We start from the raw sequence: 57,671 nt of genomic DNA, 5'->3' as shown, positions 1-57,671 counted from the left end.
GCTGACATCTTTATTGCCGGATTGTTTGACCGCCAGCAGAAAGCCGTCACGGATATCAATGCCGAGTCCGGCACCGCCGCCGGAAAGCGTTGTGATCATGCCGATTTTCAGAGGTTCAGCCATTGCAGAACCGGAAAATGCCAGCCCCAGACCAAGACAGGCCGTTGATAAGCCAAGAGTAATTCGTTTCATCAGTGTTCCCTCGCGATTATTGTTATTATGCAGTTCAATAATAAAATGCCATTACTTACAAGCCCGCTTTTGCTTCTCCCTCCGCTTTTGCCATTTCCGAAGCAAAATTAAGCCTGTATCCTTATAAACAGAGTAATCTGCGCGTCAGCACATGGTCTGCGTCTGCCAGACCGTCAATGATATCCATATGATGTTTATGTGGTTCCGCCACTTCATCAATTGAGAGATCAAAACCGCTCCACAAATTAGCCAATGCCTGATTTTGCCGGACAAATTCCGGCAATTCCGCTGCGCCAACCCATGCTGTCACATCAATACCGTTCAGAGGCTCAAGCAAAGCCGGACTTTCCTTGCGCGCCTGTTCCAGATCAAGCCTGAAATCATCATTCATTTTCAGATTCAGCAAAGGTCGCAAATCACTCAGCGCCGAGATCGGTACGATCTTGCGCAAACGCTGTTGCAGGCTGCGGCTCAGGGGGGTCGTAACCGTTCCCATCCGCGCAACCAGATGCCCGCCCGCAGAATGCCCTGTCAGATGTAACGGGCCTGCAACCATCGATGCGGCCTGCACAATTGCCATACCAATTTCAGCGGTAATTTCACCGATCTTCGCTTGCGGGCAAAGTGTATAAGACGGGATCGCTGCGGCAAAACCATGTGCAACGGCACCGGCAGCCAGCCAAGTGAAATAGGATTTGTCAAAGCGCACCCAATAGCCGCCATGCACGAACACAACCAGCCCGCGCGGCTGCCCCTGCGGCATCACAATATCCAGAAGATTACGCTCTTCCGACCCATAGCGCACATCGGCGATCAACCGGTTCTGCGCCTGCATCTGCTCACGAAAACTTTGTGATTTTTGCTGCCATTGCGGAGGAAATTGCGCAGAATTTTGAACATGCAGCACATTCGAATAGGCCAGATCCCAGTCTTTATTGGCTGGACTATCCGGTTCAGCGGGCGCGGTTTTTAAAACCGTTACTGCCGCTCTGATCTGCATTCCCCGTTCCTCCGTCATGACTGCCTCTCAAATATCTCCATAAATAAAAATAATTTCAAGCATGAAATTTCATACTTGAAATTATTTTTGTAAGTGACACCATAAAAGAAATCAGCCGCCCTGCGAATGCAGAAAATCTTTGCAGGCGGCAACGGAGTGAGACTATGAAAAGTGCCGAAAATCAGCAGCAAACAGTAGCGGGCGGACGTGCTTCCGATAAGCAGAGCCTGCGCAACTGGCTGAAGCTTCTCAAATCGACAAAGCATGTTGAAGCAGTCATCCGCGAAAAGCTGCGTCAGGAATTTGATACAACCCTGCCCCGTTTCGACGTGATGGCAGCACTGTATCGGTTTGAAGGCGGCCTCAAAATGACTGAATTATCTGCGGCCTTACGGGTTTCCAACGGCAATGTCACCGGCATTGTTGAACGGCTGGTCAGCGACGGTTCCGTTTTGCGGGTTCCGGTTGCGGGCGACAAACGTGCCATGCTGGTGCGCCTCACCCAAAAGGGACGTGAAGAGTTTGAAGCCATGGCCGCAGCCCATGAACAGTGGATCAGCGAGATTTTCAGCGTGCTGTCACCGGCACAATCGGCAGAACTGGTCACGGTTATCGATACAATCGAACATGCGCTGGCCTTGCAGGACGAGCACGATCATCTGGCTTAACCGGCACCATACCATTCGAATAATCAGGATATCCGTTACGAAAAACACACATCATCTGCCGCCATTTTTTAAAAAATAACGACGCGGGCAAAAGCTCGCAGGGGAACAAAAAATGCTTGGACCAACGGCGCATACAGACCATTTTACCAGAAATAACCTGCCTCCGGTTGAGGACTGGCCGGAACTGTCATCCGGCGACATCACCTATCCCGAATGGCTCAATGCCGGCTATGAACTTTCCGATGCCATGGTGGAAAAAGGGTTCGGCGACCACACAGCTCTGATCGGCAACGGACGGCGGCGCACCTATAAGGAACTCACCGACTGGAGCAACCGCATTGCCCATGTGCTGGTTGAAGATTACGGCGTGCAGCCGGGCAATCGCATATTGATCCGTTCTGCCAATAATCCGGCCATGGTTGCCTGCTGGCTGGCGGCTACCAAAGCCGGTGCGGTCGTGGTCAATTCCATGCCGATGTTGCGCCCAGATGAACTGACAAAAATCGTCAATAAAGCAGAAATCTCGCTGGCGCTGTGTGATACGCGACTGCTGGAAGATTTGCAGATTTGCGCGGCAAAAAGCCCGTTTCTTAAAACAGTAATCGGTTTTGACGGCACCGCCAATCATGATGCGGAACTTGACCATGCGGCACTCAACAAGCCGGTGCGTTTTGATGCGGTGAAAACCGGACGCGATGATGTGGCACTGCTGGGCTTTACCTCCGGTACTACCGGTGAGCCGAAGGCCACCATGCATTTTCACCGTGATCTGCTGCTGATTGCCGATACCTATGCAAGGGAAGTGCTGAATGTGCAGCCGGACGATATTTTTGTCGGCTCACCGCCACTTGCTTTCACCTTTGGTCTGGGTGGGCTGGCCATTTTCCCGCTGCGTTTCGGAGCAGCCGCGGCATTGCTTGAACAGGCCACGCCGCCCAAAATGATCGAGCTGATTGAAACCTATAAGGCGACCATCAGCTTTACAGCTCCGACAGCCTATCGGGTGATGTTGCAGGCAATGAATGAAGGTGCCGACCTGTCATCCTTGCGCATTGCGGTTTCAGCAGGTGAAACCCTGCCCGCCCCGATTTATGAGGCTTGGATAGAGAAGACCGGCAAACCGATGCTGGACGGGATCGGCGCGACCGAGATGTTGCATATTTTTATCAGCAACCGTTTAGGCGATTCCGGACCTGGCCGCACAGGAAAACCCGTTACCGGTTATCAGGCCAAAATCGTTGATGAAAATATGCAGGAAATGCCGCGCGGGGAAATTGGCCGTCTGGCGGTGCGCGGCCCGACCGGCTGCCGCTACCTCGCGGATACACGCCAGAAGGCCTATGTGCGCGATGGCTGGAACCTGACCGGCGACAGTTTCTTTCAGGATGCTGACGGCTATTTCCATTTTGCCGCCCGTGCAGATGATATGATTATTTCTGCCGGTTATAATATCGCTGGCCCCGAAGTTGAGGCCGCCCTCCTCGCCCATGCAGATGTGCAGGAATGCGCGGTCATCGGCGTGAATGATGAAGAACGCGGCCAGATTGTTGAGGCGCATATTGTGCTTCGCAACGGTGCTCAGCCATCTTCTGAAACGGTCAAAGCCTTGCAGGATCACGTTAAAAAGCTGATCGCGCCTTATAAATATCCCCGCTCTGTCCGTTTTGTCGACGCGCTGCCGAAAACCGTTACCGGCAAAATCCAGCGCTTCATGCTGCGTAAGCAAGGCTGAGCGCATCATGCAAATTTATCACTTGACCAAATCCATTCCATCCATATGTTTTAAGTATAAAATAAATTGTGCGCCGGTACCCGATACCACCGCACATCATAAAAATGACTGTGGCCCTATAGCGGGAAACAGAGCATTCAAGGGGAGAATTTGACCATGCGTATCGTTTGTATCGGTGGCGGTCCGGCCGGACTGTATTTTGCCCTGCTGATGAAAAAGAACCATCCCGAGCATCACATCCGCGTGGTCGAACGCAACAAACCCTATGACACATTCGGCTGGGGTGTTGTATTTTCCGATGCGACGATGGAAGCGATGAAGGTCTGGGATGAAACCAGTGCGGCGGAAATTCAGGATGCATTCAACCATTGGGACGATATTGAAGTGCTGTTCAAAGGCACACGCCAGCGCACAAGCGGTCATGGCTTTGTCGGTATCGGCCGCAAAAAACTGCTGAATATTCTGCAAAAACGCTGCGAAGATTTAGGCGTTGAGCTGATATTTGAAACCGATGTGGATGCAGATACGCAACATCCCGATGCTGATCTGATTATCGCCTCTGACGGGCTGAATTCTAAAATCCGTCATCGCTATGCCGATATATTCGAGCCGGATATGATCGTGCGGCCAAACCGTTATATTTGGCTTGGCACCAATAAGCTCTTTGACGCCTTCACCTTTGATTTCCGCAAGACAGATCACGGCTGGTTTCAGGCGCATATTTACAAATTCGATGACAAGACCTCGACTTTCATTATCGAGACCACAGAAGAAGCCTATCAGGCGCATGGTCTTGATGAGATGTCACAGCAGGATTCCATCTCTTTCTGCGAAAATCTTTTCTCGGAAGTGCTGGAAGGCGCACCGCTGATGACCAATGCGCGGCATTTGCGCGGCTCGGCATGGCTGAATTTCAACCGGCTGATCTGCGGCAAGTGGAGCCATTATAATGGTAATTCCCATGTAGTGCTGATGGGCGATGCCGCCCATACCGCTCATTTTGCCATCGGCTCAGGCACCAAACTGGCAATTGATGATGCGATTGAACTGACCAACCAGTTTAACCTGTACGGTCATGACAAAAGTCATATTCCTGCAGCGCTCGAAACCTATGAGGAAATCCGCCGTGTGGATGTAGCGCGCATTCAGAATGCCGCACGCAATGCGATGGAATGGTTTGAGGTGGTTGGCCGGCGCTATGCGGATCATTTTGAGCCGGAGCAATTCATGTATTCCATGCTGACGCGCTCACAGCGTATCAGTCATGAAAACCTGCGTCTGCGCGATAGAAACTGGTTGCAGGGCTATGAAAACTGGTTTGCCAAAAAGTCCGGCCTGCCGATAGAGAGCAACAGCAGCACACGCCATGTGCCGCCGATGTTCACGCCCTATCAGCTGCGCGGGGTGACCTTGGCGAACCGTATCGTCATGTCGCCGATGGCTATGTATTCGGCAACCGATGGTCTGATCAATGATTTCCATATGGTGCATCTCGGTTCCCGTGCGCTCGGCGGTGCCGGTCTGATCTTTGCGGAAATGACCTGCGTTTCTCCTGATGCGCGTATCACTCCGAATTGTCTGGGACTGTGGAACGAAGAACAGCGCGACGGCTGGAAGCGTCTGGTCGATTTCGTACATCAGAACAGCGATGCCAAAGTGGCCATTCAGCTGGGTCATGCGGGGCGCAAAGGTGCCACCAAACCCGCTTGGGAAGGCATTGACCAACCGGTTGATGAAGCGAGCGGCTGGCCGCTGATTTCTGCCTCGGCAGAGCCTTATCTGGTCAATAGCCAGAAGCCGAAGCCTATGACACGCGAAGATATGGATCGGGTAATTGCTGATTTTGTGCACGCGACTGAGCTTGCCGCAAGTACCGGTGCAGACTGGCTGGAGCTCCATGCCGCGCATGGTTATCTGCTCTCCAGCTTCCTCTCGCCGCTGACCAATCAGCGCGAAGATGAATATGGCGGCAGCCACGCAAATCGTGCGCGTTTTCCGCTGGAAGTGTTCAAGGCCATTCGTGCGGTCTGGCCGCAGGATAAGCCAATTTCGGTGCGCCTCTCCTGTCATGACTGGGCGGAAGGTGGCAATACGCCTGATGATGCAGCGATTTTTGCGCAGATGTTTAAAGATGCCGGTGCCGATCTCATCGACTGTTCATCGGGACAGGTCGTTAAACATGAAAAACCAGTTTATGGCCGTCTGTTCCAGACCCCGTTTTCAGACAAAATCCGCAATGAGATAGGCATCCCGACAATTGCTGTGGGTGCGATATCGGAAGCCGATCACGCCAATTCGGTAATCTCCGCAGGACGTGCCGATCTTTGCGCCGTGGCCCGCCCGCATCTCGCAGACCCCGCTTGGGTATTGCATGAGGCGGCAAAAATCGGGCTGACCTCCGTGCCTTGGCCGAAGCAATATTACTCTGGCAAAACCCAGTATGAAACCAATCTGGCTCGTGAAGCCGCTGCGGCTGCCACACTGAAATAACCAGAATGAGACCGGATATGAGCAATAATAAATTCCACGGCAGACATGTTTTAATCACCGGCGCAGGCAGCGGTATCGGTGCGGCAATTGCCCGTGACTTTGCTTTGTCCGGTGCCAATGTCACTTTGTCCGGCAGGCGGCATGAGCCTCTGGCGGCACTGGCCGCAGAGCTCGATCAGGCTGCGGGACGCAAAACCTGTTTTGTTGCCAGCGGTTTTGATGTGACAAATGCGCAGGCGATCAGCACAGGTTTGCAGGCGGCTCAAGCGGCTTTCGGGCCGGTGAGTATTCTCGTCAATAATGCCGGTGAAGCGCCTTCCGCACCCTTTGAAAAAACCAATCTTGAGATGTGGTCGCAGGTGCTTGCAGTTGATCTGACCGGTGTTTTTCAGGTGACGCAGGCTGTGCTGCCGGATCTGAAAACCTATGGCGCAAATGCGCGTATTATCAATATCGCGTCCACGGCAGGGTTGACCGGCTATGCCTATGTCTCGGCCTATTGCGCCGCAAAACATGGTGTTATCGGCCTCACCCGTGCTTTGGCGCTGGAACTCGCAACAAAGGGCATTACCGTCAATGCCGTGTGTCCAGGTTTTACCGATACGCCGATTATCCGCGAGGCCATTGCACAGATCATGCAAAAAACCGGTCGATCTGAAGAAGAAGCGCTGGCGCATTTTGTAAAAGCCAATCCGCAAAACCGGCTGATTAAACCGGAGGAAGTGGCACACACAGTCTTATGGCTGGCATCTCCTGATGCCGCCTCAATCAACGGACAGGCAATTGCAATTGCCGGTGGCGAGGTATTGGCAGGATGAGCGAACAAACCATCAGCATGAACAGTCATCTGGAAGCTTTTAAAAACTATCAGGCACAGCATTTTCTGTGGGAGGTGAGTGAAGACGGACGCGTTGCCACCCTCACGCTCAACCGCCCTGATCGTAAAAACCCGCTGACCTTTGAAAGCTATGCGGAGCTGCGTGATCTGTTCCGCGATTTGGCCTATGCATCGGATATTCGTGCCGTGGTTGTCACCGGAGCGGGCGGTAATTTCTCTTCCGGCGGCGATGTTTTCGAGATCATCGAGCCTTTGACGAAAATGCCGATGCCGGAACTCTTGGCCTTCACCCGCATGACCGGTGATGTGGTGAAAGCCATGCGCAAATGCCCGCAGCCCGTGATTGCGGCTGTAGACGGTATTTGCGCCGGTGCCGGTGCCATTCTGGCAATGGCCTCAGACCTGCGTCTTGCAACCCATGAGGCGAAAACCGCATTCCTGTTTACCCGTGTCGGTCTTGCCGGTGCGGATATGGGTGCCTGCGGAATCCTGCCCCGCATTATCGGTCAGGGTCGTGCAGCGGAGCTGCTTTATACCGGCCGTTTCATGTCGGCCACCGAGGGCAAAGACTGGGGTTTCTACAACCATCTGCATGATGGTGAAAACCTGCTGGCAGAGGCACAAAAACTCGCCAAAACCCTCGCTGACGGCCCTTATTTTGCACATGGCATTACCAAAACCATGCTGGCTCAGGAATGGGCAATGGGCATTGACGAAATGATTGAATCGGAAGCGCAGGCACAAGCCATCTGCATGGCGACACAGGATTTCCGCCGTGCATTTGAGGCCTTTGCCGCCAAACGCCGCCCTGAATTTGAAGGGAACTGAACCATGTCAGATACAGCCTGCCGCGAAGCCCCCGTTCATGAACATCTGGAACTGCCGTTTTTTGAGCAGCAACAGCGCGACTTCGCTCAAAAGCTCAAGGAATTTGCCGCATCCGGTGTTTTGAAAAATATTAATCATCACGACACAGATGCCGCCTGCCGCAAGCTGGTGAAACTGCTTGGGCAAGCAGGACTTCTCGATAGCGTCACCGGCAACAGCGGCAAGACCGAGATTGACTCCCGTTCGGTCTGTCTGGCGCGCGAAACACTGGCATGGCATGACGGGCTGGCGGATTTTGCCTTTGCTATGCAGGGGCTTGGCACCGGCGCGATCGGCCTTGCCGGATCGGATGCATTAAAGCAGCATATTCTGCCAAAAATCTCTTCCGGCGAGTGGTTGTCGGCCTTTGCGTTGTCGGAGAAAGAAGCCGGTTCCGATGTCGCCGCCATGCAATGCGCCGCGGCACAAGACGGCGACGATTATATTCTCAACGGTGAGAAAACCTGGATTTCCAATGGCGGCATCGCCGATGTTTACACCGTCTTTGCCCGCACAGGTGAGGCTGCGGGCACACGCGGCATCTCGGCCTTTGTGGTCTATGCCACTGATCCGGGCTTTTCCATTGCCGAGCGGCTTGAAGTGATTGCGCCGCATCCGCTCGCTACAATCCGTTTTGAGAATTGCCGTATCCCAGCTTCACGGCGTTTGGGTGCAGGCGGCGAAGGTTTTAAAATTGCCATGCGCACGCTGGATATTTTCCGCGCTTCCGTGGCAGCGGCCGCCCTTGGCTTTGCCCGTCGTGCCTTGGATGAGGCTCTCAACCATGCGCGTAACCGGCAGATATTTGGCGCAACACTCAGCGATCTGCAACTGACACAGGCAGCACTTGGCGACATGGCGACAGAACTGGAGGCCGCAACTCTGCTGACCTACCGCGCCGCATGGCGTCGCGATGTGCAGAAACTGCCAACCACCCAGCAGGCAGCAATGGCGAAAATGGCTGCGACGGAATCTGCCCAGATGATTATTGACCGCGCTTTGCAGATGTTTGGCGGACGTGGTGTGCAAAGCGGAGCAATCACCGAAAAACTCTATCGGGAAATCCGTAGCCTGCGCATTTATGAAGGGGCAACAGAGGTTCAGAAACTGATTATTGCCCGCGAATTGCTGAAAACGGCTTAAAGGGTGGATCATGGTTTTTCACACTACAAGACCCTTACGGTTCGGCGATTGTGATCCTTCAGGTATCGCTTATTTTCCGTCTTATCTGAATATTCTGATCGGGGTTCTGGAGGACTTCTTCGCCTCAATCGGAGCCGACTGGAAAAGCCTCAATCATGACCGGCAGATCGCAACACCAACAGTGCGGCTTGATCTGACTTTTGTAAAACCCGGCTTCCATGCTGACCAGCTGGACTTCACACTCAAAGTCACTGCGGTCGGCGGCAGTTCATTGTCGCTCGACCATGAAGTGCGCGCCAATGGCGATCTGTTATGGACGGCGAAACACAAGCTCGTCGCCACTTCAAGCACAACTCATAAAGCCCGCGCATGGCCCGATGATATCCGCGCCGCGCTTCTCAATCATCTGGAGACAGTTCATGCATAAGATTTTACAGCCGGATAACTGGGTTGCCCCGATCGGCTATTCCAACGGCATCTCGGCACGCGGACGCACCATCTTTATCGGCGGCCAGATCGGCTGGAATGAACAATGTGAATTTGAAACCGATGATTTTGTCGAGCAGGTTCACCAGACTCTGAAAAACATTGTCGCCATTCTCGCTGTGGATGGTGCAGGGCCGGAACATATCACCAGCATGACCTGGTATTTCACCGACAAGCAGGAATACAAAGCCAATATGCGCGGCCTTGGTCAGGCCTATCGCGATGTGATCGGCAAGCATTTTCCGGCGATGGCGGCAATGCAGGTGGCAGGGCTGATTGAAGATCGTGCCAAGATCGAGATTCAGGCCACAGCTGTTGTGCCAGACTAAAGTAATTGCCTGAGTAAGCGACTGAAAATCCAGACAGGACATATGATGCACAACCCTTCTGACACGCAGCAGCCGATCAGTTTTTCATCTGCCGTTACCGGTGTGGTGCAGGATGGTGTATTGCATCTCACTCTGGCAAACCCGCCGGTGAATGCGATTTCAGCCGCCATCCGCGAAGGGTTGATGCAGGCGCTGAATTTGGCAGAGAAATCTGCCGTGATCCGTGCCCTCACTCTGCGCGGTGCAGGCAAATTCTTTGCTGCCGGTGCGGATATCAAAGAGTTTGATCTGCCGCCGAGCGAGCCGACTTTGCCGCAGGTGACAGCACGGATTGAAGCATCTGTTAAGCCGGTGATTGCCGCCATTAACGGTGCAGCCCTTGGCGGCGGTTGCGAAATTATTCTTGCCTGCCATTACCGGCTGGCTGTTGAGAAAGCCAAATTCGGCCTGCCGGAAGTGAAGCTCGGGCTTGTGCCGGGTGCGGGCGGAACCCAACGTCTGCCACGGCTGACCGGCCTTGATGTTGCAATCGACATGATCGCATCGGGCAAAACTATTTCCGCACAGGAAGCGCTGCAGAATGGCCTGATTGATGAAATCACAACAGCTGAGAACCTGACTTATGCGGCACAAAAGGCAGCACAGTATCATACGGGCAAAGAACCCCGCCGCACATTGGCTTTGTCTGTTCAGCCTGTAAACACTGAACAGACAACGGCAAAAATTCTTGCCAAAGCGCGCGGGCGTCTCGCCCCTACCGAGACCGTGCGTCTGGTATCACTGACGGCAACACTCTCTGCCGAACAAGCTTTGGCCGAAGAACGCACCACATTTCTGCGCCTTCGTGAAAGCGATGAAGCTAAAGCCTTGCGGCATGTGTTTTTCGCCGAACGTGAAGCCGGAAAGCATGATCTGCCTGCCGGAACCGTGCCACGGCCGGTTGCTACAATCGGCATTGCCGGCACGGGTATGATGGGCTCGGCAATTGCGGTTGCGGCCCTTGCCGCTGGCTATCAGCTTATCGGCTATGAGCCGACACAGGAAGCGGCAGATGCCGGTCTTGCCCGCATCACAGCACTGCTGAACAAGCAGTTTCAGTCCGGCCGCCTCAGTGAACAGGCGCTAGAACAGCAGCGAGCAAATTGCACAGTCAGCGCTGATATCAGCGCGCTTGCCGGTGCTGATCTGGTGATTGAAGCAGTGTTTGATGATTTTGAGGTTAAATCAGAACTGTTTCGCCGTCTGTCCGGCGTTTTGCGTGACGATGCTATTGTTGCCACCAATACCAGCTATCTCAATCCTGATGAATTAGCACTTAAGATCAGCAATCCGTCGCGGGTTATCGGCATGCATTTCTTCTCACCGGCGCATATTATGCGCCTGCTGGAAGTAGTCAATTGTGCAGAAACAGCGCCCGATGTGCTGACAACCACGCTTGAACTTGCCAAAAAACTGAACAAGCTGGCTATTGTCTGCGGCGTTTGTGAAGGCTTTATCGGCAACCGGATTTTCTCTGCCTATCGCCGCGAGGCCGAGTTCATGCTCGAGCAAGGCGCATGGCCGCATGAGATTGACGCTGCGCTTGAGCATTACGGCTTTCCCATGGGGCTGTTTGCTGTCTGCGATATGGCGGGACTGGAGATTGCCTGGGCAAAACGCAAGCGTCAGGCGGCAACGCGCAACCCTGATGAGCCTTATTGCAACATTCCCGACCGCCTCTGCGAGGCAGGCCGTTTTGGGCAAAAGAGCGGTAGAGGCTGGTATATTTATAGTGACGGCAAGCGACAGGCCGATCCGGATGTCACCGCGATTATCGAAGCGGCACGGTTTGAGAAAAACATTACGCCGCGCCCCTTCACACCGGATGAAATCATAAGTCAGCTTTTAAAGGCAATGGCCAATGAAGGTGAACAATTGTTGCGTGAGGGTATTGCAGCGCGCAGCGGCGATATCGATCTGGTGCTGATTAACGGCTATGGCTTTCCCGCGCATAAAGGCGGGCCAATGTTTGCTGCACAAAATCATAAGGAACACTAATATGAGCGAAGCCTATATTATCGGCGGTGTGCGCACGCCAATCGGCCGTTATGGCGGCGCACTCTCAGCAGTGCGGCCTGATGATATGGCAGCGCATACTATCCGTGAGGCGCTGGCACGTTTCCCGTCTTTGAGCGCAGAGATGATTGATGAAGTGGTGTTCGGTTGCGCCAATCAGGCTGGTGAGGACAACCGCAATGTCGCACGGATGGCAGTCTTGCTCTCCGGTCTCGGTGAAACTGTACCTGCAACAACGCTCAACCGTCTTTGCGGCTCCGGTCTGGATGCCGTGGGCTATGCGGCGCGTGCAGTTAAACTCGGTGAGGCAGATATTATCATCGCCGGTGGTGTTGAGAGCATGTCACGCGCGCCATTTGTGATGCCCAAAGCCGATGCAGCGTTTCAACGGCAGAATGTGGTCTATGACACGACTATCGGCTGGCGCTTTATCAATCCGCAGCTCGACAAAAATTACGGCAGTGAATCCATGCCGGAAACCGCTGAAAATCTCAGCGCTGATTATAATATCAGCCGCGCAGATCAGGATGCATTCGCATTGCGCAGCCAGCAACGCGCGGCAGCAGCCATGCATAGCGGGCGTCTGGCACAGGAAATTGCCCCTTACACAATTGCAGGGCGCAAAGGCACCAGCACGATTGTTGCTCAGGATGAACAGCCGCGCGAAACTTCACTGGAGAAACTGGCTAGCCTTGCTACGCCGTTTCGACGCGGCGGCACGATCACCGCAGGCAATGCCTCAAGCGTAAATGACGGTGCGGCAGCGGTTATTATCGCCTCCAAACAGGCGGTTGAGCGCTACGGCCTGACACCGCTGGCACGGATCAGCGGCATGGCAACGGCAGGTGTTGCACCGCGCATTATGGGCATCGGCCCTGTGCCTGCCACACAAAAACTGCTGCATCGCCACGGACTTACCATGGCCGATATCGGTCTGGTTGAGCTGAATGAGGCTTTTGCCGCGCAGGCTCTGGCCTGCATGCGCCAGCTCGGGCTGGATGATGATGCAGCGCATGTCAATCCGAATGGCGGTGCAATTGCGCTTGGTCATCCGCTGGGCATGTCCGGTGCAAGGCTAACCTTAACATCTGCTATTGAACTGCACGCACGAGGTACAAAGCACGCTCTGGCAACCATGTGTGTGGGTGTCGGTCAGGGCATCTCCATGCTGCTCAGCCAGCCCTGACAGTTTTATTACAACCTGACTGGTCATTTCCGGCCGCCTGATAATATTCCGAAGTCTGTGTGAGGCAAAATCTGTTAAAATTTCAAAAACAGAACTTTTTTGCCACACTCAGGACTTTGTGAAACAAATTATACATTTTTGCACTTGGCAAAACCGATTGCTCATTTATTGTGCCAACATCTGAAACACTGGCAAGAGGTATGAGATGCGTGTCTATCCATTTCCGTCGGTGCCCGGTGTTCGCGCGGGTGCTCCCAGACTTTAAGTCTTTGGCCCGTGCTACAGGCCAAGGCCTGTCCGCCCTCCCTGAAAGGGCGCTTTCCTAAAATTTTCCGCTTTGCCGCAACACTTAGCTGTTGTTTGTTTTGTCTTCTTTTTCACACATTGTCCGACGCAGAGCCGCTTCGTACTTTTGCTGGAAATGCTTTTAAAGGAACCAGAATCCGACTCTGCGCGGTCTGGTATGATTCATATGACCCGGTTTCGCATTAATTTCCGTGGGCCTGCCTTCCGCAATGTCCTCGGCTACACTTTCAGCCACTGGCGAAGTCAGCCTCTGCGGCTGACACTGATGATAATCGGTATGCTGCTTGCAACAGCCGCAGATGTTTTGACGCCGCTCTATTCCGGACGGCTGGTTGACGCGCTTTCTCTGGGTGGCGACAGCGCATGGTCTGCCGCAGTTCAAGCACTTATCGTCCTGCTCGCACTTGGCGCACTGGCACTGATTACACGTCAGCTGACCTTCTATGTCATCACCGATTTCACGCTGAAAATCATGAGTGACATGGCGGCCAGTTCGTTCCGCAAACTGCAACGCTTCTCCACCGACTGGCACGCCAATGCCTTTGCCGGATCGACTGTGCGCAAAGTCTCGCGTGCAATGTGGGCAATGGATCTGCTGAACGATACGCTGATTATCGCATTGCTGCCATCGCTGCTGATGCTGGTCGGTTCGGTTGCGCTGTTGGCCTGGTACTGGCCGCTCATGGGTGTACTGGTTGCAATCGGCTCTGTGCTGTTCATTGTCTGCACGATTGTGATTTCGCTCGGTTTTGTCGCGCCTGCTGCAACATTGGCTAATAGCTGGGATACGCGCATGGGCGGCGCGCTGGCCGATGCCATTTCGTGCAATGCTGTTGTGAAAGCCTTTGGTGCTGAAAAGCGTGAGGATGCACGACTTGCAAAAGTTGTCACCAAATGGCGCAGCCGTACACGTCGCACATGGCTGATCGGAACTCTAAACGGTTTCATTCAGGGGGCTAATCTGCTGATTATGCGCGGTGTTGTCATTGCTTTTGCGCTTTACTTGTGGAGCCAGGGCAAAGCAACGGCCGGTGATATCACCTTTGTTCTGACAGCGTTCTTCATGCTGCAGGGTTATTTGCGTGATGTCGGCATGCATATCCGCAATCTGCAACGCTCGGTAAATGATATGGAGGAACTGGTACAGATTGAGGCAGAACCTTACGGCATTGCCGACAAGCCGAATGCGCCGGCCATTCAGATCAGCAATGGTGAAATCCGCTTTGACAAGGTGACTTTCCATTACGGCAATCATGAAGCGGCACTCTACCGCGATTTCTCGGTGAAGATTGAAGCCGGTGAACGGGTTGGTCTGGTCGGACATTCCGGTTCGGGTAAGACGACTTTCGTCAAGCTGATCCAGCGTCTCTATGATGTCAGCGGCGGTGCCATTAAGATTGACGGGCAGAATATTGCTCATGTCACGCAGGCATCGCTGCGTTCACAGATCGCCATTGTGCAGCAGGAACCGATCCTGTTTCACCGGACACTGGCCGAGAATATCGCCTATGCCCGTCCTGGGGCGACACAGGCGGAAGTTGAGGAAGCAGCACGTCTTGCCAGCGCCCATGACTTCATCAGCCGTCTGCCAAAAGGCTATGCGACCCTTGTTGGTGAGCGTGGTGTGAAACTCTCCGGCGGTGAGCGTCAACGTGTGGCGATTGCCCGTGCGTTTCTGGCCAATGCACCGATCCTCATTCTGGATGAGGCAACTTCCAGCCTCGACTCAGAATCGGAAGTGCTGATCCAGCAGGCAATGGAACGGTTGATGATCGGCCGTACAACACTGGTCATTGCACACCGGCTTTCAACGGTGCGTGCACTGGACAGATTGCTGGTCTTTGACAAGGGCAAGGTCCTTGAGGAAGGCGATCATGATGCGCTTATCCGCAAACCGGGCGGCATTTACCGCCGGTTGTTTGAACGGCAGGCACTGGAACTGACCAAAGGACTGGAAGATGTCCTTCCTGAATAAGAAAGCGGGGCCTGACGGCCCCGTTTTCATATGCATCATATAGCTATGCAGCTCAAATATGCGGCAGACTATTCTTCTGCCCGCGGATCAAAAAATGTTCGCGCTGTATCGACCAGCAATGGCGCGATTTCTTTGCGGACACGATCAACCGACCAGTCAGCCATCGAAACAGAACAGTGAATTGCTGCGCGCGCTTTACCGCTGGACGACTTTATCGGTGCGGCGATACCAATTTCATTGAGCAGGATTTCCTCAACAGAGACAGCAAAACCATCCTGTCGCGCCTGTTCAACAAGGTCTGAAATTTCCCCGCGGTCAACTGTTGTGCGCGGGGTATATTCCGTCACCGGCCAGTTTTTTACAGCGTCTTGACGTGCAGCCGCATCCCATGTGGAGAGAATGGCACGGCCACCCGATGTATTCAGCGCCGGATGGGTACGCCCGACCAATGTACCTTCAAAATTGGTACGTTGCACCGGAAGGCGCACCGAGTAAATAATTGATGTGTCACATATTTCTGCCAGATTGAATGATTGCCCGATTTGCTGCTGCAAGGCGAAAAGACGCGGCATAACCTGCGACGTCAGCGGCTCTGCAATGTAATGGGCATAGGCCATATGCAGCCATTGATTTGATAGTCTGTAGCGGCGGCTATGATTATCACGGTTCAGCATGCCTTCCGCATAAAGCGTGGCGAGTATGCGTTGTACGCTGCTTTTCTCAATGCCCGTTATGCGCACAAGATCAGAAATACCTAAAACAGCATTTCCCTCCCCGAAGGCTTTCAACAGGGTCATCGCTTTTATTAGCGAGCTGATAATTAAAGGATTTCTTTCGCTTTCACTCAATGGGGCACACTCCAGTCGCAAAAAACTCTTGACGCAGAAGGGAAAACTATGGTTCGATATTAACATGCGATCACAAGTATTGCAATACAATACAAAAGGGGAATGCCAATGAATAATCAAAAAATCTTTGCCGTGGTTTTCAGCACGCCAAATAAGCCGGTAGCCGATATTTTTTAATTCAGCTTTGGCAATGAACGGCTGAAGAATATTTCCGGTTTGCACGGTATCGCGTCTGCATCATTCCGCTTTGATGACGCATAAGCCGGCAATCCGTTAACAGGTGAAATCCCGCAGTACCCAGCTGATGCGTTCTGCACTGTCACCTCCGGCCACACCCCTCATATCCTAAAACGATTTTGACGGAGCAAAACTTGCTTGGTTTCATCCTCAAGCGGCTCGGCCTTGCCTTACTGGTTGCGCTGACCGTGTCTTTTATCAGTTTCTGTCTGCTTTACCTGAGCGGCGACCCTGCGACTGCCATCGCCGGAGAAGGTGCCAGTGCGCAGGACATTCAGACAATCCGCGAATTTTACGGTTTTGACCGCCCGATGCTGCTGCAATATGCGGACTGGCTGTGGAATGCCGCACATTTCAATTTTGGCCAGAGCTATTATTTCAAACTTCCGGTTGCAGATCTCATTTCCAGCCGGCTTGGCGTGACAATGCGCCTTGGTCTGACCGCTATCGTATTTGCGCTGCTCGTCGCCGTACCCCTTGGCGTGCTTGCTGCCAAACGTCCCAACTCACTGACCGACAAGCTGGCGCTGTTTATTTCTGTCGCCGGACAGGCAATGCCGAGTTTCTGGTTTGCCCTTGTGCTGATCTCGGTTTTCTCCATTGATCTCGGCTGGCTGCCTGCATCCGGTGCCAAGACATGGCAGCATTTTATCCTGCCGACCATTGTACTCGGCTATTATGCCATGCCTGCAATTATGCGCCTCACCCGCGCCGGTATGCTGGAAGTTCTCTCATCCGATTATATCCGTACCGCCCGTGCCAAAGGCTCATCCGAATGGCGGGTGCTGTTCACCCATGCGCTGCGCAATGCGATTATCCCTGTTGTCTCGCTGTCAGCCGTGCAGATGGGCTTCATGCTCGGCGGTTCAATTGTGGTTGAATCTGTCTTCGCTCTGCCGGGTGCCGGACTGCTCGCATGGGAGTCGATCACCCGTAATGATCTGCCGACCGTTCAGGCGCTGATCCTGCTTTTCTCCATGTTTTACATCGTCTTCACACTGCTCGCCGACATTATGAATGCCTGGCTTGATCCCCGCATGAGGACCTCATGACCACTTTTTCTTCCATACCGACCGCAGAACAAATTCTGGAACCATCTCCGTCTGCGATTTTGCGCCGCCGTATTTTCGGTCATAGCGGTTTCATGATCGGCACAATCATCGTGGCTGTAATTGCACTGGTTGCAATCTTTGCTCCGATGCTTCTCAAATATGATCCCTATACCCAGGATCTGCTGAACCGTATGGTGCCGCCGGAATTCTTAGGCGGTAAATCCGATCACGTTCTGGGAACTGACCAGCTTGGTCGCGATTATCTCGCCCGTTTGCTGCACGGTGCACGCGTTTCATTATTTATCGGCCTGTCGGCCGCTCTGATCTCCGGTATTATCGGTACAGCAATGGGCGTCGCAGCCGGTTATTTCGGCGGTCGTGTTGATGCTGTGGTGACATTCCTGATCAATGTGCGTCTTGCAATGCCGGTTGTTCTGGTAGCACTGGCCGTTGTTGCCCTGTTTGGCGGATCGCTGACCGTTGTTGCCACCGTTCTCGGCCTGTTATTGTGGGATCGCTATGCGGTCGTCATGCGCGCATCAACATTACAGATCGCGCGACGGGAATATGTAGCGGCATCCTATGCCATCGGCACATCCACCCCGCGCATTCTGATCTCCGAAATCCTGCCTAATCTGATGAACAATCTGATTGTCGTTGCCACGCTGGAAATGGCGCATGCCATTTTGCTGGAAGCCGCTCTGTCCTTTCTCGGACTTGGTGTGCAGCCACCGACAGCCAGCTGGGGTCTGATGATCTCCGAGGGCAAAGACATGATGCTGTTTGAGCCATGGCTTGTGATGATCCCCGGTGTTGCGCTGTTTGTGCTCGTACTGGCGATCAATCTCATGGGCGACGGCCTACGCGACATTACCGCGCCGGGCGGACGGAACTGAGGGGAAAACCAATGACTGCTCCTATTCTTAAAGTTCAGGGCCTGACACTGGACATCCCCACCGCCGCGGGCACTCTTCATGCCGTGCGCAATATCAATCTCGAGGTTAAACCGGGTGAAACGCTATGTATCGTCGGTGAAAGTGGCTCCGGCAAATCGCTGACCTCGCTTGCGGTGATGGGGCTTTTGTCACCGGGTATTCAGCGCAATGCGACCGAGATGAGCTTTGACGGCATTGACCTGCAAAAAGCCACAGCACGGGAAATGCGTGCACTGCGTGGCAATCGCATGGCAATGATTTTTCAGGAACCGATGACCAGCCTGAATCCTGCCTATACGATCGGCAGTCAGCTGGTAGAAGCATTGCGCCTGCATAAATCTGTCAGCAAAGCTGAAGCACTGAAACGCGCCGCAGATCTTCTGCGTATGGTCGGGATTACTGCCGCAGAAAGCCGTCTCAACCAATATCCGCATCAGCTTTCCGGTGGTTTGCGTCAGCGTATCATGATTGCAATGGCACTGATGTGTGAGCCGGAATTGCTGATCGCTGATGAACCGACAACCGCTCTGGACGTGACCATTCAGGCTCAGATTTTACGTCTTCTCAAAGACCTGCAGCAAAAAATGGGCATGGCGATGATCCTGATCACCCATGATCTCGGTGTCGTTGCGCGTATCGCTGACAAAGTTGCTGTGATGTATGCCGGTGAGCTGGTTGAGGCCGGTTCTGTCAGCGAAATCTTCCGCAATCCTGCGCATCCTTATACGCGTGGGCTTCTGGACTGTATTCCAATACCGGGGCGCATTAAGCGCGGGGAACGGTTGGGGACAATTCCGGGTATTGTGCCAAATCTGGTCGGTCGTCATACCGGCTGCATCTTTCGCGACCGCTGCCCTGAGGCGATTGAAGCCTGCACCGGCACCATCCCGCAGCGCGATCTCTCCGCTCAACATACATTACAATGCGTCCATGCAAACGGCATGCGTCAGCCTGCGGAGGCTTTGCTATGAGCCAGCCAGTTCTACAACTTCACAATGTCTCTAAAATCTATCAGGTGCGGCAGGGCTTTTTCTCCGGCAAAAAGCCGCTGGCAGCTGTCAGTGATGTTTCGCTGACAGTAGAGCGCGGCTCGGTTCTTGGCCTTGTCGGAGAATCCGGTTGCGGAAAATCAACGCTGGCTAAAATCCTGCTCGGATTGGAAAAGCCGACCAGTGGACGTGTCGAAATTAACGGCGAGGATATCACCAAGCAAAATCGTTTTGAATTGTCGCGCCGTATTCAGCCAATCTTTCAGGACCCTTATTCCTCGCTCAATCCGCGCAAAACTATCCGTCAGATCATTATGGCGCCGCTCGTGGTGCATAGTGTCGGCGATCAGGCATCGCGCGAAAAGAAGGTGAAGGAAATCATGGATGTCGTCGGGCTGCCTTCGCGTATGCTCAACGCTTATCCGAACCAGATGTCCGGCGGCCAGCGCCAGCGTGTCGCTATTGCCCGTGCGTTGATTATGAAGCCGGAAATTGTTATCTGCGATGAACCGACATCGGCACTCGATGTTTCCGTGCAGAGCCAGATTCTCAATCTGCTGGGTGACCTGCAGCGTGAACTCGGTCTGACCTATCTGTTCATCAGCCACAATCTGGCGGTTGTTGAATATCTCGCGACACGGGTTGCGGTGATGTATCTCGGACGCATTGTTGAAGAGCGCGAAACTGAAGACATTTTCCGCAATGCCAGCCACCCTTATTCACGCGCTCTGCTGGATTCTGTTCTGACACCGGAACCGGAACTCGGCGTGCCGGACACGCAGCTCGGCACAGAATATCCCAATCCGATCAATCCGCCTGCAGGTTGCGCCTTCCATCCGCGCTGCCCTGACCGCTTTACCCCCTGCGATCAGTCCCGCCCTGTCTTGCAGGAAAGCGGCAGCGGTTGTGTCGCCTGCCACCTTTATACCAATGCCACTGCATTGCCTGCCTGAACTGATTAAGGAACTGAAATGCAAACCAGTCTTTCCCGTACACAAGTTACTCGCAAGAATGTCATCCGCACCAAAGGTGGTGTCGTAGCCGCACAAAACAGCCGTGCAGCACAAATTGGTGCGGCAGTGCTTGCAGCAGGCGGCAATGCAATGGATGCCGCAACCGCCGTTTCTTTCGCCATTGGTGTGCTTGAGCCGTGGATGTCAGGCCCTGCCGGTGGCGGCGCGATGATGGTTTGGGATGCAGCTTCCGGCAAAGCCCATGCCGTGACCTATGCCATGCGTGCGCCTGTGGAGCTGAACCCTGCCGATTATCCGCTCTCCGGTGCCGGTAAAAACTCCGATCTTTTCCCGTGGGAAGCTGTGGTCGATGACCGCAATATCATGGGCGCAACCGCCGTTGCAGTACCGGGTGTGGTTGACGGTATCGGTCAGGCGCATGCACGTTGGGGCACCATGCCTTGGGCGGAACTGCTGGCTCCGGCGATTAAACTCGCAAAAGAAGGCCTGCCGGTCGACTGGTACGCAGCGCTTGTTATCGCAGGCGCAACCCGCGAACTGGCCAAAGATCCGGATGCCGCAGCACTGTTTCTGGAAGACGGCCAATGGCCGATGATCAATGGCTGGACAAGCCTGTCCGACAAACGCGTTGATATGTCCGGTTATGCACCTTCCCTGACCGAGCTGGCAGAACAGGGCTACCGCACATTCTATGAAGGCGATCTGGCACAGGCACTGGTCAAAGATGTCCGCGCAAAAGGCGGCTCATTATCCATGCAGGATTTGCGTGATTATCGTGCAACCATTGCCGATCCACTGAGCTTTAAACGCGGCGATGCGACATTCTATGTCACACCGCATCTGACCGCCGGCCCGACCATGAGACAAGCCTTTGAAGCACTGCCGAAAATCGGCAAAGGCCAGCCGGACGCTGATGCCTATACCGGCTATGCCAAAGCCCTGCGCCATGCCTATCAGCAGCGATTAGAAAATATGGGTGACGACGGCGAAGTGCCGAAAGCACCGGGCTGCACAACCCATTTTTCCGTCGTTGACCGTCACGGCAATATGGTGTCGATGACACAGACTTTGCTGTCATTGTTCGGCTCGAAAGTCGTCTCGCCCTCCACCGGCTTTTTGCTCAATAACGGCATTATGTGGTTTGACCCTGTGCAGGGCAAACCGAATTCCCTGCAACCGGGACGCCAGTGCCTGATGAATGTCTGCCCTGCCCTTGGTGAGCAAGGCGAACGCCGTTTCGCCATTGGTGCATCAGGCGGCCGTAAGATTGTCTCGGCCGTTGCCCAGCTTTCCTCTTTCATCGTCGATTCCGGCATGGATATTGAAGGTGCTTTCCATCAGCCGCGTCTCGATATGTCTGCCGCCGATGTCATTATCGCAGATGACAGCCTGCCAGCGGATACAATTGCGGAGCTGAACAAAGTCGCCAGAACCGTCACCACACGCCGCACCGTCTGGCCTTTCGCCTTTGCCTGCCCTGCCGGTGTGATGCGTGAAGGTGATCTGAACTCCGGCTGCACCGAGATTATGTCGCCATGGGGTGATGCGGTGACCGAGGAGGACAGTCATGACTTTGCGTGAGACTGTCATCAGCCGGATCGAAACCTATTTCGACAACGGCACGATGAAATCCGAACTGGCCGCTTTGGTGAACTATCCGACAGAAAGTCAGGTACCGGAAAGAAAACCGGTGCTGGCAGATTATCTGGGCACAGCCATTACGCCGCGTTTGCAGGCCGCAGGATTTGAGATCAAAATCTATGACAATCCGGTGGCTGAAGGCGGCCCGCTGATGATCGCCCGCCGCATAGAAGACGCCGCCCTGCCGACAGTGCTGATCTATGGCCATGGCGATGTCATTCATGCGCAGACCGAGCAATGGCGCGAAGGCCTGTCACCCTTCGTTTTGACCGAAGAAGGTGATCGTTGGTACGGGCGCGGCACAGCCGATAATAAAGTACAGCATCTGATTAACATTGCTGCACTTGAAGCGCTGATTACTGTGCATGGCAAACTCGGCTTCAACGCCACCATTCTGCTGGAAATGGCTGAAGAAAACGGCTCTCCGGGTTTGCAAGCCTTCTGCGCATCACACAAACAGGAACTCGCTGCCGATGTGCTGATTGCCTCTGACGGCCCGCGATTGCAACCGGACAGAGCCACGGTTTTCATGGGCGCACGCGGTGCAGTCACGGTCGATCTGATTGTAGAAAAACGAGAGGGTGCACATCATTCTGGTAATTGGGGCGGCTTGCTTACCGATCCGGCAATGCGGCTCGTGCAGGCGCTGGCGACAATCACCGATGAACGCGGCCAGATCCGCATTCCGGAATGGCGGCCAACCAGCCTGACCGATAATATCCGCGCAGCACTCCGTGATCTGCCGGTGGATATGGAAACCGGCCCGAGCGTTGATAAAGACTGGGGCGAAGCCGGACTGACTCCAGCCGAGCGCGTCTATGGCTGGAACAGTTTTGCCATTCTCGCCATGACATCAGGCGTACCGGAGGCACCGGTCAACGCCATCTCCGGCAAGGCACGGGCAACCTGCCAGCTGCGTTATGTTGTCGGCACGAATGCGAACGACATTATACCGGCACTACGCCGTCATCTCGATCAGCACGGTTATACGGATGTCAAAATCACCCGTCGCGAGGATGATGATTTTACCGCGACCCGCCTTGATCCTGACCATCCGTGGGCACGCTTTGTCGCGCAATCGCTGACAGATACTTCCGGCAACCCGCCGCATATTCTGCCTAATCTCGGCGGCTCGCTGCCCAATGAGTGTTTCTCGGAGACACTGGGCCTGCCAACCGTCTGGGTACCACATTCCTACCGCGCCTGTTCGCAACATGCACCAGATGAACATGTTCTGAAAAGCACCTGCCGTGATGCCTTGCGCTGCATGGCAGGGATATTTGCCGATATTGCTGAGGGCAAAAGCCCGCAGCCTTCAACCCGATAACAACAAAGAAAACTGCCTGACCCTTTTTAACCTTGCGTCGAAGTGGAGCGACACATGAGCTTTCGTAAGAATTTTGCAATTCTGGCTACCCTTACCGCCAGCCTGTATCTGGGCGTATCCGGTGCGGCATTGGCCGATAAGTCAGATGACACCGTCAATATCGCCTTTGCCAAAGAACTGGACAATCCGAACACCTATTTCAGTTCAGCCCGCGAAAGCACCATTTTCGGTTATGCCGTCTGGGACACACTGGTTGAGCGCGATCCGAAAACCCGTGAATGGGTCGGCAATCTGGCTGAGAGCTTCAAATGGGTTGATGATCTGACCCTTGAATTCAAACTGCGTCAGGGCGTGAAATTCCATAACGGCGATGCTTTCGGCGCGGATGATGTTGTGTTCACACTCAATCATTTCTCCGATCCGAAAACTCCGGTTGCTATGCCAAACACCGTGGCATGGATCAAAAATGCCGAGAAGGTTGATGACCAGACTGTTCTCGTACATCTGAAAGCACCGTTCCCTGCTGCGCTCGATTTCCTCGAAAGCGCCATTCAGATTTATCCGGCAAAATATTATCAGGAAGTCGGCGATGCAGGCTTCTCCAAAAATCCGGTCGGCACTGGCCCTTACATGGTGGATAAGATCGAACCGGGCAGCGGCTATACGCTGAAAGCTTTTCCTGACTATCACGATGGCGGTCCGCGTCAGAAACCACAGATCAAAAATGTGGAAGTCCGCAGCATTCCGGATACCAATACGCAGATCGCGGAAATGATGTCCGGTTCCGTGGATTTCATCTGGCAGGTGCCAGAAGATCTGACCCAGAAGCTCAAAACACGTGACAGCTTCAATGTGGTTCAGGGCGAAACATTGCGCTTCGGCTACATTTCCATGGATGTTTCCGGTCGTTCCAGCGCCGACACTCCGCTGAAAGATCTGCGTGTTCGTCAGGCAATCAATCATGCGATTGACCGTAAAGCCGTGCGTGATGCTTTCTTCGCGCCTTCCTCGCAAATCATCAATTCCATCTGCAGCCCGTTGCAATTTGGTTGTGAGCAGGATGTGACATCCTACAACTTTGATCCTGCCAAGGCCAAAGAACTGCTGAAAGAAGCAGGCTATGAAAACGGCTTTACCACCACGATGTATTTCTATCGTGATAAAGCAGCCACCGAAGCCATGGCACAGATGCTGGGCAATGTCGGCGTAAAGGTTGATCTGCAGATGCTGAAATATGCAGCACTCGCAGACAAACAGCTCAAAGGTGAAATCCCGATGGGCTTTGTCACATGGGGCTCCGGCTCGGTGGCTGATGCCTCTGCCTCGACATCCAAATTCTTTGACGGTTCAGACATTGATGATGTCAAGAATGCAGAGCTGACAGCAACGCTCAAACAGGCTGACACCACCACCGATCCGGAAAAGCGCAAAGAATTTTACAGCAAAGCCCTGCGCCAGATCGCCGATCAGGCCTATTGGGTACCGCTCTGGACCTACACAACCAATTATGTGATGGCGAAAGACCTGAACTTCACTCCGACACCGGATGAGTTCGTGCGCTTTTACGACATGAGCTGGAATTAATCTTTATGAGGTCGCAGCCTGTGCTGCGACCTCACCGGCACTTTCCATCTTCCCGCATACAGAAATTACAGAGATCAATCATGTTGTTCCAAGCCCCGTCGCAACTCCGTCCGAAACTCCGGATTGATAGCGCAGAATTACGTCTTGTAGAGCTGAAACTCCTCAATCCGTTTCGCATTTCTACTGGCGTGGCTACGAAAAAGACTTTCCCGCTGCTCATCCTGCGCAGCGGCAATATTGAAGGCTATGCGGAAGGTGTATGCGACACCCTGCCTGATTATCTGCCGGAAACCACGGTGTCATCCATGATGATGATGCGGGACGTTTTCCTGCCGCAGATTATCGGCAAGGAATTCTCAACGCCTTATGAACTGAGCCAGATGATGCGGCACTGGCGTGATCATCAGATGGCCAAAGCCTGCGTGGAAATGGCCTATTGGGATTTGTGGTCGAAATCGCTCGGTCTGTCGCTGTCCCATGCGCTTGGCGGCACCCGCAAAGAGGTTGAAGTCGGTGTCTCTCTCGGCATCAAGGAAATTCCGGAATCCTTGCTGGATGTTGAACGTCATGTGCAGCAGGGCTATCGCCGTATTAAGCTGAAAGTCATGCCTGGTCATGATCTGAAACTGCTGGAAAAAGTGCGCAATCGTTTCCCTGATATTCACCTGACCGTTGATGCGAACTGCGCCTATACGCTGGCCGATCTCGCTCTGCTGCGTCAGTTCGATGATTTCGGTCTGGATTATATCGAACAGCCATTGGCATGGGATGATCTGCAGGATCATGCAAAACTGCAATCCATGATGCGCACAGCAATCTGTCTGGATGAATGTATCCGCACACCGGAGCTTTGCCGCAAAGCACTGGCCATTGATGCAGGCCGCGTGATCAATATTAAGGTCGGTCGTGTGGGCGGTCATGCCTATGCGCGCCAAATTCATGATATTTGTCAGGCGCATGATGTTCCGGTCTGGTGCGGCGGCATGCTGGAATCCGGTATCGGCCGCGCTCATAATATTCATCTCTCAACGCTGGAACAGTTCAAGCGTCCGGGTGATACATCCTCTTCCTCGCGCTATTTCGAGCGGGATATTGTCTGTGAGAAGCTGGAAACCGAAAACGGCATTATGCCGGTTCCGTCAAACGGTGCGGGTATCGGCGTTACTCTGGACTATGATTTCCTTGAGACAGTGACCCTGTCGAAAGAAGCGTTTTAAAAAACTCTTATCCGGAGAAGCCAAGCTCATTTTGCTTCTCCGGTAGGTCGCAAAACGCTGGCATCGCATAGTTGCACACACACGCAGGAAGCTGTTTTCAACTCCTTTACAAAGTTTTGAACCCGAAATATCCGGCAATAAATTGCCTTGATACAATTATACAACATATTGATTTTTATAAACTAATCTCCCTATTTTTGCGTTGGGAACAGGGGCGGTTTCGATGAATATCTTCAGGTCTAATTCTGGAGATAAAAATGAAAACAAAATTAATTTTACTCAGTTTCGCTGCAACTCTTTTCACAAGCGCAGCAGCATTTGCTGCTGATCCGATTATTGCACCGGAACCTGAAGCCGTTGAATATGTCCGCGTCTGCGATGCCTATGGCGCAGGCTATTTCTACATTCCTGGCACTGAAACCTGCCTGCGTATTCACGGTTATGTCCGCTATGACATCACCGGTGGCGATGATGTTTATGGTCGCGGTTTTGAAGCCCGTGACAGCAAACTCTATGCCAAAAGCAATAAACGTGACACCTATGAAGGCATGGCTCGTTTCAGCCTAAAATTCAGCACCGCATCTGAAACCGAACTTGGCACATTGAAAACCTATGCAGATCTGCGCTTTCAGTGGAAAGACGGCAAAGACGACAAGTCCTCAGGTACATTGCGCTTTGGTTATATGGAGCTTGGCGGTTTGCGTGTCGGTCTTGATGAATCCGCGTTCCTCACCTTCCCCGGCTATCTCGGCAATGTCATGAATGATGATGTAATCCTTGCCGGTGGTTATCGTACCGGCCTGATCAGCTATACCTATGCGGGTGACAACGGCCTGTCAGCCATCCTGTCCGTGGAACAGGGCGGTAACGGTGACATTGATGACGTTCCATCTGACTGGACCGGTAAAAAATGGGGTGCCACAATTCAAGATTACACGCCGCATGTCGTTGGTGGCCTGCGCTACGCACAAGGCTGGGGTTCGCTCACCGCAGTTGCCGCCTATGATGCCCGCAATAAAGAATGGGCAGGGAAAGTCCGTGGCGATCTCAATGTTACCGACCAGTTCTCCGTATGGGCGATGGGTGGCTATAAATCCAACAAGGATAATTATATCAATGTCCTGAATGATAATAATCAGGTCATCGGCCAGATCCGCGCTGTCAGCAGTTTCTACGGCACATGGGGCGGTGATTGGGCTGTATGGGGTGGTGCAGCCTATAAGCTGACACCACAGGCCGTTTTGAATGCCCAGCTTGCCTATGATGCATCCAAGACCTTTGCCGCAACAGCAAACGTGTCTTACGAACTGGTGCCGGGCTTTGCGGTCACACCGGAGCTCTCCTACACCAAATGGAAGGATGAAAAATCCATCCAGAACGGCAAAGATGCAGTTCAGGGCATGATCCGTTTCCAGCGCAGTTTCTGATAAGTCTTATATGCCCTGCAATATATTGCCGGTATATTTCAGCATATTGCAAGGTATTCATAAGAGTGCTTAGATGAACTGCCTTTTATAACGTAGAAGGACTGCGTTATTAGAATGACACTCTGACTTCCAGTCATTTCAAGGCAGACGGCGGGCGAAAGCCCGCCGTTTTATTGTGACAGTTTAGCCCTGTGATGGTGCGAAACGGGCAACCAATGCATGGCTGTCGCCGCTATAGGTCAGGCGTACATAGGTCACCGGCAGTCCGGCATTCCAAGTCTGGCGCTCAATTACCAGACAGGCCGCGCCTGCCGGAATACCAAGAATAGCGGCTACGTTCTCATCCGCTGCTACCGCACGGATTGCATGTTGCGCATTACTCCACGGCACATAGGCAACCAGCCACGGACTGGGCGATTGTTTGGAGAAATCCGTCTGCGCAGCATCAGGAACAGCACGCAGATTGATGATACGCTCTTCCAGTGCAAAAACCCGTTTTCCTGCATAATGGCGGCAGGTCAGCTCTATCAGCGGCGTATTGCGCTCGATATCAAGCTTTTTGCCGTCTGCTGCTGTGCTTTTACGATTAATCGATTTTTGCAACTCATAGCGATAAGGCAGACCCAACTGCTCCACCTCATCGCGTATATCGTGAATTTCCAATATTGCCGCCTGTGATTGCGGCTTGGAAACAAAACTGCCGGAACGGCGCTTCCGCTCAATCATTCCGGCCTTGGCCAGTTGCGTCAGCGCCTTATTCACAGTCATGCGGGAGCAGGAATATTGCTCGGTCAGCTCATGTTCAAAAGGAATACGATAGCCGGGCTGCCATTCACCGGAGAGAATGCGGCTCTCAATATCATCCAGAATCCGCTGATGCAGGGATGAAGCCTGTTCACTGTCTCCGGAAGAAATATCCTGCATACTCAGTTTTACCCGCTTTTCGTCAATATTGACTGGCTCAGCTTTCCAGAAGTTCATGTAAAACTTTACGGAAACCTGTCTCTGCCTGTTCATGCAGATGATGATGGCCGTTTTCAACCTGTTTTACACCGCGCACCCAGACATGCGCCGGTTTGGCGCGGTTGGCAAAGATCATGCCATCCAGCACCATGTCGCCTTTTGCATGGGGGATACGGCTGACATCTAGTGCGACGAAATCTGCTGACGCACCGGTTTTCAGCCCCTGCCCGCGCACACCCATAGCGATATTGCCACCTTCAAGCGCACCGCCAAACAGCGCACGACCGGTTGAACCTTCCGCAACTGCCATCACATTACGGGCGCGATGTTGCAAACGCTGCGAATATTCGAGCTGGCGCAATTCATCACCCAAACCGATCAGCACATTGGAGTCCGAGCCGACACCGAACTTGCCGCCTGCCTGTGTGAAAATACCGGCATTGAACGTGCCATCGCCGAGATTGGCCTCAGTCACCGGACAAAGACCGGCGATCGCACCGGCTTTTGCCATGCCTGTTGTCTCGTCATCCGTCATATGGGTGGCGTGGATCAAGCACCAACGATCACTCAACGCTGCATTATCCAGCAGCCATTCAACCGGACGCTTACCGGACCATGTAATGCAGTCTTCTACTTCTTTAACCTGCTCAGCCACATGAATATGCACCGGTGTTTCCGGCAACATTTGTGTAACGATTTTCAGCTCATCCGGCGTCACAGCCCGCAGACTATGCGGGGCAACGCCCAGCACCGCGCCGTCCATATTTTTCAGTGCAGTGCCGCAGCCGTCCAGCAGGCGCTGATATTGATCTATGCTATTGATAAAACGGCGTTGCCCTTCATTAGGCACAGCACCGCCAAATGTGGAGTGAGCGTAGAAAACCGGCAGTAAAGTCAGGCCGATGCCGCTTTTGTTAGCGGCCGATGCAATACGTTTGCCCATTTCGGCCACATCCGCATAAGGCGCACCGTCACGGTCATGATGCAAATAATGGAACTCACCTACGCGGGTGAAGCCATTTTCCAGCATATCCACATAAAGCCGCAGCGCCACGGCTTCCGCCTGTTCCGGCGACATGGTCAGGGCAAAGCGATACATCACATCGCGCCAGCTCCAGAAACTATCGGCCGAAGGCCCGCGCTTTTCTGCCAGACCCGCCATGCCATATTGGAACGCATGGCTGTGCAGATTGGGCATCCCCGCGATGATGACCTCATGGCGCTCATCGCCGGATTGTGCGTCTGCACCGCTTTCAATTGCCGTGATTGTTCCGGCTACAACCGCCAGGCGGACATTCTCAGCCCAGCCGCTTTCCAATAAAGCCTGTTGCGCATGGATGACATGTTTTTGCTGAAGCACGGTTCTCTCCTCCTGAAATATCCGGCTAAAAATTTCCTTTGCCATTTTTTAATATGTATATACATTATAGCCGGAGAGGGGAAGCGGGAAAACATTCATGACAAAAGATACGCTGAACGACAAAGGCCATATTTTCACCCATGCGCGTGTTGCAACGCTGCGTGAAAATGCAGATGGTCTCGGCCTGATTGAAGATGCAGCAATCGTGGTTGAACAGGGCAGAATCGCCTATGTCGGCCCGCAGGCTGAAATGCCTGCGCTCTATGCGGATTATCCCGCAACCAATTGTGAAAACCGGCTGATTACCCCCGGTCTGATTGACTGCCACACACATCTCATTCACGCGGGTAACCGCGCCCATGAATTTGAGCTGCGCCTCGAAGGCGCTTCCTATGAGGAAGTCGCCAAGGCTGGCGGCGGAATTGTGTCTTCCGTCAAAGCCCTGCGTGCAGCCAGTGAAAATGATCTGATACGCGAAAGCCTGCCACGTCTCGATGCCCTGATTGCTGAGGGCGTAACAACCATTGAAGTCAAATCCGGTTACGGTCTCGATACGGAAAATGAAATCAAATCGCTGAAAGCAGCCAGACGTCTGGCACAGGAACGTAATGTTGCGATCCGCACCACTTTCCTCGGTGCCCATGCGCTGCCGCCGGAAATGAACGGCGACAAGTCAGCCTATATTGATGTGATTATCAATGAGATGCTGCCTGCCATTGCGGCAGATGGCCTTGCCGATGCGGTTGATGGTTTCTGTGAAGGGATCGCCTTCCTGCCTGATGAAATCGCCCGTGTTTTTGATGCTGCGAAGGCGCATGACCTGCCGGTCAAACTCCATGCAGATCAGCTTTCCAACCTGCATGGTGCCAAATTAGCCGCCTCCTATAATGCGCTGTCCGCCGACCATGTGGAATATACCGACAGTGAAGGCGCACAGGCGATGGCCAAGGCCGGTACTGTCGCTGTGCTGTTGCCCGGTGCCTATTATTTCATCCGCGAAACACAAAAACCGCCGGTTGAAGCCTTCCGACAGGCAGGCACAAAAATGGCGCTGGCGACCGATAATAATCCGGGCACATCCCCGCTGACTTCCCTGCTTTTGACCATGAATATGGGCGCAACCCTGTTCCGCCTCACCGTCGATGAATGCATTGCCGGTGTGACCCGAGAAGCTGCCCGTGCGCTCGGCATTCTGCCGGAAACCGGCACGATTGAAGTCGGCAAACATGCTGATCTGGCAATCTGGGACGTGCAGCGCCCTGCAGAGCTTGTTTACCGCATCGGCTTTAACCCGCTCTGGAAGCGGGTTTTCCGCGGCAATTAAAAGATCCGAATATCTGCGCATGTGATGAATGCGCTTTGAAGAAAGTACCCGCCATGAGCATTATTTTGAAACCAGGTTCTGTATCACTCGCCACACTTGAAGATATTTATCGCAACGGCACAGTTGCTCATCTTGATCCGTCATTCCATGCGGGCATTGCCAAATCCGCCGCGCGCATTGCGGAAATCGCCGCAGGCGATGCGCCGGTCTACGGCATCAATACCGGCTTCGGCAAACTGGCTTCCATCCGCATTGCACCGGAAGATGTAGCAACACTCCAGCGTAATCTGATCCTGTCCCATTGCTGCGGCGTGGGTGCGCCTCTGGCTGAAAATATTGTGCGTCTCATCATGTCACTCAAGCTGATTTCGCTTGGTCGCGGTGCATCCGGCGTACGTCCTGAAATCATCGCGCTTATCGAAGCCATGCTGGAAAAAGGCGTCATTCCGGTTATTCCGGAAAAAGGTTCCGTCGGTGCGTCCGGCGATCTGGCACCGCTGGCACATATGGCTGCGGCCATGATCGGCGAAGGTGAGGTTTTCTATCAGGGTGCACGTGTTTCCGCTGCTTCCGCATTGAGCAAAGCCGGTCTGACGCCGGTTGTTCTGGCCGCCAAAGAAGGTCTCGCCCTGATCAACGGCACGCAGACTTCTACCGCTCTGGCACTGGCCGGTCTGTTCCGCGCCCATACAGCTTTGCAGGCAGCGCTGATTACCGGCGCTCTGTCGACCGATGCTGCCATGGGCTCCACCGCACCGTTCCACGCAGATATTCATAGCTTGCGCGGTCATAAAGGCCAGATCGATACCGGCGCGGCTCTGCGCAAATTACTCGAAGGCTCGATTATCCGCGACAGCCATCTGGAAGGCGATCAGCGCGTGCAGGATCCGTATTGCATCCGCTGCCAGCCACAAGTCGATGGCGCTTGTCTTGATCTGTTGCGTCAGGTCGCGGTTACGCTTGAAATTGAAGCCAATGCGGTCACCGATAATCCGCTAGTGCTTTCCGATGATACAGTGGTCTCCGGCGGCAATTTCCATGCCGAACCGGTGGCTTTTGCCGCCGACCAGATTGCGCTGGCAATTTGTGAAATCGGTGCCATTGCCCAGCGTCGTATTGCATTGCTGGTTGACCCCGCCCTCTCCTTCGGCCTGCCTGCATTTCTGGCGAAAAAGCCGGGTCTCAATTCCGGCCTGATGATTGCAGAAGTCACTTCTGCCGCGCTGATGTCTGAAAACAAACAGATGTCCCATCCGGCCTCGGTCGATTCAACACCGACTTCTGCCAATCAGGAAGATCATGTGTCGATGGCCTGCCACGGCGCCCGCCGTTTGTTGCAGATGACCGACAATCTCAATGCTATTATCGGCATTGAAGCCCTGACCGGTGCCCTCGGCGTGGAACTACGCGGCCCTCTGGAAACCAGCCCTGAACTGAAAGCGGCAATCGCTGTGCTGCGTACCAAAGTGCCGACGCTCGAGGTTGACCGTTATATGGCTGATGATCTGGCTGCCGCTGCGGAAATCGTGGCTGACGGCTCGCTGAATGCAGCTATCACGAGCGGTATTCTCCCTGAAGTATTCCCGTCATGATGACTAGTTTTAGAAATACTTCAGTTTTTTTAGCCGCATTGTCCTTACGCAAAACCGGTTCCCACTTTTGCGGGAAATGCTCGAGTCTGGAGGCCTAAATGAGCGCATTTGAAGTTCATCAGGGAACCTCGCCGGTCATTCTCGGCCTGCCCCATACCGGCACAGATGTGCCGGAGGATATCTGGGCGCGCCTCAATGAGAATGGCCGCATTCTTGCCGATACGGACTGGCATATCCACAAGCTCTATGACGGGTTGCTGGATAATGTGACGACAGTGCGCGCCACATTCCACCGCTATTGCATTGATGCCAATCGTGATCCGGCGGGTGTGAGCCTCTATCCGGGGCAGAACACAACAACGCTGATACCGGAAACGGATTTTGATGGTCTGGCGATCTGGAAAGACGGTGAGCAACCGGCTGAGGTCGATATTGCAGATCGTGTCAGCCGTTTTCACAAGCCCTATCATGAGGCACTCGCGGCAGAGATCGAGCGCGTTAAAGCCATTCACGGCGTGGCGATTCTCTATGACTGCCACTCGATCCGCTCGCATATTCCGTTTTTGTTTGAAGGCACATTACCGGATTTCAACATCGGAACGGATAATGGCAAGACCTGCGCACCGGCCATTGAAGCAGCAGCCTTCGGCGTAGCGAAACAGGCTGAAGGTTACACGTCCATCCTCAACGGCCGTTTCAAAGGCGGCTGGACAACGCGCCATTACGGTCAGCCGGAAACGGGTGTGCACGCCATTCAGATGGAACTCGCGCAATCGACACATCTGACGACAGAAGCCGTGCCTTTTGCCTATGACGAAGCCAAGGCAGCCAGATTGCGCAGCCATCTCAAAAACATTTTGCAGCAGCTTGAAGCCGCCGCTGCCAATCTCAAATCTAAATAAGGGAACATTCGATGACTAATCCGCGTCACAATGAACGTGAAATCCGTCCTGCAACGGGCACGGAAATCACCGCCAAGAGCTGGCTGACCGAAGCGCCGATGCGCATGCTGATGAACAATCTGCATCCCGATGTTGCCGAGCGCCCGCATGAACTGGTAGTCTATGGCGGTATCGGTCGCGCCGCCCGTACATGGGCAGATTTTGACAAGATTGTTGCCAGCCTGAAAGATCTGGAAGGCGATGAAACATTGCTGGTACAATCCGGCAAGCCGGTCGGTATTTTCCGCACCCATAAAGATGCGCCGCGCGTTCTGATCGCCAATTCCAATCTGGTGCCGCATTGGGCAAACTGGGATCATTTCAACGAACTGGATAAAAAGGGACTGGCTATGTATGGCCAGATGACCGCCGGTTCGTGGATTTATATCGGTGCGCAGGGCATTGTGCAGGGCACCTATGAAACCTTTGTCGAAGCCGGTCGCCAGCATTTCGGCGGCAATCTCAAAGGCAAATGGATTCTCACCGGCGGCTTAGGCGGTATGGGCGGCGCGCAGCCGCTGGCGGCTGTGATGGCCGGTGCCTGCTGTCTCGCGGTTGAGTGCGATGAAACCCGTGCGGACTTCCGCCTGCGTACCCGCTATGTCGATGAAAAGACCCACAGCCTTGATGAAGCGCTGGCACGTATTGATGCATGGACAAAAGCCGGCGAAGCCAAATCCATTGCCCTGATCGGTAATGCAGCAGAGATTTTCCCTGAACTGGTGAAGCGCGGCGTCAAGCCGGATATCGTCACCGACCAAACTTCCGCGCATGATCCGGTACACGGTTATCTGCCGATCGGCTGGAGCGTTGCCGAATGGCGTGCGAAGCAGGAAAGCGACCCGAAAGGCGTTGCAAAGGCAGCGCGCGCTTCGATGAAAATTCAGGTCGCCGCGATGGTCGATTTCTGGAATATGGATATTCCAACCCTCGATTACGGCAATAATATCCGTCAGATGGCGCTGGAAGAAGGTCTGGAAGACGCATTCGCGTTCCCGGGCTTTGTGCCTGCCTATATCCGCCCGTTATTCTGCCGCGGTATCGGCCCGTTCCGTTGGGCAGCACTCTCCGGCGATCCGGAAGATATTTACAAGACTGATGCCAAGGTCAAGGAACTGCTGCCGGATAATAAGCACCTGCATAACTGGCTGGATATGGCGCGTGAGCGCATCGAGTTTCAGGGGCTGCCTGCCCGTATTTGCTGGGTTGGCCTTGGTGATCGCCATCGTCTCGGCCTTGCCTTCAACGAAATGGTCAAAAACGGCGAGCTGAAAGCACCGGTTGTGATCGGTCGTGACCATCTGGATTCCGGTTCTGTGGCTTCGCCAAACCGCGAAACAGAAGCGATGAAAGACGGCTCTGATGCCGTGTCCGACTGGCCGCTGCTCAATGCCCTGCTCAACACTGCATCCGGTGCCACATGGGTATCGCTGCACCACGGTGGCGGCGTTGGCATGGGCTTTAGCCAGCATGCAGGCATGGTGATCTGCGCTGATGGTACTGAAGATGCCGCCCGTCGTCTTGAGCGCGTGCTGTGGAACGACCCTGCCACCGGTGTGATGCGTCATGCCGATGCCGGTTATGACATTGCAGTCGACTGCGCCAAGGAACAGGGCCTGCGCCTGCCGGGTATTCTCGGCAACTAAACACTTAATAAAAGGCAGCCTTTGAGAGGGCTGCCTTTCAAATTTCTAGTTCCGGCTTTGGGAGAGGCCGTATCACATAAGGACAAAAAAGCATTTAGGATCACGGAATCTCCTTCTGCATGAATAACAATAATCAGGGGTAATCATGACAGATACAACAATCGGCAGCAGCGGCGGCTCACGCGGCGGAGCTGCTCTCAAACTCATCTTCTTCAGTTTTATCGGCATCTTTTTCTTCTTTGTGCCGGTGACGATCGGCGGCAAATCCACCATTCTGCTCGACCATGCAGCGACCGCTATCGCCACACAATTACGGCCTGCGGCGCTGACTTTTGTCTGCCTGCTGATAGCCTATGGCGCGCTCAGCCCGTTTGTCCGCGGGACATGGAACAAGAACCTGACCGAGACGATTTTCTCAGTTTTGCGTGTGCTGGGTCTGGTGCTCACAATCATGTATCTCGCCGGTGTCGGACCGGCATTGCTGTTCACGCCGGATATGCTGCCGTTTCTTTTTGACAAGCTTGTCCTCTCCGTCGGCCTGATTGTGCCGATTGGTGCCTTGGCACTGGCATTTCTGATCGGCTACGGATTGCTGGAATTTACCGGCGTGATTGTGCAGCCGGTAATGCGCCCGATCTGGCGCACACCAGGCTGGTCAGCGATTGATGCGGTGGCCTCTTTTGTCGGCAGCTATTCGCTGGCTTTGCTGATTACCGACCGCGTTTACCGCGAGGGCAAATATACCGCGCGTGAAGCTGCAATTGTTGCCACCGGCTTCTCGACTGTTTCAGCAACTTTCATGATTATTGTCGCCAAGACACTTAATCTGATGGATGTATGGAACCTGTATTTCTGGACAACTTTCTTCGTGACTTTCATCGTTTCGGCGATTGTTGCGCGCCTGTGGCCGCTGGCCAAAATGGATCATCCGGCCACCCGCGACACACCGCTTCCGGAAGGTAAATCCCGCATCACAACCGCGATTGATGCGGGTCTGGAACAGGCAGAAAAAGCGCCTCACATTCTGCCGATGCTGCGTGCGACTTTCCTCGACGGCTTGCGTATGGCCTCGATGATCCTGCCAAGCATTATGGCCGTTGGTCTGCTCGGCCTGCTGGCCTCCAAATATACGCCGGTCTTTGATGTGCTGGGTCTCGCGCTCTATCCGTTCACATGGATTGCCCAATTGTCAGAACCAATGCTGGCTGCAAAATCCATGGCGTCAGGTCTGGCTGAAATGTTCCTGCCTGCCATCCTGCTGAAAGATGCCGATGTGACGCTGAAATTCGTAGCTGCAGTGGTTTCCGTCTCGCAGGTACTGTTTCTCTCGGCCTCTATCCCTTGTGTGCTTGCAACTTCAATCCCGCTCAAATTCCGTGATCTGATCGTGATCTGGTATATCCGCACGGCACTCAGCATTCTGCTGACAGCGCCTGTGGCGCTCTGGGCAGTTTCAAACGGCTGGTTACAATAAATGCAGCTTCTCAAAAATCATCAGCACCGCCGGATGCCGTGGAAGAACGGCGGCGGTGTAACCGTTGAAATCGCGGTTTTCCCTGCCGATGCGTCAGTCGATAATTTCGACTGGCGTATCAGCACCGCAACGGTAGCCAGTGACGGGCCGTTTTCGGTTTTTACCGGCATCGACCGCACTCTATCCGTACTGGAAGGCGACGGGATTATCCTGTCTGTTGAAGGGCTGGACGATCAGGAACTGAAAGGTGAAACACTACCCTTTTCCTTCCCTGCCGACAGCCCGACCAGTGCGAAATTGCTCGGTTCTGCCATCATCGATCTGAATGTGATGACGAGACGCGGGCGGTTTACACATCAGGTCAGTCGTCATCAGATTTCAGCTGAGACGGCAGTGTCCCTTTCCGGCGCAACCGTTCTGGTCTTTTGCAGCAGCGGTACGGTACAGGCCGGAGATACACAGCTTGAGGTCAATGATTGCCTGAGGTTTGAGCAATGCAGCAATACAGAGCTTCAGCTTTCCGGCAGCGGCACAGTCTTTGTGATTGCGCTCAATCCTGTCTGATCTTCCAGCCATGTTTTGCAAATCGCAATCATGGTGCTCACAGGCTGGTCGCAGGACAGCATCAGCGTTGCCGGTTCGCCTTGCGGGTTTTCAAAGCTTGCCAGTTGCGAGGCGTGCAAAGATGCGGGCATGAAGTGCCCGTGTCTCGCCTGCAAACGCGCAGCAATCATGGCGGGATCGCAGGTCAGGCAAATGAAATATAAAGGCTCGCCGGTCTGCTCACGCAGCAAATCCCGATAGGATTTTTTCAGCGCTGAGCAACTCGCCACCGCACCTTCAGGCAGTGTTAAAATCTGCTCAGAAATCGCCTGAAGCCAAGGCAGGCGGTCAGCATCATCCAACGGCTCACCCGCCTGCATTTTCGCAATATTGGCAGTCGGGTGCAGATCATCGCCTTCAATAAAAACCAGTGCCAGTGTCTGCGCCAGAGCACCGGCCAGAGTAGACTTGCCGGAACCGGAGACGCCCATCACAATAATACGCACCGGTTCCTGCTTGCTCATTCATTGTTCCGTTATTTATGGCAGGAAATCATTGGTAAAATACGCGGAGAAATCCGGTTTTTCCTGCACAACAGCACCTTCTTTATCATAGAGAATCTGCGCTTTAAATAAAAACTCGCCCATAGCATTCATGGTTTCAGGGCGCATTTTGCCGATTGTACCATCACTGTCACGCAGGAAATGCCCATCATTGAGAGCCTTCAGCGAGGCGCGGATCAGCTTGTCATCGGTCAGCACATCCTGATTACCGCGAATGAGAATATCCGCCGCTTCATCCGGATGATCGGCAGCGAAAGCATAGCCGCGTTGTGTGGCACTCAGGAAGGCTTTTGCCGCATCAGAATTTTCACTGAGATATTTGCCCGATGAGACCAGTAATGTCGTATGCTGATCCGGCACACCATAATCGGAGTAGCGGAATGCCCGCTGTTTCACGCCTTCAAGTTCGTTTTTCACACCTTCCCATGTCACGATTTCCAACGTGAAATCCACAGCGCCATTAGCCAATGCCTCATAGGCAGAGGTGCCGAGTGTCACAATTTCAAACTCACCTTTACCACCGTCAGCGCGGATCATACTGGCAATCATCCTGCGCTCCCAGTTGGAACCAAAACCGGCATAGGTTTTGCCATCCAGATCTTTCGGAGACTGAATATCTGCCCTGTCATCCATAAAGACCAGACGGCCGGTTTCATGCTGCACAACGGCATAGGTTCCGACAAGATCAGCACCCGCAGTGCGCTGCGCGAAAAGACCGGTAGAACCGACAATCCCGAAATCCGCCGCGCCACTGGGGACCAGCACACCCGCCGATGTATCGGAATAAGGCAGGATCGTTACATCCAGACCAGCTTCTTTATAAAAACCCTGATCGCGGGCAATGAACATGCCGATATGATTGGTATTCACTGTCCAGTCGAGGGCGACAGTGACTTTCGCCGGATCTTTAGCGAAAGATGTGACCGGCAGAAGGCTCATTGCACCGGACAGAGCCAGTGCGGATAACAGGCGGCGGCGATTGAGAATTGCCATGATTATTTCCTTACACATTCAGGAGGAGATCTAGAATTTCAGCTTCCAGCGCGGCAGCTTTTTCCAATGCGGTTTTGTGCATAGAGTCCCGTCTCGGGCGCGGAAGATCGACAGTCACCTCATGCACAACCCTGCTCGGGCGTGCCGACAACACATAAATCCGGTCTGAGAGATAAACGGCTTCCCGCACATCATGGGTAATCAGCAAAGCCGTCCAGCGATGGCTCTGCCACATGCTCTCCAGCCAGTGCTGCATCGAAGCGCGGGTTAGAGCATCCAGCGCACCGAATGGCTCGTCCAGCAGCAGCATTTTCCGTTGCTGGACAACTGTGCGCAGCAAGGCTGCCCGCTGGCGCATACCGCCTGACAACTCCGCCGGATAGGCCTGCTCAAAACCGGCAAGGCCAAATTCCTCAAACAATGGCTCAGCTAATTGGCGGGCATCCTTGCGGCTCATGCCCTGCACTTCCAGCCCCAGCGTGGCATTATCTATCATACGCCGCCACGGCATCAGCGCATCGCGCTGTGGCATGAAAGCGAAAACATCGCGTGCCTGCGCCAATGGTGCCCCGTCAAACATGATGCGCCCTTGCGAGAGCTGTTCCGCACCGGTCAGCAGATTGAAAATCGTCGATTTACCCGCACCGGACGGCCCTAAAACCGAGACAAACTCGCCTTCCGCCACATGAAGGGAAATATTGCGCAGAACTTCCAATGCGCCAAAGGACTTGGCGACAGATTGCAGTTGCAGACGTGTCATTGCCCTGCCCCCCGTTCTGTTTTCAGCCACGGGGCGACCCATTTCTGCACCAGCAACGTCAGACCAAACAGGCTCAAAGTCAGCGTAGCGCTGATAAACACCGCAGCCAGCACCAGATCAGGCCGGAAGTTATTTTTGGCATTGAGAATATAAATGCCCAGCCCTTTCAAAGCACCGGCATATTCAGCAAATATCGCACCGACAACTGCATAGGTAATTGAGATGCGTAAGCCAGCGAAGAAGTAAGGCAAAGCCGAAGGAATACGCGCTAGGCGGAAAATCGTCCATCTGCCTGCGCCCATTGAGGCCAGCAAATGCTCAATTTCTTTATCCGTCGCAGCATAACCCTGCACCAGTGCCACAAGCATCGGGAAAAATGTGACCAGAGAGACCAGCAGAATTTTCGGCAGTAAACCAAAGCCGAACCACAGCACAATCAAAGGTGCAATGGCAATCAGCGGCAGGGTCTGGCTAATGATGAAAACCGGAAACAGCGCGCGCCGCAACAGAATATACCGGTCAATCAGTACGGAGAGCAGGCAGGCAGTGATGACCGAGCAGCTGAAGCCGATCAGCGTTGCACGGATTGTCGGCAGCGTATTGTCCCACAAAGCCTGACGATGCAGAAACATCTGCTGAAGAATTCGGCTTGGTGCAGGCAAGACGGAAGGTGCGATGCCTGACAGCGCGACATAGCTTTCCCAGAACAGAAAGATCGCACTGACCGACAAAATGGCGGGCAGAAATGTAGCGATATAATCAGACGATTCGCGTGCAGATTGCGGGCAATCTGCAGCGGCAGCTTGATAAACAGACATGACAGAATTCCGGTGACAAGAATACGGGTAAAACTTGCAGCGAAATTCTTCAGATCAGCCGGAAATAGCCCGCCGGAATTGCCGTGACAGTATTAAGGGAAATTTGTGCGCCAGAAAACATGGTCCGCCTCGCTCCGCTAGTATTACCCAGATCAGCTTTAGAGTCCGCCAGTTTGACACTAGCATCTCAGCCCCGGCACTACGGAGCCCCCCTGTGGATGCGCGAGATTAAGCACATATTGCAGTCGTTTGAAAGAGTATAAATAAAAACGGCGCATATGATTGCTCACATGCGCCGTTTCATTCCAATTTTCAGAAGAAATTATTTCTTCACTTCAGCAGCCACTGTATCCAGTGCCTTGGCAAAAGCGCCAACCATTTCATCAACCTGTTTTTCATTGATGATCAGCGGCGGGCAGAATGCAACTGTGTCCAGCATATTGCGGCAGATAACGCCATTGTTCAGCAGCGCAGCATTTGCCATCAGGCCAAGATTACCGGCTTTTTCAAGCGGTTCTTTGGTCTGCTTGTCAGCAACCAGTTCAACCGCTGCAATCAGACCCTTGCCGCGCACTTCACCCACAAGCGGATGATCGGCAAGTTCGCGCAGACGCTTCTGCATATGCGCGCCGACTTCACGGGCATTAGCAACCAGATTATTTTCTTCAATAATCTTGATATTTTCATTGGCAACAGCTGCAGCAACCGGATGCGCACCACCGGTATAACCATGACCGAAAGTACCGATACGATTGCTCTCATCAGCCAGCGGTGCAAAGACTTTTTCATTCACTACAAGTGCCGAGATCGGCAGATAAGAGGATGAAAGCTGCTTGGAGAACACCATAATATCCGGCTGCATTTTGAAGGTCTCAGAACCGAACATATTACCGGTACGGCCGAAACCGCAGATCACTTCATCCGCAATCAGCAGAATGTCATATTTCTTCAGAACAGCCTGAATTTTACCCCAATAGCTGTCCGGCGGCACCACAACACCACCGGCACCCATGATCGGCTCGCCGATGAATGCAGCGATGGTATCAGGGCCTTCTGCCAGAATCATTGCTTCCAGATCAGCAGCCATACGGTCGGTGAACTGTTCTTCCGTTTCACCCGGCAGCGCCTCGCGCCAGTAATGCGGGCAGGATGTGTGCAAAATATTGGCAATCGGCAGATCGAAAGACATCTGGTTTGCAGGCAGGCCGGTGAGGCTTGCAGCAGCAATCGTCACACCATGGTAACCGCGCTTGCGGCTGATGATCTTTTTGCGCTGCGGCTGGCCGAGTGCATTGGAACGGTACCACAGCATTTTAATCGCGGTATCATTGGCCTCGGAGCCGGAATTGGTGAAAAACGCCTTGCTCATCGGCACCGGCGCCATGGTCACCAGCTTCTCCGCCAGATCAATCACAGGGCCGTGGGATTTATGGCCAAAATTGTGATAATAAGGCAGTTTCTGCATCTGTTTGGTGGCAGCATCCACGAGACGCTGTTCCGAGAAGCCTACGCCCACGCTCCACAGACCGGCCAGACCTTCAATATAGCGCTTGCCGTTATTGTCCTCGACATAGATCCCGTCACCTTTTTCAAGGATCATCGGTCCGATTTCCTGATGACGACGCGCATTCGTATAGGAATGAAGGTGATACTGAATATCACGCGCTTCAGGTGAATTCGGCTGCTTATCCATAGTTCCCTACCTGGTTTATTTCAGAACGGTTTTTGTTTTCCGAACCGGAAACCGTTCATCGCTTTGCTCGGCGCAGTTCTAAGCTAAAACCGGTTCCGCTTTTGGCTTAAAACTGCTCTGAAATTTCTCCGCTGAAGCGATGATCTGAAATAAAATCCCGCCTCCCATTTGATGCATCATGTTTTTTATATAATAGTTTGTCAAGCATATCGCAGAGCCCAATTTATTGTTGCGACAGGCTTGATAAACAGCGTAATCAATAACATTGCCGTGATTTTATTCATGGTTATGATGAGTCATTTTATTCGAAACATTTCCGGCAAAACAGGGCCGGATATGAAGTGAGATCATAAAAACAGAACAGTTCGCTCACTGCGGGGGACATATCTTGCATGAATGGCATTTCAGAACTTCAGACGCTTGAACACCATAATCTCGGCGAAATCGTCTATCGCAAACTCTCACAGGCGCTGATGCGCGGACAATTCGCGCCGGATACAAGGCTGACAATCCGTGAATTGGCGGCATCACTGGGTACCAGTGTCACGCCAGTGCGCGATGCATTGCTGCGGCTCATTCAGGATGAAGCGCTGATTCAGAAAACACCGCGGGATATTCGCGTACCGGTGCTGGATCAGAAAAAATATGAAGAAATCCGTGCCATCCGTGTGCGTCTTGAAGGACTTGCCGCCAGACAGGCAGCTCAACAGGCCAGTAAAAAAGACATAGCCCGCCTCTGGAAACTGGTCGAAGATAATGACAAGGCTATGAAAAAGCAGCTCTGGGGCGATGCCTTGGCGATGAACCATATTTTCCATTCGGCCTTGGTGGAAGTAGCCGACATGCCGGTGCTCAATTCCATCATCAACCGGCTATGGCTGCAAATGGGACCACTGATTGCCGATGCCTATAAACATGGCGGACGGGCAATGATTGATGACCATTATAAAATCGTGGAGGCGATTGAAAATCGCGATGCGGATGCTGCGGAAGCAGCAATCGCTCATGATATTCTGACAGCCAGCGATCTGATTATCAGTCGCATCCGCTTGCACAGTCCGGACAGCTGATCCACAATCTTTTTCAGGCTTAACGGTTTGCCCTGACAAAATCCCGACAATTCATTTGCCCGTTATGCACAGTCAGCGGATTTATCATTACAAATCGTTAAGCTTGGTAAAAAAACAGTTTTCTTGCTTTTTTTCATCGCCAAGCTGTGACAAGACTGCAAACACGGCATGACAGCCGGTGTTTGTCAGGAGTATGTTTTATCTCTCCGGTGTCTTGATTTTATCGCATTGTTGCGCACATCCGGTGAGAATACCGGGCGGGTGCGGCAATGCCCCGGCTTTTATTTATATTTCAGGGATATTGCCATTTCATGACTGTGCTGTTTTTGCGTCTGGCAACGTTGAGCATAACGCTTCCGGCTCTCGCGTCCTGTGTCGCTGTCGGCCCCGACTATCAGACTCCGTCCACTTTATTGCCCGCTTCCTGGAGCGGACAAAAATCTGCACCGGCCAAACCGGCGCAGCTTGCACAATGGTGGAAACGTTTCAATGATCCGGTGCTGGACAATCTGATCGGGCAGGCCGTTCAAGGTAATAATGATGTTGCGCTGGCAAAAGCCAAAATCCGCGAAGCCCGTGCCTCCTATCAGCAGGCAGGCGGCGCGTTATATCCTGTGCTTGACGGCTCAGGCAGTGCGAAACGTTCCAAGAGCGGCGACAGCGGTGAAAGCACCGGTCTCACTGCCGGTCTGAATACCAGCTGGGAGCTTGATCTTTTCGGCGCAAATCTCCGCTCCGTGGAAGCCGCGCGCTATGGTCTGGATGCCGAGCAGGAAAATATGCATGCGGTTCTGGTGACCATGATCGGTGACATTGCCAGCAATTATGCGGAATTACGCGGCTTGCAGGCACGCATAGCGCTGACAGAACGCACCGTAAAATCTCAACGTAAAACCGCTGAACTGACCCGTGCACGGTTTAATGCCGGTGATATTTCCGAAGTCGATCTGGCCAATGCAGAAGGGCAAACCAGCAGTACGGAAGCGCAGATTCCGGAACTGAAAACCGCCTATGCGAAGAGCCTGCATCGCCTGTCGGTATTGACCGGTCAAGCGCCGACGGCACTGACCGCTACGCTTGAAAAAACGAAGCCTGTTCCTGTGGTTCCGGCAATCGTGACGGCCGGTATCCCCGCCGATTTATTGCTGAACCGTCCTGATTTGCGGGTTGCAGAGCGCAATTATGCACGCTCCACCGCAGTCATCGGCCAGAGACAGGCAGCTCTCTATCCGAGTGTCAGCCTCACCGGTAATATCAGTACTGCGGGAGCGCGGATCGGCGATCTTGGAAAAGGCTCCACAATCAGCTGGGGTTTTGGCCCGAGCCTGACCGTTCCGCTGTTTAAAGGCGGACAACTCAATGCCGCAGTCGATGCTGCGAAAGCCAGCCGCGATCAGGCCTTTATCAGCTATCGCAAAGCTATTCTGACCGCTTTGGAAGAAGTTGAGAATGCCAGCGTGTCGCTTAATCAACGGCGTATTCAATATGCCAAGACACAAAAAGCTGTACAGTCTTACCGGCGGGCAACGGAGCTTTCCCGTGCGCTCTATGAGAGCGGCTCCACGAGTTTCCTTGATCTGCTGACATCCGAACGTTCACTCTATTCGAATGAAGGCAGCCTGATTCAACTCAGGGTCAGCCTGCTGCAGGATTATATCAACCTGCAAAAGGCACTGGGTGGCGGCTGGGACGGCACCATTATAACAGACAAAGCTGAAATTCAGGACGGCTATACAGGGCCGCATCTGGTAACCCAAAAAAGAATACCCTGAAATGAAGTTTCAGGCTGATGAGGTATAGATGAACGGTAGTTCCAAAAAGAAACGCGGTTTTGCTAAAAAATGGCTCTTCTGGTTGCTTGCAATCGCAGGGCTGGCTGCTGTTCTCTATTACTTCACTGCGGATTATTTCAAGACTGAAACCCCGCAGATTATGACTTATACGGTGCGCAAGGGCGATATTGAAACCACAGTCCTTGCCACAGGCATTCTCAAGCCTGCACGACTGGTGGCTGTGGGTGCACAGGCTTCCGGCCGTGTGCTGAGCCTCAATGTCAAAGCCGGACAGCTGGTGAAAAAAGACGATCTGATTGCCCAGATTGACGCCACCACCCAGCAGAATGATCTGCGGAAGGCGAAAGCGGAAGAAGTTCGCAATCAGGCAGACCGTGAAGATAAAATCGCCCAGCTGGAGCTGACCAAACAGGATCTGACCCGCCAGCAGCAGATGGTGTCGCGCAATGCCATTTCGCGCGCCGATTATGACAAGGCCGTCAAAGCCGTTAAATCCGCCGAAGCGCAGATCGCATTAAGCGATGCTCAGATCGTGGTGTCAAAAATCGCTGTTGAAACGGCTGAAGCCAATCTCGGTTATACGCAAATCCGTGCGCCGATTGACGGCACAATTCTGGCAACTGTTGTGCAGGAAGGCCAGACGGTTAATGCTGTGCAATCAGCACCGACCATTGCTATTATCGGCCAGCTCGACACCATGACAGTTGAAGCCGATATTTCTGAAGCCGATGTTGTAAATGTCAAAGAAGGACAGGATCTTTACTTTACGATACCCGGCCAGAGTAACAAGCGCTACACAGCCAAATTGCAGATTCTGGAACCCGCGCCGCAATCCATCGTCAGCGACAAGAGTTTTGGCGGCACCAGTGCGGCGAGCAGCAGCAGCAGCACAGCCTCAGCCATTTATTACAAGGGTATTTTTGACATTGCCAATCCTGACGGTGTGCTGAAAACCTATATGACTGCTGAAATTCATATCATTTTGGGGCAGGCTGATAATGTTTTGCTGATCCCTTCCACCGCGCTGTCTGAGCCTGATGAAAAAGGTAAAGTCACGGTGCGGGTGATGGAGCAGAACGGGACTATCAGCGAAAAACCGGTCGAAACCGGCCTGAATGACAAGGTTCTGGTTGAGATCATCTCCGGCCTGAAAGAAGGCGAAAAAATCGTCACCGGCGACAGTGCCGGCGGACCGGCAGTTCCGCGCAGCCGCCGCGGCCGCTCCATAAGGTTCTGATGATGGAAAAGCCGCTGATCACCCTCGAGCATCTTTATCGTCATTACCCTTCAGGCGACGGTTTCACCACTGTGCTGAAAGATGTCAATCTGACAATCGGCCATGGTGAAATGGTGGCGATTGTCGGTGCCTCCGGCTCCGGCAAATCCACTCTGATGAATATTTTAGGCTGTCTCGACAGACCTTCCGAGGGCAAATATTTCATCTCCGGACGGGAAACCTCCGATCTTGATGCCGATGAACTCGCCCAGTTGCGGCGCGAGCATTTCGGTTTCATTTTTCAGCGCTATCATCTGCTCAATGAGCTGAGTGCTGTCGGCAATGTTGAAATCCCCGCAATTTATGCCGGTCAAAACCGCGAAGACCGGCAGGAGCAGGCCATTCACATACTCGACCGGCTTGGTATGGGAGACCGGACTCATCACCGACCCGGCCAGCTTTCCGGCGGTCAGCAGCAACGTGTTTCTATTGCCCGTGCACTGATTAATAATGCCGATGTTATTCTGGCCGATGAGCCAACCGGTGCTCTGGACAGCCATAGCGGTGAGGAAGTTCTCAAAATCCTTGAAGAGCTGCACCGCGAAGGCAAAACGATCATCATCGTGACCCATGACCGCAATGTCGCCGAGCGGGCGCAACGGATCATTGAGATCAGCGACGGGGAAATCATCTCCGACACGACCCGCGACGAGAAGGCTGCAACTGCGCAGGCACCTGAGAGCGACATTGCCGCCACAACGGGGACAGGCAAAGGCGGGCACTCATCGCTGGGCACACTAGCTGATCGTTTCGGCGAAGCTTTTCTGATGGCATTGCGCTCGATGAATGCGCACCGGCTGCGCACTTTTCTGACAATGCTCGGTATTATTATCGGCATTGCTTCGGTTGTCTGTGTTGTGGCACTCGGCAAAGGCTCACAAAAGCAGGTGCTCGACCAGATCAGCAGTCTCGGTACCAATACGCTGGAGATTTTCCCCGGACGCGGCTTTGGCGACCGTATGTCTGCCCGCATCACCACTTTGACGATTGATGATGCCAATCAGCTTGCCAAACAACCCTATATTATGGCCGCAACGCCTACGGTTTCCACACCGGCCACAGCGCGTTTTGGCGGCGTGGAAGCAAATGCCCTGATTAACGGCGTCAGCGACCAGTATTTTGTCACCCGCGGCAGTAAGATTGCTGAAGGACGCTTTTTTGACGAGCAAAGCGTTCAGGATATCGCGCTGGATGCGGTGATTGACGAGAATACGCGCAAAACCCTGTTCGCGAATTTCCACGACAGTCCGGTCGGCCAGATTATCATTCTCAAAAATGTGCCGGTCAGAATTGTCGGCATCATGCAGCCGGAACAAGGCGGGTTCGGCTCCAGTGAAAACCTGTCCATCTATCTGCCCTATACCACAGTGCAGACCCGTATGACCGGTTCACGCGTTTTGCGCAGCCTCACATTGCGCATCAGTGATGATACGTCTCCTGAACTGGCAGAAAAAGCTGTCACCGCTTTTCTGATCCAGCGGCATGGTGAGCAGGATTTCACCATCCTGAACACTGATGATATCCGCAAAACCATCACCAGCACAACGCAGGCACTCACCCTGCTGGTCTCAGCAATTGCGCTGATTTCGCTGCTGGTCGGCGGTATTGGCGTGATGAATATTATGCTGGTTTCCGTATCCGAGCGGATCAATGAAATCGGTGTGCGGATGGCTGTCGGCGCAAGACGCAGCGATATATTGCAGCAATTCTTGATCGAAGCCGTGCTTGTCTGTCTGATCGGCGGCTTTCTCGGTATTATGGTGGCAATGGGCTTCGGCTGGCTGTTCAGACAATTCAATACACCATTTGAACTGATCTATTCGCCATTCTCAATCATCGCCGCATTTATCTGCTCAAGCCTGATCGGGATTTGTTTCGGCTTCCTGCCCGCGCGCAATGCCTCCAAGCTTGACCCTGTGGCAGCTCTTGCCCGCGACTGATTTTTCGTAGAGCGCCACTTTTGGTTGTAAAAGTGGCGCTGCAATTATCTTTCTTTTACCATAAATCCAATTGTCAAAAATTTTCACAGAATTTTCTGCCCGATAAATAAATAACGCCTATTCCACAGAGATAAACCTTATAGAATAAAAACATATAATTAGAGAATTTTTGCTCAAACATTGAATTTATTGCTCTATAATAATCAAATTAAATCAACAATTTGAGTTGTATTTTTACTACATTATTTTGATTAACTTGAAAATATGATTATGGCTCATGCTTTCATAAGGAGTCATTGCGTGAAAAATAAATTTTTACTTTTAACTGCTGCGTTTTTTATTTCAAATATCAATATTTCTCATGCGGCTGATGTCGTTTACAATAGCCCTGAAGCACCTGCCTATGATGAATCCTCAATCTGGGGTGGTGCCTATATCGGCGGTCAGGTCGGGTATAATTGGGCGAAGACAAAGCTATACGGCTATAATAGCGATCTGTCTGCAAACTCAAACGGCTTTATGGGCGGTCTTTATGCCGGTTATAACTGGGAGTTTTCAAATGCTTATTTATTCGGCCTTGAAGGCGACATTAATTATTCTGATTTGAGCAAAGATAGCGATATTCTCATCGGTACACGTAATTATGTCTGGAACAGTCGCGTTGAATGGGAAGGCGCGCTCCGCGCCCGTTTTGGTATCAACTACGAACGCTGGCTGCCTTATGTCGCCGGTGGTGTGGCTTTTGCAGGTATTAAACATAATCTGACAACCGGAAACACCGATCTCGGCACAACATCCAATACCAATGTCGGCTTCACACTCGGCGCGGGTGTTGATTATGCGCTGACCAATAATCTGTTGCTGCGTGCGGAATATCGCTACAGCGACTATGGCAAAAAAGGCATCGACGATAATGATCTGGTGGAAGCAAAACTCACCACCAATAATATACGGCTGGGTATAGCCTATAAATTCTAAGCCCCCCAGTTCTTAAAACAGCATCTCCGGAATACTCAGGCAATATTCCGGAGATTTATTATTCTGCAACCCTCACGGCTCCAGCGAGGCTGGCAGCATTGCGCCCTGCCAGTCACCGATAAAACGCTGTCTGCGCATCTGATCCTGCGCCGCCAGCAAGGAAGGTCCGATCCGTATCGGCCTGCCAATGCCCGATGTCAGCAAAGATCCCGGTGCATTAATGTCTGACGGCGGCACACCATCCCACGGAAATGAAATCCCTTCCTGCAAAGCAACCGCCTTCCCTTGCGGTGAAAGCAGATAATCCAGAAAACTTTCCCCGAGGCGGTAGTTTTTTGCGTAACGCGGCAGCAAGACACCCCTGCTGAGAATATGCGTATAATCCCGCATCATCGTTATGCGTAATTTGGGATTCCGCTTTTGCGCGGCATAGGCATAAGAGCCCAGAATATTATAGCCGATATAGAGTTCGCCGCTTTCCAGCCTGCTGAGCACATCATTATTGCAGCAATATAATGCGCTCTCTGTCCGGCTCATACTTTCCAACAACCGCCCGTAGGTCGCGGATGCCTGCTGCGCATCAAGAAAAGCAAGCAAATAGCCTATGCCGGATGTCCGCAAATCATAGGTTCCGACACGGCGGAAATAATAATCATTTTTCCTGCGCAGCAGATCAGCCAGTTCGCCATGTGTTGCGGCCATTTCATCCGGTACCACATAATCGCTGTTATAGACCAGAACGGCCGGTTCAAAAGTGAAGCCGTAAACTTCATTGCGCCACTGCGTCCACTCAGGAACATTGACCGTATATTGCGACTGATAGGATCGGGCGCATCCGTCATTGGCGAGTTTGACCAGATGATCGACAGAGGATGATAAAATAACATCAGCAAAAGATGTTTTAGCCATACAGGCCGCATCCGCATCCTCGTAAAGATCATTGGTTACACGATCATTATAGGCGACAGCTATATCCGGTCTTTGCTTTTGAAAGTCCCTGATTAAAGGCGCAATCGCAGCTGTATCCATCGCTCCGCTGATTTGCAGGCGCTCTGTTTCTGGTTTCAGGGCAGGAAACAGACTGAATGTCCCCTCGGAAGCGCTGACAGGAGATGCAAAACCAGTCACAAACCAAACGGCCAGCACAGATAATCTCACGGCCTGATCTTTGTTCATCATGTGTCCTGCCCCAGCGGAATATCCAGAATGACACAGAAATTGCTATGCGTGGTTTTCTCCCTGAAGCGGATCAGACCACTATGGGCAGTTGCGACTTCCGAAGCGATGGCAAAACCCAGACCGGAATTACCCTCATGCGGCTTCGATGTCATGAAGCGCTCAACAACATGAGGCCATTTTTCAGGCGGGATACCCTCCCCGTCATCGGAAACCTCCACCAGAGCACGGTTGTTTTCTGCGGAAACCCTGACCGCAAGTTCAGCCTTGCTGCCATGGCGCAAGGCATTGTCGATAATATTGGCAATTGCCTCGCGCAGACTGACAATATCCCCCGCTACCGACACTTGCTTTTGCGCAGCCTCAAATGACACCACAATATCAGGGTTAACTGTCACCGGCACAGCCATGCGGAAAGCCTGTCTGGCAACAATAACCAGATCTGTCTTTTCCAGATGTACTGTCCCTGCCCTGTGAATGACCATGGCATGATTGAGCAACTGCCCCGTCAGTCTTGATAATTCCGTGATACGAACGCGCATACGCTGCAGGGAATGTTGTGCATTTGCAGGTAGGGTTTCGGTTTCCAGCATATCCGCCTGCGCTGCCAAAGCTGTCAGCGGCGTGCGTATCTGATGTGCCGCATCAGCAATAAAGCGCTGCAGCAGCATCACCCTCTGGTCGAGCCGGTTCATAAAATGATTGATCGAACCGATAAACGGCTTCATCTCGGTCGGTATATCAAGATCAAGCGGGGTCAGATCCTGCGGATCGCGTTTATGCAGCGCGCTGCCAAGCGCCGCCACGGGTTGCAGCGAATAACGTATTGCCAGAATTCCGGCGATCAATGCCAGAAAACTCATCAGAATAACGAGTAAAATCGCACGACTGGTAATCTCCTGTGTCAGCGCATTTCTGGCTTCGGTTGTTTGCGCCACCAGCACATATGCCCATCCGGATAAAGGCGGATCCGACAAAACACGGGAAACAACCACGAGACGCACAGGCGTGTCACGATAAACATCATTGAGAAAAACCGGCCCTGTCCGCGCCGCAGTATAATCAATATAACCGGCCAGATCGCGATAACCTGTCAGGGTTTGCCCTTCCGTATCAATCAGGCGGTAAAAAATACGGTCTTCCTGTGAGAATCCCAGCAATTCAAAGGCCGAAACCGGCAGACTGGCATTCAGCTTGCCATCCTCGATGGACAGGCTGCCGGCCATTTGCAAAGCAGCACCGAGCAACAACCGGTCATAGGTCTGGCTGGCAGCGCTGCGCCCGTAATACCATGCAGCGGTGATAAGCAAGGCCGCGCCGATAGTCAGAATAATCGTGACCCGCAGAACCAACCTGCCAAAAAGCGAATGCTCACGTGCCATTATCTGCGACCATCTGGTAGCCGATGCCACGCTGTGTAATGATCCTGACGCGCGCGCCCTCGATCTTTTTTCTCAGACGGCTGATATAAAGCTCAACAGCATTGCTGTTTACCTCTTCATCAAAACCGTAGAGATGATCCATCAGCTCACCCTTACTGAACAACCGCCCCGGCCTTGAGAGCAGCAATTCCAATATTGCGATTTCACGCCTTTTCAGCTGAATTTCTTTTGTACCCACCGAGACCGAACGGCTTTGCCGATCAAGAATAAGGTCACCGCAGGTGATAAGATTGGTGGCGCCGCCATTTTTACGACGTAACAGCACCCTGATACGCGCTTCAAGCTCACGAAAATCAAAAGGTTTCACCAGATAATCATCCGCGCCGATATCCAGCGCACCAACACGGTCTTCAACCTCGGAGCGCGCCGTCAAAATCAGCACCGGTGTCATATTACCGGTCTTACGGATATGTTTCAGTATCTCGAAACCGTTCATGCCGGGCAGCATAACGTCGAGAATAACCAGATCATATTCGGTAAAGCCGAGAATTTCTGCAGCCACAGCGCCGTCTGTTTGCCAGTCAATCAGGTGACCGGTTTTTTGCAGGCGCTGGCTGATTGCCTCCCCGACGTCAGTTGTGTCTTCCACCAAAAGAATGCGCATAATACCGAGTTAACATGAGAAAAGCGCAGCGCACAAGAACGAGAAAATCTATTTTCGGTGACAGTCTCATGACAGGTTCATATGGAAGTTTCGCCCGATCACAGACTGGGAGGAATGTCTGTGATGCCGGTTACTGCGGTCTTCACACCGCGATGTAAAACTGCCGGTTGTCGTTCAGATATTGCGAGGAACCGCCAGCAGAGCGGATGAGAGGGAGCGCATATGAAACATCTATTTATCGGTGCATTGGCCGTTGCCGGAGTGGCTTTCACTGCGGGAGCAAGTGCTCAGGCCGAACCGTCAAAACCGGAATGTCTCGCGGGGGCGAAGCCAGGCGGCGGTTTTGATCTGACCTGCCGTCTGGCAGCAAATGCACTGCTGGCGACAAAAACAATCAATAAACCAATGGCTGTCACCTATATGGAAGGCGGCGTCGGCGCAGTTGCTTATAATCATGTCATCGGCAAACGCGCAGCCGATAATAATATGATCGCAGCAGCCTCCACCGGCTCGGCGCTGCTGATCGCACAGGGCAAATTTGGTAAATATGATGAAAGTGCCGTCCGCTGGCTTGGTGCTCTCGGCACAGATTACGGCGTGCTGGTTGTGGCGGCAGATTCCCCTTACAAAAACCTTCAGGAACTGATTGCAGCCTATAAGGAAAATCCTTCTGACTTTGCCATTGCCGGCGGCGGTGCGGTCGGATCGCAGGACTGGATGAAGGGTTCCCTGCTGGCCAAAAATGCCGGTCAGGATCCGAAACAAATGCGCTATGTCGCGCTTGAAGGCGGCGGCGCAGTTCTGACTGCTCTGGAAGGCGGCCATGTCAAAGTCGGCGCCGGTGATGCTGCGGAAATGTCAAAGCATCATGCCGCAGGCAAAGTGCGTATTCTTGCGGTGATGGCACCAGAGCGTCTGCCGGGTGATCTTAAAGATGTTGCAACTGCCCGCGAACAGGGCGTTGAAATCGACTGGCCGGTCTGGCGCGGTTACTATGTCGGCAAAGATGTTTCCGACGCCGATTATAAATGGTGGGTCGATGCTTTTGCCAAAATGGCAGAAACACCGGAATTTGCTCAGGAGCGTGAAGCCCGCGGCCTTTATGCCTATACCCAGATCGGGCAGGCTTTTGACGATCAGGTTAAAGCTGACGTAGCACGCTTTAAAACACTGGCCAAAGAAGCAGGTATGTAAACGCAACCTTGCGGGTGGCGCGGCCTCCATTCCGTGCCGCCTGCATAGCGGCTCCGCACCCTGACTGATCCCGCATCCTGAGCTTTTGCCGGTATTGCAGGACCAATCTGTTTCACTTCTAAACTTCTCTGGCTGTGTCCGGATATGCAGCAGCATTTTCGCAAGGCCATGAACAAATTATGCGGCAACCGCCTTACCGGCGGCGATGCAGGAGGCAATTTATGTACGAAAACTCAGTCAATTCAAAACGTACAGGACTTATTTATGCGGCCTGTTTTCTGGTGCTGGCCGTGGTTTACGGCATCGGCGGCAGTCGCATTGACTATGCTTTTGCTTCAGATCCGCTCGGACCGAGGGTCGTGCCGGTGATGCTGGCAGTCATTCTCGGGCTGCTATGTTTCTTTTATCTCAGAAATCCGGGTGAGGCTGAAGAGTTTCCGCGCGGAGCCACATTGCTGCGGGTGCTGGCCGTGCCCCTGACACTGGTTGTGGCCGTGCTCATGCTTGAAACCGCGGGGTTTCTGCTGACCGTTTTCTTCATCGTTACCGTAATTGCAGCCCTGTTTGGCGCACCGCTGAAATTCGCACTGGCAGGTGGCGCAGTACAAGCCCTGCTTTGGTGGTTTGTGTTTTCCTATTTGCTCGAAGTCTATCTGCCCAAGGGCATTGTTTTTGGCTGATTGGCCGTATCTCAGCCGGCCATTTTTCCGCCGAAAGGAATTTCTCAAATGAATCTTGATTATCTCTGGAACGGTTTTGCCGTTGCCCTGACAACTCAAAATCTTCTCATCGGCCTGATCGGCGCTTTTATCGGCACAATGGTCGGCGCCCTGCCCGCCATCGGCCCCATAAACGGCATCGCTCTGCTGCTGCCGATTGCCTATACAATGGGTCTGCCGCCGGAAAGCACGATGATCCTGCTGGCAGCCATTTATTGCGGTGCCGAATATGGTGGTCGTATTTCCTCAATCCTGCTCAATGTCCCGGGTGATGCCGGTGCGGTGATGACTGCGCTGGACGGAAATCCGATGGCGCGTCAGGGACGTGCCGGTGAAGCGCTGATGCTGTCCGGACTGGCCTCATTCGTCGGCGGCATGATCGGCGCAACAGGGTTGGCACTTTTTGCGCCACTGCTATCCGGTATTGCGATCGGCTTTGGTCCGGCCGAATATTTTGTACTGATGGTGTTTGCCTTTGCCACACTCGGTTCCATGGTCGGCTCACAACCTGCCAAAACACTGATCGGCTGTGTGATCGGCCTGATGCTGGCAACCGTCGGTCTCGATGCAACCTCCGGCGCCTATCGCTTCACCTTCAATGAACCCGAACTCGGCGATGGTATTGAATTTGTTGTGCTGGTGATTGGTCTTTTCTCGATCTCCGAAGCATTACTCATTCTGGAAAATCAGGCTAAAGGCCATACTGTTATCCGCAATATGGGACGTATGTTTGCCCGCTGGAGTGATGTTGTGCGCTCAACCGGCGCAACATTGCGCGGTTCTTTCATCGGCTTCATCGTCGGCGTTTTGCCCGGCACCGGCGCATCCGTTTCCAGTGCTGTTTCCTATACAACTGAAAAACGTATCTCCGACACGGAAGGTACTTTCGGCAAAGGCGATGTCCGCGGCCTTGCGGCACCGGAAGCGGCGAATAATGCAACAGCCTGCGGTGCCTTTGTGCCAATGCTGACGCTGGGTGTACCGGGATCAGGCACCACTGCCGTTATGCTCGGTGCGTTGATGCTCTATAATATTCAGCCGGGCCCGATGCTGATTGCCGAACGCCCTGAAATTGTAGGCGGTCTGATTGCTTCCCTGTTCATCGGCAATATTCTGCTGCTGTTACTCAACCTGCCGCTCGTCAATATATTTGCGCGTCTTCTAACACTGCCGAACTGGATTCTGGTACCGGGTATCCTCATCCTCTCAATTATCGGTGTCTATTCCAGTCATGCATCTGTCTTTGCAGTGCTGCTGATGCTTGCCATCGGCATGGTCGGCTGGCTGCTGCGTAAAGCGGGCTTCGATATGGCGCCGATTATTCTGGGCTTTGTGCTCGGCAATATGATGGAAGTGAATCTGCGCAATGCACTGGCCATCAGCGGCGGAGATATCTCCATCCTGTTCCAGAGTAAAATCTCGCTGATCCTCTGGATACTGGCCGCAGCCGTGGCAATTATTCCGGCGGTACTTGCCCGCAGGGCACGCCAGAAAAAACGCCTTGCTGCCGAAGTCGCCTGATTACGCAGCCACAGAACAACAAGAGGGGGAGCAGATTTGCTCCCCCTCTTCATTTTCATAAGGCTTTGTCATTTTTTTATGTTACGGATTGGCTTGCTCCGGCAATTGCAAATCCTTTGAAGAGTATCTCATGTCACTGACTGATATTGTGTTTATCGTTATTCCGATTGTTGTCGCGATGCTTATTGCCCTGTCGGTCAGTACAGGAAAATTGCGCAGAGAATATTATTGGGCGGTTATTCCTCTGCCGCAATTGCGTTGATTACGCTGCTGCTGACAGCTTGAAGTGTTCCTGCCGCTTCAAACACATCAGCGGGATATTTTCGGATAAGTGATGCTCTCAACATTCTCCGTCATCATTCTGTGGACATTATATTTTTCGGTTCCCAAACCGCCAGAACCGGAAATGTGCAGCGCAGAAGACGGAGATCATGCTTTGTCTGAAAAGCAGATAGAAGCATGGACGTTGCAAACAGCACAATGCTCCTGTTTTATCTCTCTGAAAGGCACAGAGCAGAGCGAGTTTTCAATGGTGGTTGTCAAAGCAACACCGGACCAGAAACAACCGCGTTTATCGGCTATGCTGTCAGTCGTTCAGGAATTTCCGGAAAATACCGGCCGCTATCCGGTTTTTATCAATGATCGCGAAATCAAAGCCGAAGTCATGCCCCTCGCCGGTACATTAACGGTTGAGCTGAACGGGGAAGCGGACTGGATCAAACTGATCTCAACAGCAAAAAAGCTGCAAATCGGCCCTTATTATTTTAAATCTGCACTGCCGGAAGCGGCCATGCATGAGCTGATCGCGTGTTACAAATCACTCAGCGGAAAAATACCGCACTGATTTCACATAAAGCCAAAACAAACGACAAAGCGGTAATTAAAGAAGTTCAAAGCTAAGTAGTGAGAAATAAGAGTGGTGCCCGGAGACGGATTTGAACCGCCGACACGCGGATTTTCAATCCTATTTGAATCATTGTTTTTAAACAATAATTTTATAAATATGTTACGTTATGTTGCACCTCTAAGCAATGCATTTTGAGCTAATGCCAGTTCGTCAGTTGCGTTATCAGATGGGAATAGGTGTCCATATACGTCAGCCGTAACATTGATTGTTGCATGCCCCATTCGTGATTGAACCACTTTTAACGGCATACCAAGGCCGCCATCCTCTTTGCGATTGATCAGCCATGAAGCAAAGAAATGACGCGTGCTATGCAGACCAGAATATTTTGCTTCCAATATCGGCCGCCCATCCTCATCGAGTTTACCGGTGTTAAGAACAACGCCAGCCTTAATTTGCGTTGGCGCCCAGCCGCGTCGACGAATGTTCGCTAAACTTTCGACCGTTCCAGCCCCCGTTGGGAAGCATAGATTTAATACTCCGTGCGGGCATTCTTTTTTCCATTCTTTCATTGCATCAATTACAATTGGTGGCACAGGAATGGTTCGTTCGCCTGCCTCAGATTTGGGAGCACCGATTTCATTAAACCGGTCTGCACGTTGGCTTACATGCACCTCACCTTTCTTCAGATTAACATCACTCCACCGTAAGCCTCGCAACTCAGACGCTCGCAACCCAGCGAAGATTGCCATCAAAAACAAAGGTCGCCACCTGCCTTCAAGTGCCATGACGATTGACCGGATCTCCTCTGTGGTTGGAATGTCCACCCCGACCTTCAGCTTGCCTTTCTTTCGTTTTTCAATACGGCGATCCGTACCGGAACTACGAGTTTTTGATTTTTCACGCACAACATTGCGAGCAACTAAACCCCGATCCTGTGCGTCTG

General features: G+C 53.0%; 50 protein-coding genes (2 of these 50 only partly in view). 36 read left to right on the top strand and 14 right to left on the bottom strand.

Features of this window, described 5'->3' with window-relative positions; all coding sequences use genetic code 11:
* Positions 1-192 carry the 5' end (the start) of an ABC transporter substrate-binding protein gene (locus tag F7P81_RS11190; RefSeq protein ID WP_022709560.1) on the bottom strand. The gene continues 957 nt to the left of window position 1, outside the view, so 192 of the gene's 1,149 nt are visible here — the first part of the coding sequence; it begins with the start codon at positions 190-192; its stop codon lies beyond the left edge, outside the window.
* Between the two features lie 121 nt (positions 193-313).
* Positions 314-1,192 carry an alpha/beta hydrolase gene (locus tag F7P81_RS11185; protein ID WP_246176104.1) on the bottom strand — a complete coding sequence of 293 codons (879 nt, stop codon included), beginning with the start codon at positions 1,190-1,192 and terminating at the stop codon, positions 314-316.
* Positions 1,193-1,356: 164 nt separating this feature from the next.
* Here F7P81_RS11185 and F7P81_RS11180 point away from each other — a divergent pair, with 164 nt between their 5' ends.
* From F7P81_RS11180 to F7P81_RS11130, 11 genes are all read left to right on the top strand, one after another.
* A complete protein-coding gene (locus F7P81_RS11180; RefSeq protein WP_075656734.1) occupies positions 1,357-1,860 on the top strand; it encodes a MarR family winged helix-turn-helix transcriptional regulator in 504 nt (167 codons plus the stop codon).
* Between the two features lie 112 nt (positions 1,861-1,972).
* Positions 1,973-3,592 carry an AMP-binding protein gene (locus tag F7P81_RS11175; protein WP_116088479.1) on the top strand — a complete coding sequence of 540 codons (1,620 nt, stop codon included), beginning with the start codon at positions 1,973-1,975 and terminating at the stop codon, positions 3,590-3,592.
* 156 nt (positions 3,593-3,748) lie between these two features.
* Positions 3,749-6,082: a bifunctional salicylyl-CoA 5-hydroxylase/oxidoreductase gene (locus F7P81_RS11170; RefSeq protein WP_151159565.1), complete on the top strand. Its 2,334-nt coding sequence runs from the start codon at positions 3,749-3,751 to the stop codon at positions 6,080-6,082.
* Positions 6,083-6,099: 17 nt separating this feature from the next.
* Positions 6,100-6,900: an SDR family NAD(P)-dependent oxidoreductase gene (locus F7P81_RS11165; protein WP_151159564.1), complete on the top strand. Its 801-nt coding sequence runs from the start codon at positions 6,100-6,102 to the stop codon at positions 6,898-6,900.
* Positions 6,897-7,748, top strand: coding sequence for an enoyl-CoA hydratase family protein (locus F7P81_RS11160; protein WP_151159563.1), 852 nt, complete (start codon positions 6,897-6,899; stop codon positions 7,746-7,748). Before F7P81_RS11165 ends, F7P81_RS11160 begins: the two co-directional genes overlap by 4 nt.
* A 3-nt stretch (positions 7,749-7,751) precedes the next feature.
* Positions 7,752-8,930: an acyl-CoA dehydrogenase family protein gene (locus F7P81_RS11155; RefSeq protein ID WP_151159562.1), complete on the top strand. Its 1,179-nt coding sequence runs from the start codon at positions 7,752-7,754 to the stop codon at positions 8,928-8,930.
* A 10-nt stretch (positions 8,931-8,940) separates the two neighbouring features.
* Positions 8,941-9,357 carry an acyl-CoA thioesterase gene (locus F7P81_RS11150; RefSeq protein WP_151159561.1) on the top strand — a complete coding sequence of 139 codons (417 nt, stop codon included), beginning with the start codon at positions 8,941-8,943 and terminating at the stop codon, positions 9,355-9,357.
* Positions 9,350-9,745: a RidA family protein gene (locus F7P81_RS11145; protein ID WP_022709570.1), complete on the top strand. Its 396-nt coding sequence runs from the start codon at positions 9,350-9,352 to the stop codon at positions 9,743-9,745. The genes F7P81_RS11150 and F7P81_RS11145 overlap by 8 nt, the downstream gene beginning before the upstream one ends.
* 42 nt (positions 9,746-9,787) lie before the next feature.
* Complete coding sequence (locus tag F7P81_RS11140; protein WP_246176103.1) at positions 9,788-11,782, top strand: 3-hydroxyacyl-CoA dehydrogenase NAD-binding domain-containing protein; 1,995 nt, start codon at positions 9,788-9,790, stop codon at positions 11,780-11,782.
* 1 nt (position 11,783) lies between these two features.
* Positions 11,784-12,986 (top strand): 3-oxoadipyl-CoA thiolase, encoded by a 1,203-nt coding sequence (gene pcaF, locus F7P81_RS11135; RefSeq protein ID WP_151159560.1) that lies wholly within the window; start codon positions 11,784-11,786, stop codon positions 12,984-12,986.
* Positions 12,987-13,458: 472 nt separating this feature from the next.
* Positions 13,459-15,267 carry an ABC transporter ATP-binding protein gene (locus tag F7P81_RS11130; RefSeq protein WP_183956641.1) on the top strand — a complete coding sequence of 603 codons (1,809 nt, stop codon included), beginning with the start codon at positions 13,459-13,461 and terminating at the stop codon, positions 15,265-15,267.
* A 68-nt stretch (positions 15,268-15,335) separates the two neighbouring features.
* Here F7P81_RS11130 and F7P81_RS11125 read toward each other — a convergent pair whose 3' ends face one another.
* The gene (locus F7P81_RS11125; protein ID WP_151159558.1) at positions 15,336-16,181 is read right to left on the bottom strand and encodes an IclR family transcriptional regulator; all 846 of its coding nucleotides are present in this window, start codon (positions 16,179-16,181) and stop codon (positions 15,336-15,338) included.
* A gap of 305 nt (positions 16,182-16,486) precedes the next feature.
* On the opposite strand from F7P81_RS11125, the gene F7P81_RS11120 reads away from it, so the two are divergent.
* From F7P81_RS11120 to F7P81_RS11080, 9 genes are all read left to right on the top strand, one after another.
* Complete coding sequence (locus tag F7P81_RS11120) at positions 16,487-17,404, top strand: ABC transporter permease (RefSeq protein WP_075656749.1); 918 nt, start codon at positions 16,487-16,489, stop codon at positions 17,402-17,404.
* Positions 17,401-18,300 (top strand): ABC transporter permease, encoded by a 900-nt coding sequence (locus tag F7P81_RS11115; RefSeq protein WP_022709576.1) that lies wholly within the window; start codon positions 17,401-17,403, stop codon positions 18,298-18,300. Before F7P81_RS11120 ends, F7P81_RS11115 begins: the two co-directional genes overlap by 4 nt.
* 11 nt (positions 18,301-18,311) lie before the next feature.
* On the top strand, positions 18,312-19,310 hold the full coding sequence (locus F7P81_RS11110) for an ABC transporter ATP-binding protein (RefSeq protein ID WP_151159557.1): 999 nt from the start codon (positions 18,312-18,314) through the stop codon (positions 19,308-19,310).
* Positions 19,307-20,281 carry an ABC transporter ATP-binding protein gene (locus F7P81_RS11105; RefSeq protein ID WP_151159556.1) on the top strand — a complete coding sequence of 325 codons (975 nt, stop codon included), beginning with the start codon at positions 19,307-19,309 and terminating at the stop codon, positions 20,279-20,281. The genes F7P81_RS11110 and F7P81_RS11105 overlap by 4 nt, the downstream gene beginning before the upstream one ends.
* Before the next feature lie 18 nt (positions 20,282-20,299).
* Positions 20,300-21,883 (top strand): gamma-glutamyltransferase family protein, encoded by a 1,584-nt coding sequence (locus F7P81_RS11100; protein ID WP_151159555.1) that lies wholly within the window; start codon positions 20,300-20,302, stop codon positions 21,881-21,883.
* Positions 21,870-23,270: a M20 family metallopeptidase gene (locus tag F7P81_RS11095; RefSeq protein WP_151159554.1), complete on the top strand. Its 1,401-nt coding sequence runs from the start codon at positions 21,870-21,872 to the stop codon at positions 23,268-23,270. The genes F7P81_RS11100 and F7P81_RS11095 overlap by 14 nt, the downstream gene beginning before the upstream one ends.
* A gap of 54 nt (positions 23,271-23,324) precedes the next feature.
* Entirely contained in the window at positions 23,325-24,854 is a 1,530-nt protein-coding gene (locus tag F7P81_RS11090) for an ABC transporter substrate-binding protein (RefSeq protein WP_151159553.1), read from the top strand.
* Positions 24,855-24,934: 80 nt separating this feature from the next.
* Positions 24,935-26,071: an o-succinylbenzoate synthase gene (menC, locus tag F7P81_RS11085; protein WP_075656761.1), complete on the top strand. Its 1,137-nt coding sequence runs from the start codon at positions 24,935-24,937 to the stop codon at positions 26,069-26,071.
* Positions 26,072-26,328: 257 nt separating this feature from the next.
* Positions 26,329-27,498: a porin gene (locus F7P81_RS11080; RefSeq protein WP_151159552.1), complete on the top strand. Its 1,170-nt coding sequence runs from the start codon at positions 26,329-26,331 to the stop codon at positions 27,496-27,498.
* A 183-nt stretch (positions 27,499-27,681) separates the two neighbouring features.
* On the opposite strand, the gene hutC is transcribed toward F7P81_RS11080, so the two are convergent.
* Both hutC and F7P81_RS11070 read right to left on the bottom strand, forming a co-directional pair.
* A complete protein-coding gene (hutC, locus tag F7P81_RS11075) occupies positions 27,682-28,422 on the bottom strand; it encodes a histidine utilization transcriptional repressor HutC (RefSeq protein WP_151159730.1) in 741 nt (246 codons plus the stop codon).
* Positions 28,423-28,459: 37 nt separating this feature from the next.
* A complete protein-coding gene (locus F7P81_RS11070; protein WP_246176102.1) occupies positions 28,460-29,821 on the bottom strand; it encodes a formimidoylglutamate deiminase in 1,362 nt (453 codons plus the stop codon).
* Between the two features lie 97 nt (positions 29,822-29,918).
* On the opposite strand from F7P81_RS11070, the gene hutI reads away from it, so the two are divergent.
* The 6 genes from hutI to F7P81_RS11040 all read left to right on the top strand — a co-directional run bounded on the left by hutI (position 29,919) and on the right by F7P81_RS11040 (position 37,362).
* Positions 29,919-31,145, top strand: coding sequence for an imidazolonepropionase (gene hutI / locus F7P81_RS11065; RefSeq protein WP_151159550.1), 1,227 nt, complete (start codon positions 29,919-29,921; stop codon positions 31,143-31,145).
* Positions 31,146-31,198: 53 nt separating this feature from the next.
* Positions 31,199-32,737 (top strand): histidine ammonia-lyase, encoded by a 1,539-nt coding sequence (gene hutH, locus F7P81_RS11060; protein ID WP_151159549.1) that lies wholly within the window; start codon positions 31,199-31,201, stop codon positions 32,735-32,737.
* 98 nt (positions 32,738-32,835) lie between these two features.
* Entirely contained in the window at positions 32,836-33,639 is an 804-nt protein-coding gene (gene hutG / locus F7P81_RS11055) for an N-formylglutamate deformylase (protein ID WP_151159548.1), read from the top strand.
* 11 nt (positions 33,640-33,650) lie between these two features.
* Positions 33,651-35,324 (top strand): urocanate hydratase, encoded by a 1,674-nt coding sequence (gene hutU / locus F7P81_RS11050; RefSeq protein ID WP_151159547.1) that lies wholly within the window; start codon positions 33,651-33,653, stop codon positions 35,322-35,324.
* Between the two features lie 145 nt (positions 35,325-35,469).
* Positions 35,470-36,798 carry a YjiH family protein gene (locus F7P81_RS11045; protein ID WP_151159546.1) on the top strand — a complete coding sequence of 443 codons (1,329 nt, stop codon included), beginning with the start codon at positions 35,470-35,472 and terminating at the stop codon, positions 36,796-36,798.
* On the top strand, positions 36,799-37,362 hold the full coding sequence (locus tag F7P81_RS11040) for a HutD/Ves family protein (RefSeq protein WP_151159545.1): 564 nt from the start codon (positions 36,799-36,801) through the stop codon (positions 37,360-37,362).
* Here the strand turns inward: F7P81_RS11040 and F7P81_RS11035 are convergent.
* The 5 genes from F7P81_RS11035 to F7P81_RS11015 all read right to left on the bottom strand — a co-directional run bounded on the left by F7P81_RS11035 (position 37,311) and on the right by F7P81_RS11015 (position 42,168).
* On the bottom strand, positions 37,311-37,865 hold the full coding sequence (locus tag F7P81_RS11035) for a gluconokinase (protein ID WP_151159544.1): 555 nt from the start codon (positions 37,863-37,865) through the stop codon (positions 37,311-37,313). The two genes, F7P81_RS11040 and F7P81_RS11035, sit on opposite strands and share 52 nt — an antisense overlap.
* Before the next feature lie 15 nt (positions 37,866-37,880).
* On the bottom strand, positions 37,881-38,897 hold the full coding sequence (locus F7P81_RS11030; protein ID WP_151159543.1) for an ABC transporter substrate-binding protein: 1,017 nt from the start codon (positions 38,895-38,897) through the stop codon (positions 37,881-37,883).
* A gap of 10 nt (positions 38,898-38,907) precedes the next feature.
* Complete coding sequence (locus tag F7P81_RS11025; protein ID WP_151159542.1) at positions 38,908-39,657, bottom strand: ABC transporter ATP-binding protein; 750 nt, start codon at positions 39,655-39,657, stop codon at positions 38,908-38,910.
* Positions 39,654-40,475, bottom strand: coding sequence for an ABC transporter permease (locus F7P81_RS11020; protein ID WP_151159541.1), 822 nt, complete (start codon positions 40,473-40,475; stop codon positions 39,654-39,656). Before F7P81_RS11020 ends, F7P81_RS11025 begins: the two co-directional genes overlap by 4 nt.
* Before the next feature lie 322 nt (positions 40,476-40,797).
* A complete protein-coding gene (locus tag F7P81_RS11015) occupies positions 40,798-42,168 on the bottom strand; it encodes an aspartate aminotransferase family protein (protein ID WP_022709596.1) in 1,371 nt (456 codons plus the stop codon).
* 401 nt (positions 42,169-42,569) lie between these two features.
* Here F7P81_RS11015 and F7P81_RS11010 point away from each other — a divergent pair, with 401 nt between their 5' ends.
* From F7P81_RS11010 to F7P81_RS10990, 5 genes are all read left to right on the top strand, one after another.
* Positions 42,570-43,238, top strand: a complete 669-nt coding sequence (locus F7P81_RS11010; RefSeq protein WP_028233297.1) for a GntR family transcriptional regulator — start codon at positions 42,570-42,572, stop codon at positions 43,236-43,238.
* Between the two features lie 311 nt (positions 43,239-43,549).
* Positions 43,550-45,010, top strand: coding sequence for an efflux transporter outer membrane subunit (locus F7P81_RS11005; RefSeq protein WP_151159540.1), 1,461 nt, complete (start codon positions 43,550-43,552; stop codon positions 45,008-45,010).
* Between the two features lie 28 nt (positions 45,011-45,038).
* Complete coding sequence (locus F7P81_RS11000) at positions 45,039-46,268, top strand: efflux RND transporter periplasmic adaptor subunit (protein WP_151159539.1); 1,230 nt, start codon at positions 45,039-45,041, stop codon at positions 46,266-46,268.
* Positions 46,269-46,270: 2 nt separating this feature from the next.
* Entirely contained in the window at positions 46,271-48,247 is a 1,977-nt protein-coding gene (locus F7P81_RS10995) for a MacB family efflux pump subunit (RefSeq protein ID WP_183956646.1), read from the top strand.
* Between the two features lie 300 nt (positions 48,248-48,547).
* Positions 48,548-49,225: an outer membrane protein gene (locus tag F7P81_RS10990; protein ID WP_022709602.1), complete on the top strand. Its 678-nt coding sequence runs from the start codon at positions 48,548-48,550 to the stop codon at positions 49,223-49,225.
* Positions 49,226-49,297: 72 nt separating this feature from the next.
* Here the strand turns inward: F7P81_RS10990 and F7P81_RS10985 are convergent, their stop codons facing one another.
* From F7P81_RS10985 to F7P81_RS10975, 3 genes are read right to left on the bottom strand one after another with little or no spacing between them, the layout of a single operon-like run.
* Complete coding sequence (locus F7P81_RS10985) at positions 49,298-50,404, bottom strand: ABC transporter substrate-binding protein (RefSeq protein WP_246176101.1); 1,107 nt, start codon at positions 50,402-50,404, stop codon at positions 49,298-49,300.
* Positions 50,401-51,783, bottom strand: a complete 1,383-nt coding sequence (locus tag F7P81_RS10980) for a sensor histidine kinase (RefSeq protein WP_151159536.1) — start codon at positions 51,781-51,783, stop codon at positions 50,401-50,403. Before F7P81_RS10980 ends, F7P81_RS10985 begins: the two co-directional genes overlap by 4 nt.
* Positions 51,773-52,447 carry a response regulator transcription factor gene (locus tag F7P81_RS10975; RefSeq protein ID WP_151159535.1) on the bottom strand — a complete coding sequence of 225 codons (675 nt, stop codon included), beginning with the start codon at positions 52,445-52,447 and terminating at the stop codon, positions 51,773-51,775. Before F7P81_RS10975 ends, F7P81_RS10980 begins: the two co-directional genes overlap by 11 nt.
* A 222-nt stretch (positions 52,448-52,669) precedes the next feature.
* Here F7P81_RS10975 and F7P81_RS10970 point away from each other — a divergent pair, with 222 nt between their 5' ends.
* The 5 genes from F7P81_RS10970 (at position 52,670) to F7P81_RS10955 (ending at position 56,725) form a co-directional block, all read left to right on the top strand.
* Positions 52,670-53,641 (top strand): Bug family tripartite tricarboxylate transporter substrate binding protein, encoded by a 972-nt coding sequence (locus F7P81_RS10970; RefSeq protein WP_151159534.1) that lies wholly within the window; start codon positions 52,670-52,672, stop codon positions 53,639-53,641.
* A gap of 221 nt (positions 53,642-53,862) precedes the next feature.
* Positions 53,863-54,321 carry a tripartite tricarboxylate transporter TctB family protein gene (locus F7P81_RS10965; protein WP_151159533.1) on the top strand — a complete coding sequence of 153 codons (459 nt, stop codon included), beginning with the start codon at positions 53,863-53,865 and terminating at the stop codon, positions 54,319-54,321.
* 48 nt (positions 54,322-54,369) lie between these two features.
* Positions 54,370-55,881, top strand: a complete 1,512-nt coding sequence (locus F7P81_RS10960) for a tripartite tricarboxylate transporter permease (RefSeq protein WP_151159532.1) — start codon at positions 54,370-54,372, stop codon at positions 55,879-55,881.
* A 130-nt stretch (positions 55,882-56,011) separates the two neighbouring features.
* Complete coding sequence (locus F7P81_RS17230) at positions 56,012-56,143, top strand: hypothetical protein (RefSeq protein WP_281348907.1); 132 nt, start codon at positions 56,012-56,014, stop codon at positions 56,141-56,143.
* A 174-nt stretch (positions 56,144-56,317) separates the two neighbouring features.
* On the top strand, positions 56,318-56,725 hold the full coding sequence (locus tag F7P81_RS10955) for a hypothetical protein (RefSeq protein WP_151159531.1): 408 nt from the start codon (positions 56,318-56,320) through the stop codon (positions 56,723-56,725).
* Positions 56,726-56,892: 167 nt separating this feature from the next.
* Here F7P81_RS10955 and F7P81_RS10950 read toward each other — a convergent pair whose 3' ends face one another.
* On the bottom strand, positions 56,893-57,671 hold the 3' portion of the coding sequence (locus F7P81_RS10950; RefSeq protein ID WP_116088440.1) for a tyrosine-type recombinase/integrase. Its footprint extends 418 nt past the window's final position; the window shows 779 of its 1,197 coding nt (coding positions 419-1,197); its start codon lies beyond the right edge, outside the window; its stop codon occupies positions 56,893-56,895.

Source organism: Pseudochrobactrum saccharolyticum (assembly GCF_008801715.1).
Taxonomy (GTDB): domain Bacteria; phylum Pseudomonadota; class Alphaproteobacteria; order Rhizobiales; family Rhizobiaceae; genus Pseudochrobactrum; species Pseudochrobactrum saccharolyticum.
This window is presented reverse-complemented; position numbering and strand designations above follow the sequence as displayed.

Bases quoted from the DNA above. Each gene is read 5' to 3' on its own strand.
- F7P81_RS11080 (WP_151159552.1), top strand. From the start codon at position 26,329: ATGAAAACAAAATTAATTTTACTCAGTTTCGCTGCAACTCTTTTCACA.
- pcaF (WP_151159560.1), top strand. From the start codon at position 11,784: ATGAGCGAAGCCTATATTATCGGCGGTGTGCGCACGCCAATCGGCCGT.
- F7P81_RS11160 (WP_151159563.1), top strand. From the start codon at position 6,897: ATGAGCGAACAAACCATCAGCATGAACAGTCATCTGGAAGCTTTTAAA.
- hutG (WP_151159548.1), top strand. From the start codon at position 32,836: ATGAGCGCATTTGAAGTTCATCAGGGAACCTCGCCGGTCATTCTCGGC.
- F7P81_RS10975 (WP_151159535.1), bottom strand. From the start codon at position 52,447: ATGCGCATTCTTTTGGTGGAAGACACAACTGACGTCGGGGAGGCAATC.
- F7P81_RS11130 (WP_183956641.1), top strand. From the start codon at position 13,459: ATGACCCGGTTTCGCATTAATTTCCGTGGGCCTGCCTTCCGCAATGTC.
- hutC (WP_151159730.1), bottom strand. From the start codon at position 28,422: ATGCAGGATATTTCTTCCGGAGACAGTGAACAGGCTTCATCCCTGCAT.
- hutU (WP_151159547.1), top strand. From the start codon at position 33,651: ATGACTAATCCGCGTCACAATGAACGTGAAATCCGTCCTGCAACGGGC.
- F7P81_RS11150 (WP_151159561.1), top strand. From the start codon at position 8,941: ATGGTTTTTCACACTACAAGACCCTTACGGTTCGGCGATTGTGATCCT.
- F7P81_RS11175 (WP_116088479.1), top strand. From the start codon at position 1,973: ATGCTTGGACCAACGGCGCATACAGACCATTTTACCAGAAATAACCTG.
- F7P81_RS11115 (WP_022709576.1), top strand. From the start codon at position 17,401: ATGACCACTTTTTCTTCCATACCGACCGCAGAACAAATTCTGGAACCA.
- F7P81_RS11185 (WP_246176104.1), bottom strand. From the start codon at position 1,192: ATGCAGATCAGAGCGGCAGTAACGGTTTTAAAAACCGCGCCCGCTGAA.
- F7P81_RS11000 (WP_151159539.1), top strand. From the start codon at position 45,039: ATGAACGGTAGTTCCAAAAAGAAACGCGGTTTTGCTAAAAAATGGCTC.
- F7P81_RS10980 (WP_151159536.1), bottom strand. From the start codon at position 51,783: ATGGCACGTGAGCATTCGCTTTTTGGCAGGTTGGTTCTGCGGGTCACG.
- F7P81_RS11095 (WP_151159554.1), top strand. From the start codon at position 21,870: ATGACTTTGCGTGAGACTGTCATCAGCCGGATCGAAACCTATTTCGAC.
- F7P81_RS11155 (WP_151159562.1), top strand. From the start codon at position 7,752: ATGTCAGATACAGCCTGCCGCGAAGCCCCCGTTCATGAACATCTGGAA.
- F7P81_RS11125 (WP_151159558.1), bottom strand. From the start codon at position 16,181: ATGTTAATATCGAACCATAGTTTTCCCTTCTGCGTCAAGAGTTTTTTG.
- F7P81_RS11145 (WP_022709570.1), top strand. From the start codon at position 9,350: ATGCATAAGATTTTACAGCCGGATAACTGGGTTGCCCCGATCGGCTAT.
- F7P81_RS11020 (WP_151159541.1), bottom strand. From the start codon at position 40,475: ATGTCTGTTTATCAAGCTGCCGCTGCAGATTGCCCGCAATCTGCACGC.
- F7P81_RS11015 (WP_022709596.1), bottom strand. From the start codon at position 42,168: ATGGATAAGCAGCCGAATTCACCTGAAGCGCGTGATATTCAGTATCAC.
- F7P81_RS17230 (WP_281348907.1), top strand. From the start codon at position 56,012: ATGTCACTGACTGATATTGTGTTTATCGTTATTCCGATTGTTGTCGCG.
- F7P81_RS11045 (WP_151159546.1), top strand. From the start codon at position 35,470: ATGACAGATACAACAATCGGCAGCAGCGGCGGCTCACGCGGCGGAGCT.
- F7P81_RS11025 (WP_151159542.1), bottom strand. From the start codon at position 39,657: ATGACACGTCTGCAACTGCAATCTGTCGCCAAGTCCTTTGGCGCATTG.
- hutH (WP_151159549.1), top strand. From the start codon at position 31,199: ATGAGCATTATTTTGAAACCAGGTTCTGTATCACTCGCCACACTTGAA.
- F7P81_RS11030 (WP_151159543.1), bottom strand. From the start codon at position 38,897: ATGGCAATTCTCAATCGCCGCCGCCTGTTATCCGCACTGGCTCTGTCC.
- F7P81_RS11165 (WP_151159564.1), top strand. From the start codon at position 6,100: ATGAGCAATAATAAATTCCACGGCAGACATGTTTTAATCACCGGCGCA.
- F7P81_RS11035 (WP_151159544.1), bottom strand. From the start codon at position 37,865: ATGAGCAAGCAGGAACCGGTGCGTATTATTGTGATGGGCGTCTCCGGT.
- F7P81_RS11180 (WP_075656734.1), top strand. From the start codon at position 1,357: ATGAAAAGTGCCGAAAATCAGCAGCAAACAGTAGCGGGCGGACGTGCT.
- F7P81_RS11040 (WP_151159545.1), top strand. From the start codon at position 36,799: ATGCAGCTTCTCAAAAATCATCAGCACCGCCGGATGCCGTGGAAGAAC.
- F7P81_RS10985 (WP_246176101.1), bottom strand. From the start codon at position 50,404: ATGATGAACAAAGATCAGGCCGTGAGATTATCTGTGCTGGCCGTTTGG.
- F7P81_RS11110 (WP_151159557.1), top strand. From the start codon at position 18,312: ATGACTGCTCCTATTCTTAAAGTTCAGGGCCTGACACTGGACATCCCC.
- hutI (WP_151159550.1), top strand. From the start codon at position 29,919: ATGACAAAAGATACGCTGAACGACAAAGGCCATATTTTCACCCATGCG.
- F7P81_RS11090 (WP_151159553.1), top strand. From the start codon at position 23,325: ATGAGCTTTCGTAAGAATTTTGCAATTCTGGCTACCCTTACCGCCAGC.
- F7P81_RS10970 (WP_151159534.1), top strand. From the start codon at position 52,670: ATGAAACATCTATTTATCGGTGCATTGGCCGTTGCCGGAGTGGCTTTC.
- F7P81_RS11140 (WP_246176103.1), top strand. From the start codon at position 9,788: ATGATGCACAACCCTTCTGACACGCAGCAGCCGATCAGTTTTTCATCT.
- F7P81_RS11100 (WP_151159555.1), top strand. From the start codon at position 20,300: ATGCAAACCAGTCTTTCCCGTACACAAGTTACTCGCAAGAATGTCATC.
- F7P81_RS11170 (WP_151159565.1), top strand. From the start codon at position 3,749: ATGCGTATCGTTTGTATCGGTGGCGGTCCGGCCGGACTGTATTTTGCC.
- menC (WP_075656761.1), top strand. From the start codon at position 24,935: ATGTTGTTCCAAGCCCCGTCGCAACTCCGTCCGAAACTCCGGATTGAT.
- F7P81_RS11105 (WP_151159556.1), top strand. From the start codon at position 19,307: ATGAGCCAGCCAGTTCTACAACTTCACAATGTCTCTAAAATCTATCAG.
- F7P81_RS10965 (WP_151159533.1), top strand. From the start codon at position 53,863: ATGTACGAAAACTCAGTCAATTCAAAACGTACAGGACTTATTTATGCG.
- F7P81_RS11005 (WP_151159540.1), top strand. From the start codon at position 43,550: ATGACTGTGCTGTTTTTGCGTCTGGCAACGTTGAGCATAACGCTTCCG.
- F7P81_RS10960 (WP_151159532.1), top strand. From the start codon at position 54,370: ATGAATCTTGATTATCTCTGGAACGGTTTTGCCGTTGCCCTGACAACT.
- F7P81_RS10995 (WP_183956646.1), top strand. From the start codon at position 46,271: ATGGAAAAGCCGCTGATCACCCTCGAGCATCTTTATCGTCATTACCCT.